At 60.3% G+C, this 57,671-nt stretch carries 44 protein-coding genes and 1 pseudogene (2 of these 45 running past the window's edge); 14 read left to right on the top strand and 31 right to left on the bottom strand.

The annotated features are described in order from the left end of the window. Together NKH43_RS01635 and NKH43_RS01630 are read left to right on the top strand one after the other, a co-directional pair. Window positions 1-327: the end of a L,D-transpeptidase gene (locus NKH43_RS01635; RefSeq protein ID WP_352482339.1), read on the top strand. Its footprint begins 333 nt before the window's first position; the window shows 327 of its 660 coding nt (coding positions 334-660); its start codon lies off the left edge, out of view; it ends in the stop codon at window positions 325-327. Window positions 328-337: 10 nt separating this feature from the next. Further along, entirely contained in the window at window positions 338-850 is a 513-nt protein-coding gene (locus NKH43_RS01630) for an OmpA family protein (RefSeq protein WP_352856264.1), read from the top strand. Between the two features lie 497 nt (window positions 851-1,347). On the opposite strand, the pseudogene NKH43_RS01625 reads toward NKH43_RS01630, so the two are convergent. Further along, window positions 1,348-1,777: pseudogene (locus NKH43_RS01625) on the bottom strand (GFA family protein). Between the two features lie 282 nt (window positions 1,778-2,059). After that, window positions 2,060-2,866, bottom strand: coding sequence for an alpha/beta fold hydrolase (locus NKH43_RS01620; RefSeq protein WP_352856262.1), 807 nt, complete (start codon window positions 2,864-2,866; stop codon window positions 2,060-2,062). An 89-nt stretch (window positions 2,867-2,955) separates the two neighbouring features. On the opposite strand from NKH43_RS01620, the gene NKH43_RS01615 reads away from it, so the two are divergent. Together NKH43_RS01615 and NKH43_RS01610 are read left to right on the top strand one after the other, a co-directional pair. Then, window positions 2,956-3,588, top strand: coding sequence for a TetR/AcrR family transcriptional regulator (locus NKH43_RS01615; RefSeq protein WP_352856261.1), 633 nt, complete (start codon window positions 2,956-2,958; stop codon window positions 3,586-3,588). Between the two features lie 526 nt (window positions 3,589-4,114). Beyond that, entirely contained in the window at window positions 4,115-4,663 is a 549-nt protein-coding gene (locus NKH43_RS01610) for a dihydrofolate reductase family protein (RefSeq protein ID WP_352856260.1), read from the top strand. Between the two features lie 668 nt (window positions 4,664-5,331). Here NKH43_RS01610 and NKH43_RS01605 read toward each other — a convergent pair. Together NKH43_RS01605 and NKH43_RS01600 are read right to left on the bottom strand one after the other, a co-directional pair. Beyond that, window positions 5,332-5,931 (bottom strand): NADPH-dependent F420 reductase, encoded by a 600-nt coding sequence (locus NKH43_RS01605; RefSeq protein WP_352856259.1) that lies wholly within the window; start codon window positions 5,929-5,931, stop codon window positions 5,332-5,334. Between the two features lie 158 nt (window positions 5,932-6,089). Further along, window positions 6,090-6,824, bottom strand: a complete 735-nt coding sequence (locus NKH43_RS01600; protein ID WP_352856258.1) for an SDR family NAD(P)-dependent oxidoreductase — start codon at window positions 6,822-6,824, stop codon at window positions 6,090-6,092. A 268-nt stretch (window positions 6,825-7,092) separates the two neighbouring features. Here NKH43_RS01600 and NKH43_RS01595 point away from each other — a divergent pair, with 268 nt between their 5' ends. After that, the gene (locus NKH43_RS01595) at window positions 7,093-7,989 is read left to right on the top strand and encodes a LysR family transcriptional regulator (protein ID WP_023716506.1); all 897 of its coding nucleotides are present in this window, start codon (window positions 7,093-7,095) and stop codon (window positions 7,987-7,989) included. A 202-nt stretch (window positions 7,990-8,191) separates the two neighbouring features. Here NKH43_RS01595 and NKH43_RS01590 read toward each other — a convergent pair whose 3' ends face one another. The 5 genes from NKH43_RS01590 to NKH43_RS01570 form a co-directional block, all read right to left on the bottom strand. Then, entirely contained in the window at window positions 8,192-10,417 is a 2,226-nt protein-coding gene (locus NKH43_RS01590) for a mechanosensitive ion channel family protein (RefSeq protein ID WP_352856257.1), read from the bottom strand. A gap of 422 nt (window positions 10,418-10,839) precedes the next feature. Beyond that, window positions 10,840-11,922, bottom strand: a complete 1,083-nt coding sequence (locus NKH43_RS01585) for an adenylate/guanylate cyclase domain-containing protein (RefSeq protein WP_352856256.1) — start codon at window positions 11,920-11,922, stop codon at window positions 10,840-10,842. Window positions 11,923-11,925: 3 nt separating this feature from the next. After that, window positions 11,926-12,417, bottom strand: coding sequence for a Rab family GTPase (locus NKH43_RS01580; protein WP_352482333.1), 492 nt, complete (start codon window positions 12,415-12,417; stop codon window positions 11,926-11,928). A 16-nt stretch (window positions 12,418-12,433) separates the two neighbouring features. Further along, window positions 12,434-15,091 carry an OmpA family protein gene (locus tag NKH43_RS01575; RefSeq protein ID WP_352482332.1) on the bottom strand — a complete coding sequence of 886 codons (2,658 nt, stop codon included), beginning with the start codon at window positions 15,089-15,091 and terminating at the stop codon, window positions 12,434-12,436. A gap of 7 nt (window positions 15,092-15,098) precedes the next feature. Further along, window positions 15,099-15,764, bottom strand: a complete 666-nt coding sequence (locus NKH43_RS01570; protein ID WP_352856255.1) for a DUF3450 domain-containing protein — start codon at window positions 15,762-15,764, stop codon at window positions 15,099-15,101. Window positions 15,765-16,174: 410 nt separating this feature from the next. Here NKH43_RS01570 and NKH43_RS01565 point away from each other — a divergent pair, with 410 nt between their 5' ends. Beyond that, a complete protein-coding gene (locus NKH43_RS01565) occupies window positions 16,175-16,306 on the top strand; it encodes a glycosyltransferase (protein WP_352482330.1) in 132 nt (43 codons plus the stop codon). An 81-nt stretch (window positions 16,307-16,387) separates the two neighbouring features. Continuing rightward, window positions 16,388-19,360 carry a trifunctional glycosyltransferase/class I SAM-dependent methyltransferase/polysaccharide deacetylase gene (locus NKH43_RS01560; protein ID WP_352856253.1) on the top strand — a complete coding sequence of 991 codons (2,973 nt, stop codon included), beginning with the start codon at window positions 16,388-16,390 and terminating at the stop codon, window positions 19,358-19,360. 304 nt (window positions 19,361-19,664) lie between these two features. Here NKH43_RS01560 and NKH43_RS01555 read toward each other — a convergent pair whose 3' ends face one another. Continuing rightward, window positions 19,665-20,345, bottom strand: coding sequence for a redoxin domain-containing protein (locus tag NKH43_RS01555; protein ID WP_023716514.1), 681 nt, complete (start codon window positions 20,343-20,345; stop codon window positions 19,665-19,667). A gap of 19 nt (window positions 20,346-20,364) precedes the next feature. Continuing rightward, window positions 20,365-23,664, bottom strand: coding sequence for an ATP-binding protein (locus NKH43_RS01550; RefSeq protein ID WP_352856251.1), 3,300 nt, complete (start codon window positions 23,662-23,664; stop codon window positions 20,365-20,367). 699 nt (window positions 23,665-24,363) lie between these two features. On the opposite strand from NKH43_RS01550, the gene NKH43_RS01545 reads away from it, so the two are divergent. Beyond that, the gene (locus NKH43_RS01545) at window positions 24,364-25,458 is read left to right on the top strand and encodes a branched-chain amino acid ABC transporter substrate-binding protein (protein WP_352856249.1); all 1,095 of its coding nucleotides are present in this window, start codon (window positions 24,364-24,366) and stop codon (window positions 25,456-25,458) included. 81 nt (window positions 25,459-25,539) lie between these two features. Continuing rightward, window positions 25,540-28,011: an adenylate/guanylate cyclase domain-containing protein gene (locus tag NKH43_RS01540; protein ID WP_352856335.1), complete on the top strand. Its 2,472-nt coding sequence runs from the start codon at window positions 25,540-25,542 to the stop codon at window positions 28,009-28,011. A 549-nt stretch (window positions 28,012-28,560) separates the two neighbouring features. Here the strand turns inward: NKH43_RS01540 and NKH43_RS01535 are convergent. The 3 genes from NKH43_RS01535 to NKH43_RS01525 all read right to left on the bottom strand — a co-directional run bounded on the left by NKH43_RS01535 (window position 28,561) and on the right by NKH43_RS01525 (window position 31,578). Further along, window positions 28,561-29,946: a hypothetical protein gene (locus NKH43_RS01535; RefSeq protein WP_352856247.1), complete on the bottom strand. Its 1,386-nt coding sequence runs from the start codon at window positions 29,944-29,946 to the stop codon at window positions 28,561-28,563. 208 nt (window positions 29,947-30,154) lie between these two features. Beyond that, window positions 30,155-30,679, bottom strand: coding sequence for a GNAT family N-acetyltransferase (locus NKH43_RS01530; RefSeq protein WP_023716519.1), 525 nt, complete (start codon window positions 30,677-30,679; stop codon window positions 30,155-30,157). 74 nt (window positions 30,680-30,753) lie between these two features. Then, window positions 30,754-31,578, bottom strand: a complete 825-nt coding sequence (locus NKH43_RS01525) for a hypothetical protein (protein ID WP_352856245.1) — start codon at window positions 31,576-31,578, stop codon at window positions 30,754-30,756. Window positions 31,579-31,782: 204 nt separating this feature from the next. Here NKH43_RS01525 and NKH43_RS01520 point away from each other — a divergent pair, with 204 nt between their 5' ends. Then, entirely contained in the window at window positions 31,783-33,198 is a 1,416-nt protein-coding gene (locus NKH43_RS01520) for an adenylate/guanylate cyclase domain-containing protein (protein ID WP_352856243.1), read from the top strand. A 52-nt stretch (window positions 33,199-33,250) separates the two neighbouring features. On the opposite strand, the gene NKH43_RS01515 is transcribed toward NKH43_RS01520, so the two are convergent. The 8 genes from NKH43_RS01515 to NKH43_RS01480 all read right to left on the bottom strand — a co-directional run bounded on the left by NKH43_RS01515 (window position 33,251) and on the right by NKH43_RS01480 (window position 44,043). Continuing rightward, entirely contained in the window at window positions 33,251-33,730 is a 480-nt protein-coding gene (locus tag NKH43_RS01515; RefSeq protein WP_023716521.1) for a class I SAM-dependent methyltransferase, read from the bottom strand. Between the two features lie 176 nt (window positions 33,731-33,906). Continuing rightward, on the bottom strand, window positions 33,907-35,088 hold the full coding sequence (locus tag NKH43_RS01510) for an ABC transporter permease (RefSeq protein ID WP_352856241.1): 1,182 nt from the start codon (window positions 35,086-35,088) through the stop codon (window positions 33,907-33,909). Further along, the gene (locus NKH43_RS01505; protein ID WP_023716523.1) at window positions 35,085-36,083 is read right to left on the bottom strand and encodes an ABC transporter permease; all 999 of its coding nucleotides are present in this window, start codon (window positions 36,081-36,083) and stop codon (window positions 35,085-35,087) included. Before NKH43_RS01505 ends, NKH43_RS01510 begins: the two co-directional genes overlap by 4 nt. Window positions 36,084-36,085: 2 nt before the next feature. Next, window positions 36,086-37,984 (bottom strand): ABC transporter substrate-binding protein, encoded by a 1,899-nt coding sequence (locus tag NKH43_RS01500; RefSeq protein WP_352856239.1) that lies wholly within the window; start codon window positions 37,982-37,984, stop codon window positions 36,086-36,088. Next, window positions 37,981-39,876, bottom strand: a complete 1,896-nt coding sequence (locus NKH43_RS01495) for an ABC transporter ATP-binding protein (RefSeq protein WP_352856237.1) — start codon at window positions 39,874-39,876, stop codon at window positions 37,981-37,983. Before NKH43_RS01495 ends, NKH43_RS01500 begins: the two co-directional genes overlap by 4 nt. A gap of 164 nt (window positions 39,877-40,040) precedes the next feature. Then, complete coding sequence (locus NKH43_RS01490; protein WP_352856235.1) at window positions 40,041-41,381, bottom strand: adenylate/guanylate cyclase domain-containing protein; 1,341 nt, start codon at window positions 41,379-41,381, stop codon at window positions 40,041-40,043. Between the two features lie 51 nt (window positions 41,382-41,432). Beyond that, window positions 41,433-42,776, bottom strand: coding sequence for a nucleotide sugar dehydrogenase (locus NKH43_RS01485; RefSeq protein WP_031193288.1), 1,344 nt, complete (start codon window positions 42,774-42,776; stop codon window positions 41,433-41,435). 106 nt (window positions 42,777-42,882) lie between these two features. Next, entirely contained in the window at window positions 42,883-44,043 is a 1,161-nt protein-coding gene (locus NKH43_RS01480; RefSeq protein WP_352856333.1) for a DUF3095 domain-containing protein, read from the bottom strand. A gap of 92 nt (window positions 44,044-44,135) precedes the next feature. On the opposite strand from NKH43_RS01480, the gene NKH43_RS01475 reads away from it, so the two are divergent. Together NKH43_RS01475 and NKH43_RS01470 are read left to right on the top strand one after the other, a co-directional pair. Continuing rightward, the gene (locus NKH43_RS01475; protein WP_352856233.1) at window positions 44,136-45,224 is read left to right on the top strand and encodes a glycosyltransferase family 4 protein; all 1,089 of its coding nucleotides are present in this window, start codon (window positions 44,136-44,138) and stop codon (window positions 45,222-45,224) included. After that, window positions 45,221-45,997, top strand: a complete 777-nt coding sequence (locus tag NKH43_RS01470) for a polysaccharide deacetylase family protein (RefSeq protein WP_023716530.1) — start codon at window positions 45,221-45,223, stop codon at window positions 45,995-45,997. Before NKH43_RS01475 ends, NKH43_RS01470 begins: the two co-directional genes overlap by 4 nt. Window positions 45,998-46,087: 90 nt before the next feature. On the opposite strand, the gene NKH43_RS01465 is transcribed toward NKH43_RS01470, so the two are convergent. From NKH43_RS01465 to NKH43_RS01450, 4 genes are all read right to left on the bottom strand, one after another. Continuing rightward, a complete protein-coding gene (locus NKH43_RS01465) occupies window positions 46,088-46,942 on the bottom strand; it encodes an MBL fold metallo-hydrolase (protein WP_352856231.1) in 855 nt (284 codons plus the stop codon). Between the two features lie 122 nt (window positions 46,943-47,064). After that, window positions 47,065-47,514, bottom strand: a complete 450-nt coding sequence (locus NKH43_RS01460) for a cyclic nucleotide-binding domain-containing protein (RefSeq protein ID WP_254023581.1) — start codon at window positions 47,512-47,514, stop codon at window positions 47,065-47,067. Window positions 47,515-47,671: 157 nt separating this feature from the next. Beyond that, window positions 47,672-50,386, bottom strand: a complete 2,715-nt coding sequence (locus NKH43_RS01455; RefSeq protein WP_352856229.1) for an ABC transporter transmembrane domain-containing protein — start codon at window positions 50,384-50,386, stop codon at window positions 47,672-47,674. A 17-nt stretch (window positions 50,387-50,403) separates the two neighbouring features. Further along, on the bottom strand, window positions 50,404-50,868 hold the full coding sequence (locus NKH43_RS01450) for a hypothetical protein (protein WP_352482312.1): 465 nt from the start codon (window positions 50,866-50,868) through the stop codon (window positions 50,404-50,406). Here NKH43_RS01450 and NKH43_RS01445 point away from each other — a divergent pair. Beyond that, window positions 50,854-51,525, top strand: coding sequence for a class I SAM-dependent methyltransferase (locus NKH43_RS01445; RefSeq protein WP_031193291.1), 672 nt, complete (start codon window positions 50,854-50,856; stop codon window positions 51,523-51,525). The genes NKH43_RS01450 and NKH43_RS01445 overlap by 15 nt on opposite strands. A gap of 129 nt (window positions 51,526-51,654) precedes the next feature. On the opposite strand, the gene NKH43_RS01440 is transcribed toward NKH43_RS01445, so the two are convergent. From NKH43_RS01440 to NKH43_RS01425, 4 genes are all read right to left on the bottom strand, one after another. Beyond that, window positions 51,655-52,851 carry a glycosyltransferase family protein gene (locus NKH43_RS01440; protein WP_352482311.1) on the bottom strand — a complete coding sequence of 399 codons (1,197 nt, stop codon included), beginning with the start codon at window positions 52,849-52,851 and terminating at the stop codon, window positions 51,655-51,657. Continuing rightward, the gene (locus tag NKH43_RS01435) at window positions 52,848-54,092 is read right to left on the bottom strand and encodes a glycosyltransferase (protein ID WP_352856226.1); all 1,245 of its coding nucleotides are present in this window, start codon (window positions 54,090-54,092) and stop codon (window positions 52,848-52,850) included. Before NKH43_RS01435 ends, NKH43_RS01440 begins: the two co-directional genes overlap by 4 nt. A gap of 1 nt (window position 54,093) precedes the next feature. After that, window positions 54,094-55,308, bottom strand: a complete 1,215-nt coding sequence (locus tag NKH43_RS01430; protein WP_352856224.1) for a glycosyltransferase family protein — start codon at window positions 55,306-55,308, stop codon at window positions 54,094-54,096. A 103-nt stretch (window positions 55,309-55,411) separates the two neighbouring features. Then, entirely contained in the window at window positions 55,412-55,828 is a 417-nt protein-coding gene (locus tag NKH43_RS01425) for a hypothetical protein (RefSeq protein ID WP_352493877.1), read from the bottom strand. 215 nt (window positions 55,829-56,043) lie between these two features. Between NKH43_RS01425 and NKH43_RS01420 the strand changes: the two genes are divergently transcribed. Next, window positions 56,044-56,997 (top strand): IS481 family transposase, encoded by a 954-nt coding sequence (locus tag NKH43_RS01420; protein WP_352856222.1) that lies wholly within the window; start codon window positions 56,044-56,046, stop codon window positions 56,995-56,997. Window positions 56,998-57,210: 213 nt separating this feature from the next. On the opposite strand, the gene NKH43_RS01415 is transcribed toward NKH43_RS01420, so the two are convergent. After that, on the bottom strand, window positions 57,211-57,671 hold the 3' portion of the coding sequence (locus tag NKH43_RS01415; protein ID WP_023716540.1) for an SRPBCC family protein. It continues 58 nt past the right edge of the window; 461 of the gene's 519 nt are visible here — the last part of the coding sequence; its start codon lies off the right edge, out of view; its stop codon occupies window positions 57,211-57,213.

Here is a 57,671-nt window from a genome sequence, read left to right as displayed (position 1 = left end):
GACCGCCGCGCGCTGTGGCCGCAATGGGTCCCGCCCCCCGAAATGCGTAAGCGCAAGCCGGACCTACCGCCCATGGTCGCAGGCGGCGCGTCCAACAATCCGCTCGGGCCGCGCGCGCTCTATCTGCACCGCGACGGCGCCGACACCGGCTACCGCCTGCATGGCACGCTGGAGCCATGGAGCATCGGCACCGACGCTTCCAGCGGCTGCATCCGCATGTTCCCGGAAGACATCATCGACCTCTACCAGCGCTGCCCGATCGGGACCGCGGTGCAGGTCTTGCCGCACATCGCCGACCAGGCGCCCGCTTCCACCACTGTCGAATGATTGGCGCCTCATGAACCGCATGATTGAAAACACGCGCCGGCTGCTCGCCGCCGGCCTGCTGGTGCTGGCCGCATCCTGCTCGACCAGCAACACGCTGGCCCCTTCGACGCCCGACATCACCAACACCGAGGTTGCCGGCTTCCAGAACGTGCAGCCGGGCAGCGAGGAGGATTTTATCCTCAATGTCGGCCGCCGCACCTATTTCACGCAAGGTTCGGCCGCGCTCGATTCTGTCGCCAAGGCCACCCTCGACACCCAGATCGCCTGGTTAGCAAAGCATCCGCGCTGGCTGCTCAAGCTGCAGGGTTTCGCCGACGATCCCGGCGCAAGTGAAACGGCGCTGTCGCAGCAGCGCGCCGATGCGGTGATGGACTACCTCGCCGCCGGCGGCATAGACCGCAACCGTATGTGGGCCAAGGGCTACGGCAAGGACAGGCTCGTCCGCGACTGCCCCAATACCGCCTGCAGGTCGCAGAACCGCCGCGTTGTGTCTAATTTGCGCGATGAGAGGGACGAGTCGTAGGGGCGGCTGTTCTGCTTGTGACCCGAAGCAGAGTCTCACACGCGACGGCGGCATGGCTGCTTTGCGCCGCATTCCGGCCGTTCACGGACCCGGCACGATGTCTCCAAAGCTGTCGTCCGTTAATCTGCGCCAAAGTCTGTAATGGGGTGGGTAAGGGCCAGCCCGTTCTGGCTTAGGAACGCAAAGGTCATGTTGACTAGGCGAAACGCTCCGAGGCTCTGCCACTCCATTTCGACCGGGTCAACGCCAGAGGCTTCAATCTCAGGCGAGCTCGTGCCGGGTAGGGTGATCAACCCGTATTGTGATTCTGCTGCTCGCCAGGAAGAGTGAATTCCATCATCGACAGTCTCGTTTCTATAGGCTCGGAGTATGCTTCGATAATGGGATTCGAATGCAGGATGCCAATCCGCAGTGGACGTGAGAGACCAGCACAGCGATGACCGTGCCCTACAGGTATGTAGCAAACCGTTGACGGGCAGCTGGTCCACATTTCGAGCCTAATCGGCTTCTTTCCGCGTTACGTGCCCTTCGTGCTGGGGCAATGCGTCGGTGATGGTGAACCAGGGCGCTCTCGAACCGACGAACATGTGGTCCGTCGGTGAAATTGACGGAGCATCGACCAGCGTCCCCATCGCGACGTGAACGAACCCTCCGTCAACTCGAGAAAACAGCAGCGAGCCGCATGTCTTGCAATGCTCATCGCTGAACTGGTCTTTTTCGAATGAGGAGATCTCGGTTTCACCCCGAACGATAAGTCAGTTCGTTACCATGGACGCGGGCGAACGCCTTGAACGCCGACCCCGTTGTGCGACGACAAGCTGCGCAATGACAGTTTGCTGCGAAGATGAACGCGTCTGTGACCTGATAACAGACTGCTTTGCACAGGCAGGTGCCCAGTAACGGGCGCTTACGGTTCGTCTCGCTCATCTGGGTTCTCCGCACGTCGTCATCGCCGTTGAGCTTCTGCCCTGCCCCAGACTTCGTCGATCGTTTCCGCCCAGCGCCGAAGCGCCCGCACAAGTGATGGATGTGATAGGCCTCACCGTCGACAGGTCGAGAGCACGGCACGATGCCGCCCAGTGCTGTCTGCGTTGGAAGAAAGACTTCTCGCCGGTTTCTGCCTTGGCCGAACGCCATCGATCGCGGCTTCGCCGCGTCGCAATTCAACACGACTCAACGCCGGTAACTCCTCGCGGCCGCCACTACTGGTTATCGGTCCGAAACCTTGGCTACAAAGGCGAGGGCCGTCGCGTTGAATTCGTCCGGACGCTGTAACGGCGCGAAGTGACTAACGCCGGGCAAAATGATCAATTCGGCGCCCGGAATAGCGTCAGCCAGGTAGTTGGCATGCTCTCGCTTGATAAATTCGTCATGCTCGCCGAGTGCGATGACCACAGGTACTTTGATGGCGCCAAGGTCCTCTTTGGTATAGTTTGGCTGGGTTCGCATCATCAGTCCCACCGCGCCGACGAACTGGTCGAAGTCACCTGGCGTGGCGGAGAGCATGGCGTAGTCTTTCTTGTGGCGGCTGAAGCAGCGATCGAGAAGCGGACTCGGTTCGATCTGCTTTGTGCCACCAGGATCCATGTTGCAGGCAAAAAAGAAGACGCCTGCCACGCGTGCTGGTGCCTTGGAGGCAAGCACCAGAGCGACGCAGGCGCCGTCACTCCAGCCGACGAGGGTAGCCTTGTCGAGGGACAGGTGGTCCATCACAGCCACGACGTCAGAAGCCATGAATTCATAGGAATATGGTCTGTCATCGCGGGTGCTGCGGCCGTGCCCGCGACTGTCGATCGTCACCACGCGGTGGCCCGCCGCCGCCAATGCCGAAACCTGATATCCCCAGTTGCCGCTGTGGCCGAGTCCGCCATGCAAGAGGATGATGGGAGGACCGCTACCAAATGATGCATACCAGATCAGGGCTCCGTCATGCTCTACTCGATCCTCGCGATCGGGGGCAGGAAGGGCGGCTCCATGCTCAGCAAACCGGCTAAGAACGTCGTCATATAAACTCATATCGCGTCCCGTGTTTTAAGAGCTATGCGCCCCCAGCGAATAGGTGCTTCATCGTTGACTCATACCGATCGTACGGTATAAATGTTCGTATGTCTAGACCAACCAAACATGCATCCGAGCGCGGTGATGCTCGAACTCGGCTCCTGGAAGCTGCAAGGGACATTATTCGCGCCAAAGGCTTCGCCGCGGCCAGCGTTGATGATCTTTGCAAGGCGGCTGCGGTAACTAAGGGGGCATTCTTCCACAGCTTCGGTAGCAAGGAAGCTCTGGGAGTTGCAGCTGCGGAATTTTGGGCGAGGACCACCTCGGACTTGTTCGCCGCTGCTCCCTATCATCACCCTCTCGATGCGCTGGATCGGGTGCTTGCGTATGTCGCTTTTCGCAAAGCAATCATCACCGACGATCTAGCAGATTCTAGCTGTCTGGTCGGAACGATGGTTCAAGAAACCTACATGACCTTCCCTCGCATCCGCGATGCGTGTGGAACCAGCATATTCGATCATGCGTCAACGTTAGAGGCCGACATTGAACTGGCCCGCAGTGAACGCGGTATTATGGATGATTGGACTGCCGAAAGCCTGGCTCGATACACGCAGACGGCAATTCAAGGAGGATTTGTTCTTGCGAAAGCAGGAAATGATGCGGAGCTGGCGCGTGAAAGTCTCGCTCATTTGGAGCGCTATATCCGCCTTCTGTTTCGCGTTGCCGAGGACAAGGGGTGAGCGAGATCGATCAAACGCAATCGGGCGCTTGTTCTGCCGGCATAACGATTCCGGCCGCCTGCAGCCCGTTCCGACCGCAACCGCCGTCAACCTGTAAGTTCGAATCCTAAGGCCGCAACCAGTTCTGGTAGCACAGGATGGCCGACAGCAAGGGGGCGCCAGCGCGACCGATCGGGCAGCCAGTCCACAATCGGCCCCGAGTGAGCCAGTCAATAATGCGCCTCATGTCGGTCTTAGAGTCAGCCGTTGCCTCTGCCCGAAAGCAGACGCCACATTGCTTTCTGTGTGACGGCATCTGTGTGCCGGTAGCGGATGTCTTGTACTCGCCAGCTCTTCCTGTCAGCGGATAGGCCACCAGTCACCCAGCTGTTCAAGTGTAAGGTTGATGGGACAACGCAGGGCTCGTTTGCGGCATGAACGCTTCCTTCCATACCGCTTGAGATTTGCAAACAGTTGCGATAGCGTTTGACCGCTTGCAAACTACAAGCAGTTTAATCTGTGAACCCACTGTGAGAAGGGGCTGGTCATGGGCAAACTTATCTTGGGAATGAACGTCTCCATCGATGGCTATGTCGATGACCTTGCCGGAAATCTGGTCATGGGCGCACCAAGCCAGAAGCACTTCGATTACTGGATCGAGACGATTCGCAACCATGCGGGCGCTGTGTATGGCCGCCGGATGTACGAGGTCATGCGCTACTGGGACGATGATCACGCGGAATGGGATGCTTCGCTTCGCCAGTTCGCGACACTCTGGCGCAAGCTGCCCAAATGGGTCGTTTCGCGCACGCTTTCAGGGGTCGGCCCGAAGGCCACGCTCATCTCCGGCGATATTGAAACGCAGATTCGCGAGATCGCGACCCGCACGGACGGTACCTTGAGCGTTTCCGGTCCGGAACTGGCCAGCCTTATGACCAGGCTGGGCCTGATCGAGGAATATCACCTGCATGTGAGGCCGTTCGTGCTCGGCAGGGGCAAGCCTTTCTTCCACGAGACAAGGCCTCCGCTGCAACTGGTGTCGAGCACATTGATCGATGACGATACGGTTCATATGATCTATGTGCCGCGAGACTGAACGATAAGGCGCTTCAGCGCCAACAGGCGAACCAACACGTACGTCCGCAATGGGCCTGATCCCGGACCTTCGCACCGAGATCTCACATGTCCGCTTGCGTGCTGGGTACCCTAGCAGCGGACGGTCTGCTGTCGGCCCACTGCGGTCATTCGCGAACTGGCGGCGAATGATCGAAATTGTGCAACTTCGCCTGTGCTCGGTCGGCAACCGCTGTCCTGTGTCGGTTTTGCATACCGCGTCAGCTGGATCCGCCAAATGACGTGCGCACACCAGTCGGCTTGGGCGTCGCAAAGGCGTTAGCGGAAATGATGCCGTCAAAAGGATGCATGCCGCGACAGCGACTACATTGTTGTAGCCTTTTCAACAGCGTAGGAATCTGACGGTATTTGGGACGGTATTATGGAATCCATTGATAGAAATTAGATAGGAAAATCAATTTTTTGATGTACCAGTTGATCATCGAGTGGAGTGAAGGGGAGTACCGTGGAGTAGTATCGGATAGCAGAGGACACTCGAGCGAATCCTAGGCCATCGATAGCAGCCGATAGATTCTAGGCGACTCCCAGATCTGCCGCTCTGTCGGGCGCCTCCCCGCTCGGTCGCGCGCTGCTCGAAGAAGTTAGCGCGCGCGACCAGTTCTCGGCGTCGATCACACGGTCGTAGATCGATTACTGCTCCTTCTTGAACAAATCCTGGAAGATGAGCTGGCCCCAAGTGCGGCCGCGTGCGTGCACCAGCGCGCCACCCTCGTTGAGCTTTCCCAGCTTGACGGGTGCGAACCCGAGTTGTTTGGCCAAGGCCGCCACCGGAGCGGTCGCGTCCTCGTCGTCGCTCGACAGAAAGACGACCCGGTGCACGCCCTCGACGATCGGATCGGCAGCCAGGGTGGCCGCAACCAGGTGATTGAACCCTTTCACGAATTTGGCGCCGGTGAACGCCTTCGCGACGAAGGCGGAGGACGGGAGACCGTCCAGCTCTTCAGGGACTGGAAACGCGTTCATCGCGTCGATGACCGTCTTGCCTTTCCAACTCGGCAGGACCTTCGCAACCTCGCGATGCTCCCCGAACGGGACCGCCAAGATGATTGTGTCGGCCTCGAGTGCATCCCGCAGCGACTTGGCGACGACCGTGGGTCCAATCGCCCGAGCCTGCGGCGCCAGCGCCTCGGGCGGCCGGCGGCTCGCGACGGTCACGTCGATGTTTTTACGGGCGAAGGCGTGGGCGAGGGCCTGGCCTATCTTACCGAATCCTACAATAGCGTAGCTCATAGTGCTTCTCCGATCCGTATTGGTCTTGATTCCCCGGCCCTCAACGGCGCTGGGTTATCCGTTCTACTGTGTGGCGTCCTTTGCGTAGACGTCCCGGCGTTCCATCATGGATACGCTAGTTCCCGCCGGTCAGCCGCTTCCCGCGATCCGCCGCGATTTCAGATGGCCGAGAAGCCTCCGTCGACAGACAACTCCAGCCCATTCACGAAGCTCGAATCGTCGGAAGCAAGAAACAGCGCGGCCGTCGCAATTTCCTCAGGACGCCCCATCTTTCCCCGCGGGATCAGGGATTCGAACATCTGCTTCGCCTCCTCGGTGAGAACTTGGTCCTGCATCGGTGTGGCGATCGGCCCCGGGTGCAGCACGTTCACCCGGATATTCCTGCCCTTCAGCTCGTTGAGCCACCCGCGTGCGAATGCGTGCAACGCCGCCTTGCTCGCCGCATACACGCTGTAACCAGGAAAACCTTTCACCGAAGCAACTGATCCGGTCATGAAGATCGATCCGCCATCGTTGAACAGCGGCAATGCCTTTTGCACCGTGAACAGCGTGCCGCGCGTATTCAGGCCGAAGGTCGCATCGAAATGCTGCTCGGTAATCTCGCCCAGTGGGACGGCTTCGCCCGTGCCGGCGCTCGCATACAGGACGTCGATCTTGCCCTTTTCCCGCTTGACTGTATCGAACAGGCGGTCGAGGTCGTCGAGATTGGCCGCATCGCCGCGCACGCCGGTCACGTTCCGGCCGATCAGCTTGACGGCCTCGTCCAGCGCCTCCTGTCTCCGGCCCGTGATGAAAACATAGGCGCCTTCTTCAACGAACCGCTTGGCGCTCGCCAGCGCCATGCCGCTCCATCCACCCGTGATGACTGCAACCTTACCCTCAAGCTTTCCCATGACTTCTCCTTTCGTGGTGTCGGGACAGCATCTGCCTCCGAGAACCTCGAAATGGGTCCGCAGGCGTCAGGTGTTGAGTGCGGAAGCGCGCACATCGGTGGTGCGAAATCGATCCGGCTGGACGACTGAGGCCAGCCGCGACGATCGGCGTCCGCCGTTCGAAATTGGCCCGCGCTCGTCGACATAGGCTATGATGACCGCCCGTACTGCTGTTCGATGTGTTAGATACGGGCTTTGGAAGGCGCACCGCGCGGTGCCGGATTGCACCATGATCGACTGGGATGACGTTCGCTACTTTCTTGCCGTCTCGCGCGGAGGCTCCGTGCGGGCTGCCGCCGAGCGCCTCGGTGTGAACCACTCGACCGTGCTGCGACGCGTCGCCCAGCTCGAGGAACGCCTCGGGGTGCACATGTTCGAAAAGCTGCCTTCGGGCTACCGCCTGACGGCTGCGGGCGAGGAGGTCCTCGAGTTCGCGGACCAGATGGAAGTGTCGTCGCACCTGCTGGAGACGCGCGTCTTCGGGCGCGACCAGAGCGTGCGCGGGCTTCTGCGGGTGACGCTGGCACCGCCCCTCGCGACACACCTGCTCATGCCGGATTTCGCCGATTTCGCGCGTCTGCATCCGGACATCGAGATGGAAATCTTGTCGTCCGGCGAGCTGGCAAATCTGACCAACCGGGAGGCCGACGTCGCGATCCGCGTCGTCTACGACCGCAAAACCCTGCCGCTCAATCTTCACGGCCTGAAGGGACCGGAGCTGTTCGGCGGCGTCTACATGTCTCGCGATCGACTAGCCGCGTGGCGTGCGGGCGCGCCTGATCCCATCCGGTGGATCGTCATAAGCATTCATGGCATCCCGGATTGGGCCAGCGAGGGTGAGGTTCGTACCACGGGGGTTCCGTTCAGGACCACGGACGGCGAGGCGCAGATCGTTGCAGTACGGCAAGGGCTCGGGATGACGACACTGCCGTGCTTCGTCGGAGATGCCGACCCCCTACTGGTGAGGGTGCCGGGCACCGACCTGCACATGTACGGAACGCTCTGGCTTCTCACACAGGGGGAGACACGCAAGACGAAGCGCGTGCGGCTCTTCACCGAGTTCGTATCCCGCAGGCTCGCCGCGTACGCGCCGCTTCTCGCGGGACGGTCCTTATCGCGTGACTGACGCGCGGCAGGTAGCCGATGGCGCTGTCTCGAACGTACCGCTGTATCAACTTACGCAGCCCGATGTAAATCTCGGGACGGACTCTGGTTGTAGACTGCCTCGTGACCGTCTTTTTCGTCTTAACGGTTGAAGATAGAAGAGTATCCCTGCCACGGGCGATGCGCGGAAAGCGACGCTGTGACCGGCAGGTGTCACAGCTTTCCTACTCCGGTGTGCTGGCTTTTTTTCTGCGCCGAATAGTGTGCGACTGCGCAACGGCCATTTTCAACTCGGGTGTGATCTCCAACGGCGCATTCTCTGCCCCATGTGGGTTCTTTAGCCCCTGGACCTGGACGGTCGGAAATGGGAGTTCGATGCCCTGCTCTTTGAAGACTTGGCGGAGGCGTACATAGAATTTGCGTTTCATACCGAAGGCGCCTCCCGGTTTGGTTGTGGCCTTGACCCTCAATACGATGCCGTATTCGCCGAACTCCTGTACGCCCTGCATCTTGATCGGGTCGAGCACCCAGTGTTTGAACTCGGGATCTTCCGCCAGTTCGAGGCCGATCCGCTTGATCAGCTTGCGAGCGAAGTCGATATCGGTGTCATAACCAACGGTGATGTTGAATTTGTCGATAACCCAGTCACGACTCTGGTTCTGGACTGCCCCGAGTTCACCGAAAGGTATCGTGAACAGCGGACCACGATGGTGGCGCAGCTTCACCGAGCGCAGCGAAAAGCTTTCCACAGTACCCTTGTAATTGCCCGATGAAATGTATTCGCCGACACGGAACGCATCATCGAGCAGGAAAAACACGCCTGAAATGACGTCCTTGACGATGGTTTGTGCCCCAAAGCCCACGGCGACGCCGACGACGCCAGCGCCGGCGATCAGCGGGCCGATCTGGATACCCAGCGAGGCGAGCATCATAAGCACCGCCATCACGATGATCGATGCGAGCAGAATGTTCTGGAGGATCGGCAAGAGCGTGTGCAGCCGCGCCTGCTGCGGATCGAGGACCGGGACATCCTCGTCGCTGATCACAGGGTGCGGTGTTTCGATGCCCAGCTTTCGTTCGATCAAAGCTTTGATGATCGACCAGCCGAAATCGGCTGCTAGGGCAATGACCACGACATTGACCAAGCCGCGCAATATGAACGTCGTCGTCGTATCGCTGTCCCGCATGGATTGCATGTCCAGACCCCAGACACGTGCGAGAAAGTAAGCCGCCGCCAAGATGAAAATCATTCGGATTGCGCGATCGATGACAGCGATCGTCACCGCCGGGATCGTAGGCCGGCCGACATCTTCCGAACCTGGTCGCAGAACGAAATTAACCCCGCGCTGCGTCATCACGATTGCAAAAGGCAGGAAGAATGCGGCGAAGGTAAACCAGAAGTATGTATAAAGGCCGGCGATGCGCTGCAGGAACAGGACGACGAAATAAGCAGTCAATAGCCATGTCGCTTCCGTGTGACCGATGTGGCGCGCACCGTCTCGCTGCGTTCTTGGCCGACGCCAAATCGCGAGCAGCAGGAGCACCAGCAGCACGAAGTCGGCGCCCAGTGACAGGACCATCATTCCGTCCTGATCGATGCCGAGACCTGGCAAGAGGATAAACGCGGCGCCGAAGAAAGCGAAGACGCCGACGATCCGGGGTAGCCAATAGGAACAATGGTCAGCCGCTTCGTTGGTGATCGGCAAAGCACGAACCTCGACGGCGTTCTCGACGTTCATGAAGGAAGGGACGAGCATGGCCATGACGTACATGCGCACACCCCATGTAACGACTGCCGCCATCAGAAATGTCAGTACAATCTCGCGGATAAGCATTGGCCAGTCGAACAACATGAACGCGCCGGCGCTGCCCAGTGCGAAAGAGACGATCAGCATGCTGGAATAAAGCATGCGACCACCAATCTTCTTGGCTCGCCCAATCGGCGTATCCTTCGGTTGCGCGATAATCCAAAGACGAAATGGACGGGTGAACTTGAACGTTGCCCAAGTGAGTGCCAGGCCGGCAGCGATGAACATCGCAATCAGCACAAATACGGCGGCTGACCCCTTGCTGGACATATCCTCCATCGTCTCTGCCCGAACGCGCGCGAACTGGCCTGGCAGCAAGGGCAAAGTTCGCACGATTCTTTCGATATGATGCCTGATCCCATCAAGCGTCGAGGATGCCATCGTATTCATCTGGCCGGGTGCGGCCACGGCGCCGGACGATGCGTCGGTCGGCGAAGCTCCTGTCTCGGCAGGCGCTCCCGTTGACCCGGCGTCCTGATTTCGCTGTTCGGCCACCCAGGCCTTCACTGATGGATCGTCGAGAAGCTCGAGCAGCTGTTTGACCCTTTCAGGCGGGGCGGTCGCCGGCGCCTGCGCCTGTGCCTGACCTGTCAACAAAAGGGCGATCCCAAAGACGAGCGGCCTGGCAATCAGGGCAAACATCGCAGTCAGGTCTCCGAGACGCCGTGCCAGGCGCGCCAGGTTCCTGGCCCCCAATCGTCGAGTGATGCGTGGCATCGTGCTGTTAACCTTCCGGTCAGATCGGCTAGCAATGACATCTATGTCCGTTGTTGCCCTACCTTGAAGAAACCGATGTTGCGGTGCAAGACGTCATCGTTTCGACCCAGACCGTTACGCCGGGTACTTCGCGGTGTCTACTTAGCCGCCGGGGGAGGGCATTCCGACCTAGGCCCAGCCTCCAGCCGTTATATGAACTGCGCATCCGTGATGCTGGGCGTAAAAGACCCGGCACCAGGATCCCCCAGGCCAGAACGCGTATGCCGCGGTGGGCATCGCCGACCGAGGCTATGTGATGGAAACTGGGCGCATGACCGTGCAGGGAAGAACGATGGCGACGTCAGATATCAGGATCCGATTTCCCCCGGGAGCCGCCACATTCGCACACGACCTGTACCACGCAATTCCGTTTCCGCGAGTGGGTCGCAAGCAAAATTTGGTCCAAGCAGTTGATGAGTTGCATCCGAAATACGGATTTCATCGGGCTCCGCGGACGTTTGGATACGTGCGGCGAGATTAACGGTGTCGCCCCATAGGTCATAGGCAAACCGCCTTTTGCCTATAACGCCCGCCACGATTGGTCCTGAGTGAATTCCAATTCTGAGTCTTATCGGTTCTCCTGCGAAGCGTTCGAGCTTAACCGCCTTCCGCAGTTCAAGTGCATAGTGCGTAAGGGCTTCCGCATGATCGGATCGCGCGGCGGGCAGGCCAGCGACCACCATCACACAATCGCCGATTGTCTTGATCTTTTCGCAGCCGTATCGCTCCGAGAGCAGATCCGCCGCCTTGAAGAAGTAATTTAAAATAGCGAGCGTCGTCACGGCTCCGACGTTCCGCGCCCTTTCCGTAAAACCGACGATGTCGGCAAAAAGCACACTCACCTCTGCGTAGTTGTCTGCAATTTCTTCGTGCGCTTTTAGCCGCTCCGCGATAGACGCCGGAAGAATGTTGAGGAGCAGGGCTTCGGCGCGCTGGTATTCACGCGACAATCCCTCTTGGCTCGCCCTCAACGCCTCGTTCATCGATTGTAATTTCTCGTTGAGTTGACGCTCCCTCTCTTGCAGGAGCGTCATTTCATAAGCCTTCTGTTGAAGTCGCTGCCTATTGTCGCGTTCGGCAGTGGCGTCAAGAAAGAGCAGCCACACGCAGGCATTGTCAGCAAAAAGATGGAGGTCCGCGACACGCCCGCTGGGCAGTTCGACCATGGCCATATGATATGGAAGCTCCGGGCAGGGCAGCAAACCTTCCATGAATTCAAGCTGCTCGGCAACAGGCTTACCTATGCGAACTGATGAGAGTCCGTAATGTTCAACGTTACCGCCCTTCGCAGCTATGCAAAGCTGGGCGTCGATTTTCAGATATGCGACGGAGTGCTCGTTGTCGAAGAAATCGTAAATCCAGCTTCTGACTTCTCGTGGCAATTCATGCATGGTCTATTTGCTAACCATCGAAGCAAGATGACGAAACGCATCATCAACATGTTCACCCGAAAGCGCACTTGTTAGATAGATTTGCCATCCAAGTTGCCTCAGTTCGTTAATTTCACTATCCGATATTGCCCACCGATCGACCAGATCGGATTTGTTGAACAGCAATACAAACGGCATAGCGCCGAATTCCGCCTCGGCCCGCTCGCGCAACGTGAGCGCCACGGCAAGAGTAGCGGCGCGGGTTCCATCGACGACAAGCACGAGCCCGCTCGCACCTCGCACATAGCTGACGCGGAATGAGCCGATATCGTCTTCGCCGGCCAAATCCCACAAAATCAGATCCACGGTTTTGTCCGGGAATGCGACACTCTTCTTGTCGATTTTCACTCCCACCGTGGTCAAGTAGGTTTCGGAAAAGATGCTTTGCACAAACCTGCGAACCAGACTCGTCTTTCCGACAGCGAACCCGCCCAACATGCAGATCTTCTTTTGCAATATCCTGGGCTCCGCCCTAGTGGAAGTTTACCGTAACCGAAACTCTGCGATTGGCCGAGCTCCCGGTTCGGCTATTTTCAGTCTCCGCTGGCTCAAAGGTGCCCGCGCCGCGAACCAAGAGCAATTCCGGATCGACGCCGCGCTTCTTGAGAAGCGCACGAACTGTTTCCGCGCGCGCGGCGCTGATGGACAATTTGGCCGTTTCACGGCCCGTCTCGTCCGAATGGCCGGTCAACATGAACTGTGCTGTTACGCCTGCCTTGCGGGCGTCCTTGGCCAATTGCTTCAACTGATTCGCCAATTTGTCGAGAACCGGCAGTTGCTCTGGTCCCGGTACAGCCTTGCCAGAATCGAAGAAAATGTCGACCGCTTGAATAGCCTCCCTCAAATGAGTGAGTTCCGGAGGGGTCAACTCACGCAGCTCGGAGATTTCTAGAGAGAGTCCGTCCGCGGACAGCTGTTGGGCGGCGACCCGCGCCCGATCTATCCAGGCGGCAGGAGCCTCACCCTGGGCAACGATGCGATCCTTGATGATCGAAAGCCGTACCGAATCCGGCGGACTCAGCGACGCCATCAGCCGCTTCAGCACGAACTTCGGATCAAGGCTCTGATAGAATTGCCACTGCGAATGAACGCGAGCAGGATCGACCCCTGTTCCGGACAGCAGAGCCTGCGGGTTGGCGGCCTGCGGGTCTCTCAGGCCGGAAATATAGAAATGTCCGCCCCTCGCCGTTTGTTGGGCGACGATGATGCCCGCTTGGGCCTCCAGTCGCGACACATAAGTCTGCCAGTGCTCCGCCGCGCGTGCTTCGGGGCTCACATCACGAACCTTGGAGATGTCGAATTCCGGTCCGCCTGCCGAAAGCTGTCGGGCCGCTGCGCGCGCCCGATCTATCCAGGTGTCGGGAGCCTCACCCTCGGCAACGATGCGATCCTCGACGATCGAAAGCCGAACCGATTTCGGCGGGGTCAGCGACACCATCAGCCGCTTCAGGACGAACTCCGGATCAAGGCTCTGATAGAATTGCCACTGCGAATGAACGCGGGCGGGATCGACCTCCGTTCCGGACAGCAGAGCCTGCGGGTCGGCGGCAAGCGGGTCTCTCAGGCCGGAAATATAGAAATGTCCGCCCCTCACCGTTTGTTGGGCGACGATGATTCCCGGTTGGGCCTCCAGTCGCGACACATAAGTCTGCCAGTGCTCCGCCGCGCGTGCTTCGGGGCTCACATCACGAACTCTGGAGATGTCGAATTCCGGTCCGCCTGCCGAAAGCTGTCGGGCCGCTGCGCGTGCGCGATCTATCCAGCTGTCGGAAGCCTCACCCTCGGCAACGATGCGATGATTGACGATCGAAAGCCGAACCGATTTCGGCGGGGTCAGCGACACCATCAGCCGCTTCAACACGAACTCCGGATCAAGGCTCTGATAGAATTGCCAGCGTGAATGAACGCGGGCAGGATCGACCTGCGTTCCGGCCAACAGCGACTGCGGGTCGGCGGCAAGCGGGTCTCTCAGGCCGGCAATATAGAATTGGCCATCGCGCACCTTTTGTTCGGCAACGATGATGCCCGGCTGGGTCCCCAGTCGCGACACATACGCCTGCCAGCGCTGCCCGGATTGCCAGGAAAGAAAGAACCAACCGCCTGCGGGAATCAAAACCAGCAGGACTGCAGCCACTACCAGCCACGGAAATCCCTGGTTTGATTCCTCCTGCTTCAGTTCAACGCAGGTCTGCAACTGCGTCTCTACGCCGGCCAACTGCGAACTGTCGCCGTCAAACTGCTCTAGAGCCTGTGAGCATTCATCATGGATGCGAAGCAATACATCGCGAATTATTTCATGTAATTCCTCCGGCGGATTTCCCCGGATCACCGCAACCAAGGTCGCAAACGGTCCAACTTCCGACCAGAGACGAAGCTCCCCGAAACGAATAGTGTCCAGGCCGCTCTGTTCTTTCTCGTTAAATGAGTCTTTTACAAAATCTTGAATTGCACTAAGCATAGAAGAAATGAGTTGAGGATCTTCGCTAGTTGCATTATCGGCAGTTACATGCGCTATCAAAAGCCCGGAATTGCGATTGATGAGGAAGACGTGTTCCACACGATAGACAAGAGAATGCTTAAGAACAACTTCTGAGAAGCTTGCTCCTGTTCTCCAAGCTTCAAGTCTCCACTTGAGTCCATGCCAGGTAAATATATGTCTTAAAGTTTCATTCAGCGATTGAAAGGTTTGGTCGATCTTTTCGCCGATCGACTTGCGAATAGCCGGCAGAAACACCGGGTACAATATATCCGTAAGCGTACGCGGGCTCTTCTGGATGGACCGTTGCACGGCCCTCTCGACAGCCGGCGCAAGGGCCTCTCCGAGTTGCGCATGAAGCGCACGTGCGGCTGCACTGGGGAGAACGCTCCCCACTGCAGCCGCAAGCTGCTCGGGTTCGTCGAGCAGGTGCGTAACTCGTGAAAGCTCCGAAATTTCGCGACCGACCAGCAACTGGCGAAGCGTTTCCATGCGAGGATCGGCGGTCGGGATTCCGTCGAGACGCGCACGATAGTCCGGATCAACGTTCCGGGCAATTTCGATCAAAAGGCGAGCCAGAGCCTCGCGATCAATCTCTGTATCGTTCGAAGCTGTTCTTTGAGGAAGGCTGATTGGGTCGACGGTTGACGTCAAGTTCCGATCAACTCACTTTCCAGCTACGCTCCGAGTTGCTCTTGCTGCCGACGGGATCCTGATTTAAGCATTTTGCAACCTCGACAAACAGGCCAGCCAAAAGATTTCGGTCGGTCTTGACATTGCCGAGATCGGAAAACATTTTCTCCATCAGCATCTGAATGCTTTCATTCTTTTGCTTGATTTCCTCACGCAGCAAATGGTCGTTTCGATTTATCCGGTCCGCAACTTCGCGCTCAAGCTCGCTCAACTGATCCGACAACGCGCGCACCTGCTTTTCAAGCGCCTGATTTTGCTCGCGAAGATTCCGGTCAATCTCCTTGTCGGCGTCGGCTCGCGCGTCTTTTTCGTTCCGCAATTGTGCCGCAAGCGAGTCGACCTGCTTCTTTGCATTTGACTCGTACATTTCAAGATTGCGCTTGGCCTCGGATTCGACATCCTTGAAGCGCTGCAAGACCCGTTCTTCAAGCTTGGAAAAGCGGCGGTCATAGTCCTGCATCTGGTTGCCGAACAGCAGATCACGTATCTTGTCGACACCTACAGCGTCGCTGGGGGCCCCGCTCTCGCGAGCCTGGCCCGCCATGAAGGTCAGCCCGTTTCCGTCTGCATTACTTATCAGATTTGCGTCCGCTTTATTTGCCGAAGAAGCGGTACTCGAAGATTCCTTGGCCATCCCATGCCCCTTCTTTTGAACATTGTCACAGCGCTAATTTAGCAACTGATAAACATGTCAGCAAAATAGCCAACCCGCAAGCCGGAATCTTCTCGGCTTAAGTCGGTTCGTGCGTCCCCATTCGGGTAGATTTCGACATGGGGGTCGATCCGGATCAGCTTACGCTCCCGTCTCGCCCGCGATCATCTTTTTGCAGATGAAATGCGCGAAAGGAAATGCCCCAGCGCATCGGCCTCAGTTCTAAGCCGTCGGGCATGCGCGCTTGCCATTCGGCCTGTCTTCAAGTCTTTTTCGCCTGCCTCTAATTCGCCCCGATCTTGACAGGGCAGTGCTGCCAGCCGATGCCGTCATCCGGTTTTGACATTCGCCGACTCTTGCCGAAGAAAACGAAAGCTCGATGATCCAGGACAATGCTACCGCAAGGCGGTGTGGTACCGAGGGTCAATGCCGAGCAAACCGTCGGCGCAGCGCTCGCCGGCATCCGCCGGCAGACCTACCAGATACTGGATATAGTCGTGGTAGACGATGGGTCGACGGACTGATTGGCGTCGATTGTGACGGCCTACGCCGAGAAAGATCGACGCATCTTGTGCTACCTTCGAACCAGGCGCGGGTAAGACGGCGTGGCGCATAATCCCTTGGTTTCAATCGTGGTTCCTGCGCACAACGCGGAGGTAACGCTGGCGCGCGCACTCGATTGCCTTCTCGATCAGGAAATTGTGGATTGGGAGGCGATCATCGTCGACGACGCCTCCACGGACCGCACCCCCGCGATCATCGCCGGTTATGTGCAGCACGATGCCCGATTTCGGATGTTGAGCTCATGCGCGCATAGCGCCGCCGGCGCGCGCAATAGCGGGATGGCGACAGCACGCGGCCACTGGCTCATGTTTCTGGATGCGGACGATTGGGTGGATGCCAGCTTCCTTGCTAAAATGCTGGCCGCACTTGAAGCCGCGCCCGATGCGGTCGCCGCCTATTGCGGTTCCCGGCGCGTGATGCCCGATGGCGAACTCACCCCGTCGAGCATCACAACGGACGTTGCGATCCACCCCTTCGAGACATTCGCCCGCCGGTGTGCCATCGCCATTCACGCGCTGCTGGTCGACCGGGAGACAATTGTCGAGTTGGGCGGTTTCGATGTGTCGCTGCGCACCTGCGAGGACTGGGATCTGTGGCAGCGCCTCGCACGTCTAGGCAAAAATTGGGTGATGGTCGACGAGCCGCTCGCTTTCCGTCGGATCAGCCCCAACTCGCTCAGCCGCAATTCGACGCAGATGCTGGCGGATGCGGAAATCGTGATCACCCGCGGTTTTTCTGCTGATCCCAGGGTCAAACACCCAGCATCGGCTCACGCCAATGGAGCGATCGAGGCGAACGGCCGCACCGCTTCCGAAGCACTCGCATGGTTCGCGTTGTGGAACGCCGCGTCGGATTGCGGCTGCGGCTCGGCCTCGATCAACCCGCAGTCCCTGCGCGCGCTCCCGCCAGGACGTAAGTGGGCGCGTGAGATCGCCAAGGTGGTCTTCGATGGCCTTATGGCAGGAAGCCTGTCGGTGCCAGCGCAATTGGCTGCCAGGTGGGACAGGTTCGGCGGCTCCCTCACCGAATTGATCATCGAACTCGGCAAGGTCGGGGACGATCCCGTAGCGGGTCGCCGCGTCCAGTATCACCTTGAGCAAATGCTTCTCGACTTCGACGACCTTGCCGCACCGCGCAGACTGGCGCGGACACTCGGAATTCGCGTCGACGCTCGAAATCCGACCTCGATCGAACTTCCGGAAGGAATCGATCAAATTTATGCCTATCTGATGATGGATGGCCAGATCGAGGCTTTCGTACAGTTCGGCGTACTCGGGAAAGTGACAAGGCGTCATTGGACTGAATTGATCCTGAATTTCGTGCCCCCTGAGCGGCTTATGCACAGTGCCGCGCCGCTTGCGAGGCGATCGCCTATGCATGCACCGCAAAAGGGCGTCGGTGCCGACAAGTCAGACATATTTGCAGCCGAGGCATTGTTGTCCATAGCGGGACGCGGGTCTGATCGGGACAGCCATTTCGGCAAACTCGCGGGATTGGCCGCGGAAGCGCAGGCGCTGGTTGGGTCGAGCGCCGAAACTAAAGAGCCTCTTGCAGCGCCGCGCCGTGCACGGGCCGCGGATGGGCACGACAATGATCGCACGTCTTTCTGGAATCGCCATTTCGCGACCGAGGATCCCTGGAACTACGGCTCGCCCTATGAGCAGGAAAAATATGAGCGGCAGCTCGAAATTTTGCCTGCCGGTCCCATCGGACGGGCGCTTGAGCTGGGCTGCGCGGAGGGCCACTTCACGCGTCAGCTGGCGCCGCGGGTGGGCCATTTGACCGCAACTGACATCTCCGCCGTAGCCATCGGGCGGGCGCGCGCGCGATGCGGCGATCAGCCGAACGTTGAGTTCGGCGTACTGGATTTCTCCGCCGACACGCTGCCGGGTGAGATGGATCTGATCGTCTGTTCGGAAGTGCTCTACTACCTGGATGATCTCGCCGAGTTGCGGCGCATCGCCAAAAAACTCGTTGAGGCGTTGGCGCCTGGCGGCAGTTTCATCAGCGCACACGCGTTCGTGCTACGTGACAATATCGAAAGGACGGGCTTCGACTGGAACACATTCGGTGCACAAGCGATCTCAGAGACGCTGGCAGCGACCGACGGCCTCGTCCTCGAGCAATCGATCCAGACCGAGCTCTACCGCATAGACCGCTTCCGCCGCCTGTCACCAGGCGACGTGGCGACGGAACCGATGATTGATCACGTGCCAATCCGCGCGCCCGTCGAAATCGGGGTCGCGCGGAAAATCGTCTGGGGCGGGGCGCGGGCCTTGCGCCGCGACGTCGCACGTAGCGAGCGGCGACAGCGTATCCCTGTCCTCATGTATCACAGCGTCTCCGATGAAGGTCCAGCCGCGCTCGCCCGTTTTCGGCTCACCCCCGCCGCATTCGCCAGCCAGATGGCATGGCTGCGCGCCAATGGCTTTCACGCGATTAGGTCCGAGCAGCTGGAATGGTTCATCGCCAACCGTCAGCCTTTCGTTGGCCGCCCAGTGCTCATCACCTTCGATGACGGCTTCCAGAACTTTGCCGACCATGCCTGGCCGACCTTGCGCGCGAACGACCTGACCGCGGAAGTGTTCCTGGTGACGGACCTGGTGGGTGAAAGTGCACAGTGGGACGCCTACAGTGGCCCGCCGACGCAGCTTATGGACGCCAGGACAGTGCGACGCCTCGCCGGCGAAGGTGCGTTCTTCGGAAGCCATCTGGCGACGCATCGCGCGATCGATGGTCTGTCGAGCTCTGACTTGGCCGCCGAACTCCTGCGCTCTCGTATGTTCATCGAACGGTGGACCGGTCGGCCAACCACGGCGTTCGCGGCACCCTTCTCGGTCACCGACCGACGGCTTGGCAGGCTGGCCAAGGAGTGCGGCTATCGGATCGGCTTCGGCGGCAGACACGGGCCGGCGGACCTCGATTGCGATCCCATCGACCTTCCGCGGATCGAGATTCGCGGGGATCGCTCGCTCGATTACTTTGTTGCCCGTATCGAGGCCGTGCTCGAATGAACGGTGAGCTTGTCAGTGTCATCATTCCCGCTCACAATGCGCAAGATACAATCGACGAGACGCTCCGCAGCTGCGCGCTCTTTCGAGATTGTTGTTGTTGACGACAGCGTTCTGACGGTTGGAAGGGGTGCTGTCGCAGCCACCCCACGATACAGGAGCCATCCACAGAGGACATCGCTAGTCCAGAGGCGACAGAAAGCATTGCCAGGACCGTACATTCTGGCTCGTCGAGGCCAATGTTAGATTTGTAACAAATTGGTTCCGCTTTTGTTCAGTGCCGCGCCCGTTTACCTCGTTCGCAAGTCTATTGGGCCACTTGGGACACGGCTGACATCAGCTCCTGCGGGCTTGGCGCCCCAAACATGTATCGCCCGCCCTCTGGAACCTCCGTGAAGCTCCAGCGGACGATCCCCTGCCGATCCAGTAGGAACTGACCGACCAGTTGTCCGTGTCCCGTTGCCATCATCTGCTCGTCGGCTTCGGTCAGTTCGTAATGGTCCCTCTTATTAAGGATTTCGCTGGCCGCAATGGGGTCCATAGGACCGGGCAACTCGCCTGGTATATCGACCCGCATATCCTTTGCCGCTGCCATCGAGACCTTGTACGGCCAGTTCGTCTCGTTTTGGGTGAATTCGAGATTGGGCAGTCCAAAAGCACGATGTGAAGCGCGTTCAGGGTCGGAGGCCGCAAGCAGATTCGGCATCGGATGGTAGCGGAAATAGAGACGCGCCCGTTCGATTGGCGTGTTGACCACCGTCAGGCTCTCCACGCCCTTTTCGCGCAGCTCCGGATCAAGCCGCGCCTGGGCGGCGATATGGCGCCGGCAAAACGCACAATGCAGACCTCGAAACAGGCCGACCAGCACCGGCTTTTGGCCGCGAAAGTCGTCAAGCGCGATCTTGCCTTCCTGGGTAATGGCGTCGAGTATCAAGTTCGGCGCACGGTCGCCCGGTTGAAGCGGTACCAAGTCACTACGCGCGGACATTTTCCACCTCCAACCCCGGCTAGTCGAGAAAAGGCAGCACCACAAGCGCTTCCGGGTCGAGCCCGTGCTGGGCGCATATACCCTGCGCCAGGGAAAAGTAGCGTTCGGCCTCGGCCAGATTGTCGAGGTCGAGATTAAGCGTTGCAAGACCATCATAGCACGGAAACAGCAGTTGGGGTTCGCCCGTTTCGCGGGCTACGTCCAGTGCTTCGTGGAACAAGCCAACCGCCAGCTCCGGACGCCCGTTGCACTGGTGGATCTGCCCAAGCACGATCAACGGCACCGGCAGGTGCTCGCGCTGGTCGAGCGCCCGGTCGATCTCGATGGCCTTCTCGGCAGCAGGTACGCCCTCCGTTGGACAGCGATCCGTGAAAGTACAACAAGCGACCGCCAGATTGGCGAGGAGGCGCGCCTGGAAACCCAAATCACCAATATGGCGCGCCACTTCAAGACCGCGCCGACAGACCTCCATCGCGTGCGCCGGATCGATGGTCGTGTAAAGCACGCCGAGATTGGTGTAGCCGCGGCAGGCCGCGCCCAGTAGACCGGCGGCTTCGGCCAATTCAATGCTATGCTCAACCTGACGCACGGCCTCACGGTTTCGCCCAAGGCGAGCCAGCGCAACAGCCTTGGTATTGAGTGCCTCGGCGGTCACAAGGGTGGCATCACGCCCTACCTCGGAGACATGCTCCGTTGTCAGAGTGCGTACGCAATCCAGCGCCGCGTCTGCCCATTTTGCCGCGAGAGCGTGATCTCCGCTACGGAACGCCTGTCGGCCACGTTCTTGCCAGAGATGCGCCTGCTCGATCGGGGCATCCGCTCCATCGAGGAGCGCTGCCGCTTCAGCATAGCGGGATTCTGCGTCGTCCCGCTTGCCGACGTCCCAGAGCAGCCGACCGATCTTGCGTAAAACTCGCGCCGACGCGACGCGATTGGCCGACTCGCGGTATACCTGCAACACCGTTTCGTAATGGTGGTGCGCGATCTCGCGGCGGCCTGCCGGGCCGCTCAAATCGGCAATGCGCTCTGCAATTGCCAGTTTGAGCGGTGTTTGCCCGATCGCGCCCAACGCAGTCAGTGCTCGCTCGTAGAAACGAAGGGCGTCGTCGTTGGCGTATATCATGCGAGCGCGATCGCCCGCCGCCTGCAGGTAATGCGCGCCCTTCTCCCGCTCGGCGCTCTGTGCGAAATGATGACCGAGCACGGTCAAATCCTCGAGCCGCTCCGGCTTGTCGCCGAACAGTTGCTCCAAGGCAGCTCCGACCCGCCCGTGGATGTCGGTCCGCCGTTGCAGGAGTAGATTCTGGTAGATCACGTCCTGCAGCAATGTTTGCGTAAAGCGGTAGCTTTGCGACGAGACCGAGCCTGATCCGGCAACTTCCTCGATGATTTCCGCATCGCAAAGCAGTTCGCAGCCGGCTTCGAGCCGGCCGGGGTCGGTTGTCACAGTTTTCAGAAGTGTGGCATCGAAGCGCGGGCCGATTACCGCGGCCTCCTGGGCCAACCGGCGCACCTCTTGGGGCAGCCGGTCGACGCGGGCAAGCAACATTGCCTGGATAGTGGCGGGGATGCCGGTTGCGACTTCGCCTGCCACAGTCCGCCATCGCTGGCCCTCTCGCATCAGTACACCGCGATCGATAAGGCCGCGAACGATCTCCTCTAAAAAAAGGGGGTTGCCGCCCGCGCGCTCGAGAATCTGGTCGAGAAGCCCTCCTGCGGAGTTTACCCAGCTCTCGCCGAAAAGCGCCGCCAGCAGGCTGCGTCCGTCATCACTGCTGAGCGGCGGAAGCCTGAGCGCTGTGTGACTGACCCGACTTGAGTCGAGCTGGTCGTTATCCGGCGCCGGACGATGCGTGACCAGCAACATCAACCGCGTGCGCTCCAACCTGTCCATCACGAAACGTAGTGCCTCAAGCGACACGGCGTCGGCCCAGTGCAGGTCTTCGACGACAATCAACAGCGGCGACAACGCAAGCCGCCGTTCGATGATTGTGCGGACTGCGTAGAGAATTTGCCGCCGCAGCTGCTCGGGTTCGACATGCTGCAAGGTGGCATCGGGGTCGCCAAGGCCGAGCACATGGTAGAGCAAAGGCATCAGCCGCTTCGCCTCCTCGCCCTGCAGGCCGAGATCGGTAAGCAAGCCTGCGAGCTTCCCCCGCATTTCGTCCCCATTGTCGTTTTGCATCATCCCGGCAGCGCTGCGCACCACTGCGCCCAAGGCGCCAAATGATTGTTCGCCCAGCGGTGAGCACGTGGCCAGCCGCACGGCGACGTTGCGAAAACGATCCTCGTCGCCGACGCGGGCGACGAACTCCTTCACCAGCCGCGATTTCCCGATGCCGGCTTCTCCGACGAGGCGGACAAGTTGGGCCGAGCCGCTGCACGCCTGGTCAAGGCTCGCCATCATTCTACTGAGCTCCGCACCACGACCTATCATCGGGGCACTGAGGCCGAGCGCCTCGAGCCCGCGCGCTGCACGCGGCGTCGCAAGCGGTGCGTCCAGTCGATGGACGAGCACGCTGCCAGCCTTGCCGCGAAACACGACATCGCCCAGCGACTCGTAAGAGAAGGCATGCCGGGTCAGCCTGTGAGTGAGCTCGCCTACCAGCACCTCACCCGGTGCGGCCAGCGATTGCAGGCGTTGCGCCGTATTCACTGTGTCGCCGGTCACCGAATAGGATCTGGCGGTGCCGATGCCCAATCCGCCAGTAACGACCGGACCGGTGTTTATGCCGATGTGGAGTAACAGAGGCGAGCCGGAGTGGGGGGTACTTTCGCCGAGCCGCGCCGTCCGGGCGATCATGTCGAGAGCGGCGCGAAGCGCACGTTCCGGATCGTCCTCATGCGCGACCGGCGCACCGAACAAAGCGAGCAGTGCATCGCCGATGAATTTGTCGACGAAACCACCAAAGTTTCGCACGGCCGACGTCAATTCCTTGAACAGTCTGTTCTGCAGCGCTTGCATGACCTCGGGGTCGAGCTGCTCGCTGAGTGTCGTAAAGCCGCAAAGGTCGGCGAACAGGACCGTTACCGTCCGGCGATCGGCGTCAGAGACGGGATGCAGCCCTTCTTCGCTTTCGATGTCCGGAAGCAGCGACGGAGTTCGAGAAGGCGGCACAATGGTCCGGCTTGGTGTCGGAGCAGGCCGTTCGACGGCTTTTGCGGACGCACCGACGCTTGCCCCACATTTCGGACAGAACTCGAAATCAGGTGCGCAGGGGTAGCCGCAACTGGCGCATGGCACGGGCTGGCGCCTGCCACACCTCGGACAGAAGGCGTAACCGCCCTCAATCTCGAAACCGCAGCCCGAGCAGTCCATCGAACAAGACCTCACTAGAGGCCGTGACGGCGTGATCTCGCCCGCACTTCACGGCCTGGCTATTCACAAGGATGCACCGATAGCCGTCGACGGGCAAGCGGCAGCGCAAATGGGCATCGAGCGATCCGTGCGGGTCCGGTGGCAGAGCGCTACCGATTCGGGCGGCTGCGTGGCCGTCCTTTGCGTCGAAGGAGCGTTGACAGCCCTGTTCGAGGATATCAGCAAGCCATCCGCTATCGTTCTTCCCTGACCACAAGCGGACTTACTGCTTACGCCCAAAACAAGACGCTCATTGTCTGGCGCTGAGCGTCGGCAGTCGGCGCTACTTGCTCGTTCCCATCGACCCGACAAACGGCACCATTCAACCCCGTTGCGGACGCTCGTTCGCAGAAGGCGTACGGTGAAGTTTGACCCGATGCTGGGCGAATGAGAACATTCGACCCCTTTGCGGACGGTCGTTCGCAGAAGGCGTACGATGAAGTTTGACCCAGTCACGACGCTCACTCCGGTCAGTGGCAACGTCCGGATTTGGCGCGCGATTCCGACCTCAGCGAACGAAGTTATAACACGCCACTCCAGTGTACGATTGCTTCGCCAAATTGGGTGTGCGCTGCAATAGCAACCGAGATAGTCGCGCTTGCCGAAGGGGCTGTCGGCTCTGACGGGATTGGCGTAAGCTACAGTTAAGGGGGTGCACACATGCACCGCATCATCGCCATAGCGATCTTAGTTCTCGCGGCCGTGTTCAGTTCCGCGCGGGCGGAGGTGCTGATCGGCGTCTCGGCTGCGATGACGGGCCGGCTCGCCTGGATCGGCGAGCAGGGACAGCGCGGCGCGGAGATGGCAGTGGCCGACGTCAACACGGCGGGCGGCGTGCTCGGCCAGAAGGTGAGGCTCATCTCGGTCGACGACTTCTGCGATCCCGAGCAAGCTGTGGCGGCCGCCAAGAAGCTGGTGGCTGACGGGGTCGTGCTCGTCGTCGGGCATTATTGCTCCGGGGCCTCGATCCCCGCATCAAAAGTGTACGAGGAGGCGGGCGTCGTTGAGATATCCCCAGGCTCGACCAATCCGCAGCTGACCAAACAGGGCCGTGCCAATGTCTTTCGCACCATTGGCCGCGACGACGCGCAAGGTTTCGTCGCCGGCAACTACCTTGCCGATCGCTGGGGCAACAAGAAGATTGCGATCTTCCACGACAACTCGACCTATGGGAAGGGTCTCGCCGACGAGACCAGGAAGCAGCTGAACAAGCGGGGCGTGACTGAGGCCGTTTACGACGCATACCTTCCCGGGAAGGAAGACTATTCGGCCGAGGTCGCTGCGTTGCAGACCGCCGGCGTCTCCGCCTTATATGTGGGTGGGTATCATGCCGAGGTTGCGCTGATTGCTCGCGCTGCGCACGACACAGGCTACACGGTTCAGCTCATATCCGGAGACGCTTTGGCGACCGAGGAATTTGCCCTGATCGCCGGCCCCGCGGCGGAGGGGACCCTCTTCACGTTCCCGGCGGACCCGAGGCGAGGCCCCGAAGCGGCCGCGGTCGTTGAGCAGTTCCGTGCGGAGAACTTCGAACCCGCGGGCTACACGCTGTTGAGCTACTGCGCGGTCCAGGTCTGGGCTCAGGCCGTCTCGAAGGCAGGTTTGCTGGAGCCGAAGGCCGTCATTGCGGCATTGCACGAACAGGAATTCGACACCGTCATCGGCCGGGTCGATTTCGACGACAAGGGCGACCTCACGAAGCAGAGCTGGGTTTGGTACGTCTGGCGCGGCGGAGAGTACGTGCCGGTTGAATAGGGTTCGTTGATCGCCGGCGTGCCGGCTGAGACGTCTAGTCTGATGCAGACCAGTGTGGCCGAACTGTTCCGACTCGCCGAGATGCTTGAACGCCTCGGCATACGCGGCCGGCTGTTGCTCGCCTTTTTCGGGATCAGCACCCTTGCGGTGCTGGCAACCGCTGCGGCGCTTTATGCCTTCCTCCAGGTTGGCGACGTCGTCGACCGAATTACCACGGATCGAGTGCCGTCGGCGCTCGCCTCCCTCCAGCTGTCGCGCCAGGCCGAACGGGTCGCTGCCGCCGCGCCATCGGTGCTGGCAGCGACAAGCAGGGCTCAGCACAGCGAGGTCTCGGCTGCCGTCGCGCTCGAGATGTCCCGCCTCGAGGCCCTGCGCACGGACCTCCGGGATGCCACGTTGGGCATAGTGCCTTTGGCCGAGATCGAGGAAGCCGCGATTGTTCTGAGGCGCAACCTGAAGGAGCTCGACTCCCTTGTTGTCGCCCGGCTCGACGTGGTGGCCCGCAAGGAGGAGCTCCTGAACCGCCTCGCCGCGACGACGACCGGAAGCCAGCGCCTTGTCGCCACCGGCATCCTAGTGATGGATTCCAGGCTCCCGCAATGGCGGGCGGTCGCGGCCGACACGTCGCTGTCGCCCGATCGACGCGCAGCGGCGATGGCCGACCTGGTCCAGGCGATTGCGGCCTACATCCCCCAGCAGAAGGCGCAACTGGAGATCTCGGCGGTCAACGACGCCCTGGTGAAGGTCGCGAACGCGCCGACGCCGGGCGACCTGGCGTTGATCCTTTTTCCGCTACGCCGTTCGCTCACTGCTCTTGAAAAGGTTTCCACGGAGATCGACGAAAAGCTGCGGACCCGCTTCCGGCAGCGTGTCGACGAATTCAAGGGTTTGACCGACGGCGAGGACAGCATCCCCAAGGCGCGGGAGGACGAGTTTGCTGTCCTGGCACAGGGCGAAAGGCTTCTGGCCGAGAACAATCGACTGTCGCGCAATCTCACCGCTGGCGTCGATCGCCTAGTCGCCACGGCAGACCAGGAGATCGCTGCGTCAGGTCGCGAAGCCGCGCTCGTCCAGCGCTACGGCACCGCGGTTGTGCTCGGCTCCGCCTTCCTCAGCCTCCTGAGTTCGGTTCTGGTTGTCTGGCTCTATGTCGACCGCAGCCTTCTCGCCCGACTGGGGGCTGTGAGCCAGGGCATGCTCGCGATTGCGGGGGGTAACCTTCGTGCGCCGCTGCCAGCCGCGGGCCGCGACGAAATCGGGCGCATGGCCGAAGCGCTGAGACTCTTCCGGGATACTGCTGTCGAGGTCGAGGAAAAGAACCTGCGCGACGTTGCGGAAGCTCGTCAGCGGCTTGTCGATGCCATCGAAAGCATCTCCGAAGGATTCGCTCTGTACGACGGGGAGGACCGGCTCGTCCTCAGCAACAGCCGCTACCGCGAATTGCTCTACACCGGTCTGGAGACTGAACTGACGCCCGGCACGACATTCGAGCAAATCATCCGCCGATCCGCTGAGCGCGGCTACATCAGGGACGCCGAGGGGCGGCTCGAGGAGTGGGTTGCCGAGCGCCTCTCCCGGCACCGCAACCCTGGCGAACCGTGGGTGCAGCGGCGAGGGGATGGGCGATGGGTCATGATCAGCGAGCGGCGGATCAGCGCCGGCGGCACGGTCGCCGTCTATTCGGACATCACTGAGCTGAAGCAAAGGGAGGAGAACCTCGCCGAGAAATCCGTGGTTCTGGAGGCGCTTTCCAGCAAGCTGGCGAAGTATCTGGCGCCCCAAGTGTATCGCTCGATATTCACCGGCCGCCAGGAGGTCAGGATCGCCAGCCAGCGGAAGAAACTGACAATATGCTTCTCCGATATCGCCGGCTTTACCGAGACCACTGACAAAATGGAATCCGAGGATCTCACCCAACTCCTCAATCATTATCTGACGGAAATGTCGAAAATTGCTTCGGATCACGGTGCGACGATCGACAAATATGTCGGCGACGCGATCCTGATGTTTTTTGGCGATCCCGAGACGCGCGGCGTCAAGGAGGACGCGCTGGCTTGCGCGCAGATGGCACTTGCGATGCAAAAGCGGATTAGCGAGCTTGCCGAAGTCTGGCGGGACATGGGGATCGAAACACCGCTGCGCTGTCGCATCGGCATCCATACCGACTATTGCACCGTCGGTAACTTCGGCAGCGAAGACCGAATGGACTACACGATAATCGGCGGCGCCGTGAATCTCGCCTCGCGCCTGGAGCAGGAGGCGCCGCCGGGGGCCATCCTCATTTCCTACGAGACGTTTGCGCAAGTGAAGGACTCAATCGACTGTGAGGAGCTGGGGCACGTCCAGGTCAAGGGGATCGCCTATCCCGTCGCCACCTACCGCGTCATCGATCTGAAGGCCAATCTAGCCGGCGCTTGTCGCGCCGTTCGAACCGAGCTGCCGCACTTCAGGCTGGAACTTGAACCGGAGCTGATGTCCGCTGACGAGCGTGACGATGCCGCCACTGCGCTTCGAGACGCGCTGGATCGGCTTTCCCACAAGCCCGGGCAGTAGGGCTTGGTTCACAACGACCCTCCCATGGACGCAAGGAGTAGGATGTGGGACGCAGCTTATTGGCGCTGTCGATGCGAAGGCCACAGAACGGTCGCGGTCAGTCTTTGAACTCGGGCGGAACGTCCGCATCGGAGCCGAGACTTAACATTCACGGCATCACTGGCAAGGTCCGGATATGGCGCAAGTTGCCCGTTCCGGGGCGCCGCCTTAAACGGCAAAGTTTGACCCAGAGCGGCCGCTCGGCGTGACAGTGTCGAACGTCCGAAAGCATGATAGAGCAGTCATTGCCGATTTCGAACTCGCTGTGGACGGGTTCCGCAAGGCCGGTGTCGTGCAATGACAGGTGAGGCCATGTCAGGTCAGGCCTTGAACTGCAGACGGCTCTCAGGCAAGCCATATGACTGTCGAGGCGGAAGCCGTCGTCGAAATCCCAAAACGCATCAGCGTCAAAGAAGCGGCCGGACCAGACGCCAGAGGCTCACCGATAGATCGCTGTCGCTTGCAGTTGCTCACCAGAAAATCAACCTGAAATAAGGCTTGAAGTGAGGCTCAGGTCGCCTTGATCTTTGCCTGGCCGATCTTGCGCCATCTGGCGTTTTCGCGAACCAGTTTCAGGTCGTCGGTCGTCTCGGCAAATGTCCGCAATCGGTATTGCCGGAGCAGGTCCGGGAAAAGCGCTCCTTCCGGCAGCCCGGCAAGCTGCTCGCGGACCGATATCTTTTCATCGATGACCCGCATGCCCCAGGCATTTTCCCGAACCTGCAGCTCCGCGGCCAGATCGCGCTCTTCCGGCCTGTTTTCGTCTAGCACGGCCAGAAGGATCGAGTGGAAAAGTGTTACATAGCCAATCTGTCTCAGGCCCCCCACGACCCGCACGCGCGGCAATATGGCAAGGACGAGGAATGTCAGGAACAAGTTCGGCAGCAGCACGCCGTCCAGCAGCGCCTGCCTGAGATACGGCCGCTCGAACGGGATGGAAAGACCTTGCGGCCTGTCAGGCTCGATCAGGTGCCCGTTCTCGAGAACGAGCTTGCGCACGCGCTCCTCGCGGATGCCCCAGAAATAGTCCGTGGCATTGGGCAGGAATCTGCCAAACGGGCTCGATGCGGCCTCTTGCAAGGCATGTTCGAGACGCTGGCGTCTTGCGGGTTCAATGAGCAGCCTGGAAAGAAGGCTGCCGTCATGTTCTAGATGCCGTGCCATGGCAGCCGCGGCGAGCCGATCATCGATGAAAACCGGCAGGGCCATGCCGGCACGATCCCAATTGGCGACCAGATCCTCGTTGAGGGCTGTCAGCGCATCGGCGGCGGTTCCAAACACCTTGTCCTGGCTGGCAAGCAGTGTGCCCAGCCAGCGGCTGGCATCCGTTTCATCGCCCACCGCCTCAAGCGCGCGCTTGTTGAGGGAAACGGGACCGGCCACGCAGGCGCTTTTGCGGCACAGTTTGTGGCGCCCGATGCCAAACAGGTTGACCTTGTCGTCGCCGACATCGAGCCATCCCGGCCCCTCCCGGCCAATTGTCTCCATGGTCATCGTCGTTCCCATGAAGCCGAAGAAGGCCGACAGCCCGTTTTCGACCGCGCCGAGCCAGGCAAGCAGGAGGGCATCGAAGGTGATCCGGTCCATCAGAAGCAGGCAGTGCAGGCCGGACTGAATCACCGGTCTGTACTCGAACTCGTCGAGGGTCTTGCCGATCTCGTCAGGCTGCATCATCACACCAAGGCGCTGATGCAAGACTTCGCGCAGGATCGATCGGGCAGCGATCGCCGGGGCCGATGCAGGCCTTGCCACCGGCCGCCACAGATGGCGGGCGTAATCGGAAACCGGTGCATTCCAGTTCTGCTCGATGTCGCGCACGACCTCCGGGCAGAGCAGCGACAGCACAGCCAGAATTTCCACCGGAGGCGTAGGCGTTGGGTCAAGGACGGCGGTCATTGGTCCCGTCTAGCCGCTTGCGGTGCAAACGCCAAGGGAGACCAGACTTGCTGGATGCGGCCGGCCCACACATAGATCGTCAACTCGATCAAGATGGTGTGAGCCGAAATGACCGTCTCCTACGGAGTTCTCCATAAGCAACCGCCTGTTCGCCGACTCGGCACGAATTGTTAGGTTGGCTAAACAGTTAAGGCCAAACCAGCGGATCTTAAAACCGCAGGCGGGCCATGCTCAGGAGGTCGTGGTACTGCCCGTCGGTAAAGCCGGCCTTCACATGCCGGCCTTCGACCTCAAAGCCGTGGCTTTTGTAGAGACGGAGGGCGGGTTCGTTGTCGGCATAGACGGTCAATTCGACCCGCTTCAGGGCGCGCCAGTTGTCGGCTACGTCAAGCAGCGCGCCAAGTATGGCGGAGCCGATACCTTTGCCGACAAAGGCATCGTCAAGGCCGATATTGATCTCGCCGATATGCGAACGGCGCGGCGAACCCTGCACGACCAGGCTGCCATGGCCGACGACCTTGCCGTCCAGCTCGGCAACGATCCAGGTGGTTTCCTGGCCGGACTTGGCGATACGCCGCGCCACCTGCTCCACCATCTCGAAAGGCATCCTGAGCGTGCCCCAGCGGAAGCCCGGCATGTTGAAGATAGCGCAAAGCGCCTCCGCATCGCTTGGCCGGACGGACCGGAGCTGCGGCTGGATTTTCTCGGAGGGTGGCGAGGTCGTGCTGGTCATGGCGTTCCCGGCGAAGGCAATCGGCCCGGTACGATGCACCGGACGTCACCTGAAAATCCAGCCGTCTCTGCAACCTATGATGCCGATTGCGAGCTAAAATACCGGGAGGCGGCGTAGAGTTTGAAGACGCCGCTGATGCCGATCCAGCCGAAAAGGACGAGCCAGCACAATGTCCCGGTCGCCGTCCAGTCGATCCGGTGCACCGCAGCGTCGGTGATGGCGACGCCGAGGATGGCAAGCAGGCCAACCAGAAACTGCGCCAAGCCGAGCACCAGCAGTTCCTCGCGCGGCGCGCTTCTCCAGACCAGATATATACCGCCCGCACCGGCGAGGAAGATGGCGCTGTAGACCTGCGCGTGGAAGGCATCGATCGGCCATGGCCAGATGCCACTGAATGTCAGGGGAAACAGCAACAGGCCGACGCCATAGAGCCCAAGGATCGCGGATTCCGCCGGCATGTAGCCGCGCCATGCGGGATTTAAGGTCACGCCTTTTGCAGAAGGACGGGCCCTGGCCCGCCACAGGAACAGCCCGGATACCGCGACCGAAGCAAGATAGACCAAAAACCACAGCCAGGGCGCTTTGCGCTCGAAGTTGAAATAACCGAGATTGATGAACGAAGCCACCGACACGATGACGGTGAAGATGAAGGCCATGACGAGCACGAGCCTGCCGGGCGACCAGCGATTCCAGACCAGCAGCGCCGCCATCACGACCATTTCGGCGGTGTAGAAGCCACCGAGGAAGCGCGCATTGAACGGCGTGACGGCCCAAGGCCAGCCCGGTTTGACCAGAACAGGCACGAAAAACAGGCCGGCGCCTACGATCAGGACGATGATGACAACCGCAGAGAAAAGGCGCAGGGCGCCGGGAAATGGCGGGTTGTTGGATGTCGGCATGGGAGAAAATCCCAAAGATGAATGCTCCATGGACCATCATAGTGCGGCTTGCGGCCGGTGAAAATCCGCCGAATGGAAATTGGACGGTCACCAGGCTTATCCATTCGAATGGCCGTACGGTCTGTTTCGAAGTAAGATGGAGCACGCGGACCAAAGACCGGTCCGGTCAACACGCCTCGGGGCGCATTTTCCGGAGCCTGCACGATGAGCGAAGCTCAGGATCTGTTCTCACTTTTGCGACAATCGGCCGATGTCGATCCGCAGGCGATCGACGCGATCAAGCGAACCATCGCCGAGGGTGAGGACCGCGAACTTTGCCGCATCAATGCGCCAGCCTTCGCCAGCAAGCATGGCCTCGACGAGGAGCGCGCCATAAGCGCCTTTCTCCATGCGGCGCGGGTGGGCATCTTCGACATTTCCTGGAACGTTCTGTGCCCCGGCTGTGGCGGCGTGCTCGACACCAACGCCACGCTGAAAACCCTGCAGAAGGACGAATACACCTGCGGGCTGTGCTCCGAGGGCTATTCGCCGACCCTCGACGAGATGGTCGAGGTGACATTCACCGTCAGTCCGCGCGTGCGCAGGATTGCCGCCCACAATCCGCACGAACTGCCGGTGGCGGAATATTTCCGGCAGATCTACTGGGCCTCCGGCGTCGATCTGCCGGAAGAGGATTTCGCGGAAAAAATGGAAGCGTTCTCGCTGGAGGATATCGAGCTTGCGCCCGGTGAAAAGGCGGTTCTGCCCATACAGCTTCCGTCCGAATTCATCATCGTCTTCGAGCCGGTCACCCATTCAGCGCAGTTCATCGACGGGAAGGGCGAACCAACAAAGGAGCGCCGGAGCCTCTCTTTGGCCTTCGACCGCGACCATGTCCAGAACCAGACGCTGGAGATGCAACCCGGCCCGTTGCGCATTTCGCTGGAAAACAGGACCGACACCCGCGTGCTGCCGACGGTCTTCATAGCCGGCCAGGCATTGCATGATTTCCTGGGTAGACGCCGGCCCTTCCTGACCGCCAAGCGCCTGCTCACCAACCAGACATTCCGCGATCTCTATCGCACGGATACACTCGACATCAACCAGCGCCTGAAGATCACCAGCCTGACGTTCCTGTTCACCGACCTGCGCGGATCGACCGAGCTTTACGAGCGGGTGGGCGACCTTTCAGCCTTCGATCTCGTGCGCGAGCATTTCCAGGTTCTGCACGAGATCGTCACGGCGGAGGCAGGCGCGGTGGTGAAGACGATCGGTGATGCGGTGATGGCGACCTTCGCGACGCCCGATCGTGCGATTGCTGCAGCCCTCAGGATGCGCGATGCCATGCGTACGCTCAACGACAAGAGCGGGCGCGAGGATCTGCTGCTCAAGATCGGAGTCCACGCCGGCCCCTGCATCGCCGTGTCTATGAATGAGCGACAGGACTATTTCGGCCAGACGGTCAACATTGCTTCGCGGGTCCAGAACCTTGCCAACGCACAGGCGATCTTCGCCACTCGGGCGGTGGTCGACGACAATCTCACCGCCGATCTGTTGCACAGGAACGCGCTGACGCCCGTGCCCCACGAGGTCTCGCTGCGCGGCATTGACCGGGAGATAGCGGTATATACGATCCCCTGAAGACTTGGCCCCTGGAGACTTGGCCCCCGAAAATCTGGCTCGTCCCGGCCCCTCACACGCGCCTATAGATAAAATAACGATCGACGGGCACCGAAGGCGGCGGCGGGAGGCGTTGCAACTGCGGGTGATCGAGCGGCGTGCCGCTGACCGCGATGCCGCCGACGCGAAGCAGGCGCGCGGCTAGATCGGGAAGCCAGGTAGAGGTCACTGCATCGCGATCTTCATAGCCGGTGCCGATGTCGGCATGAACAAGAGCGGCGTCGATGCCAATGAACCTGCTCGCCGTCTCGCGTATTTCGCCGAGCACGAGGTTTTCAGCTTCGGGAATTGAGCTCGCGTGTGCGGCAAGTGCGCGGTCGAACGCTACGATCCGGCGTCCGGGCAGGCGCTCGCGCAGATGGTGGAACGTCCGGCCATTGCCGAGGCCGAGCTCGAGCACGGGCCCCTCCATTTTCGCCACCTCGGCGCAGACATGATCGAGTATGTCGCGCTGTGCGGTCATCCTCCGGATGAAACTGTCGAGGCGACTCATGTGCGATTGTATGTCCTGAACCAGTCCACGAAATCAACTGCCCCCGACCAGAGCGTTTCGCGACGAGTCTTGCCGCGAGTAGAGGAGAACGATGAACACTGCAACAGGCGAACAGGCTGCCGACAAGGATCATACCGGGTGGAGTCGGCGGCGCTGCGCGCGGCGGAACAGCGATCTCACTTGTAGGGGTCCGCAGCGTCCCGCAACCCGTCGCCGAGGAAGTTGAACGCCAAGATGACGAGAACGACGGGGAGCATCGGCAAAAGCAGCCATGGATAGAACGCGATCACGCTGACGCTGCGCGCCTCGGTGAGCAGGATGCCCCAGCTGGTTATCGGTGCCCTCAGGCCGAGCCCGAGGAAGCTCAGCGCCGTCTCGCCCAGGATCATGCCGGGTATGGAGATCGTCGCCGTCGCGATCAGATGCGACATGAAGCCGGGAATGAGATGCCGCCCGATAATGCGGCTGCTTCTGGCGCCCATCAATTGCGCGGCCAGAACGTAATCCTCCTCGCGCAAGGCTAGAAGCTTTGAACGCACGGCCCGCGCCAGTCCGGTCCAGTCGAGCAGCCCGAGGATTACGGTGATGCCGAAATAGATCAGGATCGGACTCCAGGTTATCGGCATGATCGCCGCCAGAGCCAGCCATAGCGGAATGCTGGGAATCGATTGCAGAACTTCGATTATCCGTTGGACGATCAGGTCGAAGATACCGCCGTGATAGCCGGCCAGTCCGCCGATGAGAATGCCGAGCAGGAAGCTGAAACTGATGCCGACGAGGCCGATTGTCAGTGAAATGCGGGCGCCATAGATGATGCGCGAGAGCACATCGCGCCCCAGCCTGTCAGTGCCGGCCAGAAAGAGCTGGCCGTTTTCGGCGGGGCAGACAAAATGCCTGTCACCTTCGATCAGGCCCCAGAACCGGTACTTATCGCCCTTGCAGAAGAAACGGATCCGCTGAACATCATCCTGTTTCTCGATGTAGTTCCGCTTGAGCGTGTCCATATCCAGCGTCATCTGGCGGCCATAGACGAACGGCCCGACGAACTCGCCGTTGTGGAACAGGTGCACCCGCTGCGGCGGCGAATAGATGTAGTCCATGTTGCGCGTGTGCAGATCGTAGGGCGCCAGGAACTCGCAGATCAGTATCCCGAAATAAAGCGCTGCCAGGAATATGCCGGATACAAGGGCAAGCCGGTGCCGACGGAATTTCCACCACATCAGCCGCAACTGCGACGCCTGAAAGACCTTCTCCTGCTCCGGCGTCATCGCCTCGACCGACTGCAGGTCAAAGGGCTCGATGGAGACGTAGTGTTGCAGTGGGGCACCCGGAGCGGGCAGCGGCGATTGCGTGTTCATTTGGTGCTGCCGCCTTGCAAACGAATTCGCGGATCAAGTAGCGCCAGCGCCAGGTCGGAAATCAGGACGCCGATGACCGTCAGGAAGGCGAGGAACATCAGGAACGACCCTGCCAGATACATGTCCTGGCTTTGCAGCGCCTTGATCAGCATCGGCCCGGTCGTTTCCAAAGACAGCACGATCGCCGTGATTTCGGCGCCGGAGATGATGGCCGGCAGGATAGAGCCGATGTCTGAAATAAAGAAATTGAGCGCCATGCGCAGCGGATATTTGACCAGCGCCCTGAAGGGATGAAGGCCTTTGGCGCGCGCGGTCACGACATATTGCTTATGCAGCTCATCGAGCAGATTGGCGCGCAGCCGCCGGATCATACTTGCCGTGCCCCCGGTGCCGATGATCAAGACCGGGATCCAGAGATGGGCGAGGATCGACTTCGCCTTGGCCCAGCTCATCGGCTCGCCGAGATATTGCTGGTCCATGAGATGGCCGATGGACGTGCCGAACCAGATGTTGGCGAAATACATCAGGATCAGCGCCAGCATGAAGTTCGGAATGGCAAGCCCGAGAAGGCCGAACAAAGTCAGGCCGTAGTCGCCCCAGCTGTATTGATGCGTGGCGGAGTACATGCCGATCGGAAAGGCTATGAGCCAGGTAAAGATGATCGTGACGAAGGAAACCAGCACGGTCAGCCACATTCGGTCCCCGACGACGTCGCGAACCGGCAGCTCATATTCGAAGGAATAGCCGAAATCGCCGTGCAGCATCCCGCCGACCCAGTAGAAGTAGCGAATGACCGGTGGCTGGTCGAAACCATATTCCTTGCGCATCATCTCGATGCGATCGGAATCCACCGCTTCGCCCTGAGCCCGAAGCTCGGCAACATAGCTGTCGAAATAGTCGCCTGGTGGAAGTTCGATGATCGTGAACACCAGTGCCGATATGACCAGCAGCGTTGGAACCATCACGGCGATGCGCCAGACAAAATATCGAAGCACGCTCAGGACTCTCCAAGCCAGAATGTATCCGGCATGTAGACACCGAAATAGGCGGTCGGGTCGTAGCCGTAGAGCGCCTTGTCAGGCAGATTGCGCAGCCGCGAGGACGCCAGAATCGGCTGATGCGTTCCGTTCACCGTGCCGATCGAAAACACCTGATCGGTATAGATCGACAGCATTGAATTCCAGATTTCGGCGCGCTCCGTGGCTTCGGTCGATGCGTTCCAGCGCTTGAGTAAAGCCATCAACTCGACCACAGGCGGAAGATCGGGCGCTTCACCGACCTTGCCATGAGACAAGTAGTGAGCACCCCAGAGCGGCCATTGCAGCTGGTCGTCGACGGTGGGGGCCAGTTGGTACGGGTTCATGTCGGCGGTCGGCACGCCATTGTCGATGCCCGACCACATCGACATCACGATCTGGCCACCAAGCGCGCGGCTGCGGAAGATGTCGCGCTGCGAAGTCCGGATGAACAGCGCGATGCCGATCTTGCGCCAGTGATCGGTGATGAGCTCGAGCGCGTCGGTTTCCAGCGTGCTTTCGCCGGCCGTTTCCACTACGAGCTGCGCCGGGCGTCCGTCGGGAAGTATCCGCAGGCCGTCATCGTCACGCGCCTGAAGCCCGACCTCGTCGAGCAGGGCATTGGCCTGGTCGGGATCATGGGCGACCCAGGCTTTCGCGAATTCCGGCCGGTAGAGCGGGCTCTCCGGCAGGACCGTATCGGCACTTTCCTGCGCCAATCCGTAGAACACAGCCAAATTGATCTCGCGCCTGTCCACAGCGAGCGAAAGTGCGCGGCGCACTCGCACGTCACGAAAAAGGCCACGCCACACCTGGTCGGCACAATTCAGATTGGGCAGCAGCGCCAGCCGCGAACCCTGTGTGCGTTTCCAGAGATGCATCTTCACCGGGTAGCGCTTCTCCGCGTCTTTCAGGAAGGAGTAATCGCTGAAGTCAATTCCCATGCATTGCAGGTCGCTCTCGCCCGCACCGGTCTTGGCGGAGATGATCGCCGACGAGCTGACATTCATGACGATCCGGTCAACATAGGGCAGTTGCCGGCCATTCTCGTCTATTCGATGAAAGAACGGGTTGCGCTCGAAGACGAATTGCTCGGCCGGCGGCTTGGTCTGGTTCTGCCAGGGATCGAGCGTCGGCAGTTCCGGGTTCTCCGGGCGATACTGCCGCGACATGCGGATATGCAGGAGCGTCCATTTCTGGGCCCGGTTCTCCTTCATTAGGCCGGCGAGCCGGAATGGATCCTGGTATTTCTTGTGGAACTGCTTGAGATAGGCGGCTGGCAGAACAAGCGATATCGGCGAAGCAGCGGCGAGCTTGGGCAGGAAGTCGGGATTGGGCGCATCCCAACTATAGCGGACCGTCGACGGATCGACGATCTCGAAGCGTGGCGGCTTGCCGTCCGCCAGCAGGGCCGGGGCGAGCCCGCCTTGCGAAAGCTCATCGTTCAGCCAGACATCTTCCCAGCAATAGCGAAAATCCTCCGGCGTCAGCAGGCTACCGTCAGACCATTTATGTCCTTCCCGTATCTTGAAAGTGAAGACACGATCATCCGCTACATCGAAACTTTCGAGAATGTCGGCTTGCAAGTTAAGCTTTTCGTCATAGCCGACCAGGCGAGCGTACCCGTAGATCGTCATCATCCGGATATCTTTCTGGCTGCCGATGATCGTGCGCAGCGTGCCGCCATACTGGCCGGGCTGCCGGCCCATCGCAGCGAGATTCAACGCGCGCGGGCGCTTGGGCAGGCGTTCGGCGAGTGCCGGCAGCGCCCTGGCCTTCAGCTGCGGCTGAAGAAATTCGGGCTCCAGATCGCCGGCGCGCAACGTGCCGGGCAGAAATGCCGAAGCCATGAGCCCAAGGACGGTGCGCCGGCTGATCAATGGCGTAGCTCGCTGACATCGGCCGAACGTCGGGCCAGCACGAGGTGGCCGCCGCCAAGATCGAGCGGCAACAGCATATCCTCGTCGCCCTCGTCGCGGAATTGCGGTCCCCATGCGCTGGTGTCGGAAGCGCCGCTGAGCTTCAGCGTCTTGAAATCCATCGGCCTGTCGAGATCGGGGAAAGGTACTGCGGCGACCAGTGAGCGCGTGTAGGGGTGGATAGGTTTCCTAAGCAGAATTTCGCGGGGCGCGAGCTCGACGATACGCCCGCCGCACATCACCGCGATGCGGTCTGCCATGTAGTCCACCACCGCCAGGTTGTGGGATATGAACAGGTAGGTCAGGCCCAGTTCCTTCTGCAGGTCCTTCAGAAGGTTCAGAATCTGCGCCTGGACAGAGACATCGAGTGCCGAAACCGGCTCGTCGCAGATCAGGAGTTCAGGTCCCAGCGCCAACGCGCGCGCGATGCCGATACGCTGACGCTGCCCGCCGGAGAAACTGTGCGGATAACGCTTTATGAAGCGCGGATCGACCCCGATTGCCTGCATCAGGCTCTTGACCGTGGCGAGTCGGGACGCGGCATTGCCACGTTGATGGATTTCCAGCGGCTCGCTCAAGATGTTCTCCACCGTCATGCGAGGTGAAAGCGACGAAACCGGATCCTGGAAGACCATCTGGATTTTTGCGCGCAGCAGGCGCAGGGCGTCTCCCTCGGCTTCCAAGACGTCGATCGGACCATCGCGGCCGTTGAAGATCACAGAGCCGCCGCTAGGGGTGACCGCCCGCATGAGGATCTTGCTGACCGTGGTTTTGCCGGAGCCGCTTTCGCCGACAAGACCCAGGCACTCACCCCGCCTGATATCGAAGCTCACGCCGTCCACGGCGCGAACAGGGGTTTGATGATCTCCGCCGAACCATCCGGACTTGCGGATCGTGAAGGTCTTTGTCAGATCCCTGACCGACAGCAGGATGTCGTCCGGCCCCTTCGATGCCAGCGCCGTCTGCTTGCCGAGCAGGTTCCCGACATTCACCGGCACCTCGCGGAGCGCCTTTAGCCTTTCGCCAGGCTTCAGGTCGAAATGCGGAACGGCTGCCATCAGGCCCTTCAGGTAAGGGTGACCTGGCCGGCGGAATATCGCCTCCACAGGTCCCGCTTCCATGATCTCGCCATGGTACATGACCACCACCTCGTCGGCGACATTGGCGACCACGCCAAGGTCGTGCGTGATCAGCAGCATCGCCATGTTCAGCTTCGTCTGAAGCTCGCGCAGCAATTGCAGGATTTGCGCCTGGATGGTGACGTCCAACGCCGTCGTCGGCTCGTCGGCGATCAACAGGGCGGGCCGGCAGATAAGCGCCATGGCGATCATTGCGCGTTGACGCAATCCTCCCGAAAGTTCAAAGGGATACATGTCATAGGCGCGCTTGGGGTTGGGAAAGCCGACAAGGCCGAGCATTTCCTTCGCCAGCGCCTTGCGCTCCACCCGAGCCATGGGCGTATGAATCTGCAGGGATTCGCTGACCTGATTGCCAATCGTGTGCAGCGGCGACAGCGATGTCATCGGCTCCTGAAATATCTTGCCGATGCGGCTGCCTCTCAACGCCCGGATTTCGGGTCCGTCACGCGGCATTTGCAGGATATCCTGCGTCGTGCCGGGCTTTTCAGGATCAGAAAACAGGATACGGCCGCGAACATGGGCTGTGTTCGGCAAAATGCCCATCACTGCCTGGCTGAGAACCGATTTTCCGGAACCGGACTCGCCCACAAGCGCGGTAACCTTGCCGGGCAGGACGCGAAGATTTGCACGCCTGACGGCATGCAACGGTCCCCCTATAATGGCAAAAGAGATGCCAACATCCTCGATCCGCAGCAGATCAACGCTCGAATTCATTCTCACACCAGCCCCACTCTGGCGGCCTGCCGGTCGGCAGGCCCAGAAAGCGAGACTAGCGCATTGCCAGCCTAGAGCAACTTGGATTCGAAACGGTCGCCAGTTCCCCGGCGGAACCGGCGACCGGACTGCATACCAAAGGCGTTCGGATCAGATCGTGACGGTTACTGGAGCTTCCTCGGGTCGCCCGTCGACAGCCGCGCGGCATCGCGATGAAGCAGCATGACCTGCTCGGCGTCCGATATTCGGTCGTAAATCGGCTCCAGCGCACCGTCTTCATCGAGTGCAAGAGCACCCGACAAATCGGGTGAAAGCACCGTCAGCTTCTGCTTGATGCCCGCCAGTTCCTCCTTGCCGAGCGTCAGCCAGTTGTTGGCGCTGCAATAGCCGGCGAAATCTTCGCTGGCGAGAACGCTGTGCGAATATTTCTTGGTCAGGGTCTGAAGGCGCTGGACCTCGTTTACAGCCGAGCCGAAGACAGAGAATGTGAGCCGGTCGGAAAGCCCGACATTGCCGAACATCACATTGCCGACATGCAGGCCGATGCCGAATTTAATGTCGCCCAACCGCTGCTCCTTTCTGCGCAGATTGAGATCCATCATGCGCGCGGTGGCCTTGTGCGCTGCCGCAAGGGCAGCCCGGCAGGCGATCTCGGACTGCGCACGGTGCCTTTCGCAAGGGTAGACAGCAATGAAGCCATCCCCCAGGAAACTCATGATCTGCCCGCCTCTGCGATTGAAAGGTGCAGCAATGGCATCGAAAAACTGGTTCAGCGTATCGATATAGATTTCGCGGCCGGAGGTTTCGGCAAGCCTTGTCGACCCGCGCATATCGGCCATGACCAGTGCAGCCCGGATTGTGTCGCCCTCGCCGCGCTTGATCTGGCCGTCCAGCACCCGCCTGCCGGCGTCGCCGCCGAGATAAGTGGTCATCATGTTGTCAGCGAGCTTGGTGAGCACCGCCATCTTGGTTGCGATAGCGAGATGGTTCTGGATCCGCAGCAGCGCCGAAATCATGTTGTCACTGAAGCCTGCAGCACTGTCGGTGGACCAAGACCCGATCATGCCCTGACTGGTGTTGCCGCTGAAGGGATGGACGAAAGCCATGTAATCGGTGACGCCCATAAGCTTGAGGTCATCGAAAACAGGAAATTCAGACGGCACCGACGGGTCGAGCCGGCGCCGCAGATGGTCGAGTTTGTGGCTGAGCAGATGGTAGTATGGGCTGGTCAGGAATCTGTCGGAAGGAACGCCGTCGTCATGACGGAAGCCTTCTACTTCCAAGCCCTGGCCGCGGAGCCAGGTGAAGCCAAGCGCGTCATAAAGCGGATGAAGCATCGAAAAGCTCAAATGCACCCGCCTCAACGGCAGGCCGGCAGCAGCCAGCCGTTCACAAAAGCCCTTTACCAATGTTTCCAGGTCGTCGCCCGCCAGCGCCGATTGGGTCAGCCAATCGGCAACCTTATCCATGAGAATGGCAGAAATTTCTGCTTGCGCTGTGCTCATGCTATCTCGAAATCTCCTTGATCCGCCACAAATTCGCCGGCTCGGACGCTGTCAGGCCTTCACCACCGTCTCTCGGGTTAGCCCGAGGCGGCCAAAAACATTGCGTGTGTCGACGATCAGAAGAGCGTGATCCGCGATCGCCTGATAGTCAATCGCGTCGTGGTCGGTTGCAACGACGACAGCATCGAAATCCTTCAAGGCCGCCTCGGTCAATTCGACCGAGCGACGCCCCTTGATCGCCATATGCTCCCGTGTGGTCGGGATCTCCGTAACATGCGGATCGTGGAATTCCGCCTTGCCGCCCCATTCCTCGATGAGTTCAATGAGCCGCAATGAGGGGCTTTCGCGGATGTCGGGCACATTCTTCTTATAGGCGAGCCCGATGATGAGAATGCGCGAGCGGCTGAGCGCCTTGCCGCAGCGCCGGTCCAGCGCCTTCGCCAGTTCATCGACCACATGACGCGGCATCGCCGTGTTGATCTCTGCCGCCAGCTCGATGAAGCGGGTCGGCAGTTCATATTCGCGCGCCTTCCACGTCAGGTAGAAGGGATCGATCGGAACGCAGTGGCCGCCAAGTCCGGGGCCGGGATAGAAAGGCATGTAGCCGAAGGGCTTGCTCTTTGCCGCCTCGATCACCTCCCAGATGTCTATGCCCATCGCACCGAGCACGACCTTCAACTCGTTGACCAGGGCTATGTTGACCGAGCGGAAGATGTTTTCCGTCAGCTTGACCGCCTCGGCGGTCGCCGTGGTGGAAACCGGAACAACGGTCTTGACCACGCCCTGGTAGAAAGCCTGAACGAGTGTCGCCGCTTCAATGCCGTCGCCTGCCACGATCTTGGGGATCGTCGCGACTTCAAAGCTTCGGTTGCCGGGATCCTCGCGTTCGGGCGAGAAGCCGAGGAAGAAATCTATCTTCGACCGCAAGCCGGTTTCTTCCAGTATGGGCTTGATCACGTCGTCGGTGGTGCCGGGATAGGTGGTCGATTCCAGCACGATCAGCTGGCCGAGACGCAGATGCTTCGCGATGGTGCCTGCCGTGTTCCTGACAAAGGAGAGGTCCGGCTCACGGTTTTTCGTCAGCGGTGTCGGAACGCAGATGATGATGACATCGCAGACGGCCAGTTCAGCAAAATCCGCAGTGGCGCGGAACCGTCCGCTCGCCACCTGGCCGGCAAGGGCTGTCGAGGTCACCGCCTCGATATAGGATTGGCCGTTGTTCAGGCTCTCGACCTTCTGGGCTTCGACGTCGAAGCCGGAAACCGGGAAGCCGGCGCGTGCGATCGCAACCGCCAGCGGCAGCCCGACATACCCCAGTCCGATCACGCCGACTTGCGCGGCGCGCGTCGAAATCCGGTTCAGAAGACGGTCATATGTCGATCGTGAGGCGTCCAAAAATCTGCTTTCCCTTAATTCGGACAGACCGTCCGCTTCCATGGCGAGGCTCACTTGGTCCCAAGAACCCCGAGGCATATTGCGGAAAATCGATGTCCGCAAGCTGTCAGACCGGCACCTTCGCCTTCAGGCTTGCTGCAGCCATCGCATAGCCGCCGGCGGCGCCATCGATGAAATGAACGTGATCGCGCTGCAGCGGCGAGGCGACGAGGCATGTCATCAAGGCCGATTTCTGGCGGTGCAGGCCATAGTTGCAGATGCCCGCCTCTTCCGCCTGTTTCAGCCGGTTCTCGATCCGTTGCAACACATCCGCGTCAACGTCGATGGTCATCTTCAAGCCGTCGTCGAACTTCCGGAAATCCGAATTGCTGGCCACGTCGCGTTTGTAGATCTTCGGATCGAATTTGCCGATCGTCCAGCCATATCTATCGGTAACAGCCGTAAGCGTCATCAGGAACACTATCCACAGCTTCGACAGCCATCGCCGTCCTGCCGGCGCCGTGGCGCGCGCCTCGATATCGAGGCCGGCGGGCAGCAAACTGTAGTCCGGTCCGTTCACCGGCACCGGGTGGCCATCGCGTTCCTGCCTGCCGGCAAGGGCGATGATGTCGGAAACCAGAAACTGAAAATCGCGCACGTCGCGCGACGCCCCCGGTATGGCTATGATCGAGACGATTTCGCCATGCCGGGCTTCGATCGGGTTCCAGCGGCACGAGAGGCCGGTCAGATCCGGCCGCGCGCCGGCCGGCGCAGGATCGATGCGGTAGCGCCCCGCTTTCATCTCGGCTTCCGCCCAACTGCCGCCACCGCCGGCGAACATGGCATAGAAGACCGCTTCGGAGGCCTGGAACCTCGCCACGCGAACGTCGAGGCCTTGCGCTCTGATATCCTTTATCGGCACGATTGCGGCACGCAAGGTCAGGTCGAGTTCGTCCGCCACCCATCTCTGGACAGCCGCCAGCGCGTTGCGGGTGATCTCCAGCGCCGAGCCGGGAAATGCCACGAGCGCGCCGTCGCCGCCGAAGACAAAGGGAAGATCTTGCCGACCCAGCGCATTGAGCAGCGCCGAAATGACGCTGGCACCGGCCATATTGACGGTTTTATAGCGCCCAGCCCCGATCGCCTTGGTCGAGCCGACGATGTCGGCGGTGGCCAGCGCCCAGCCATCGGGGAGAGGCCGATAGTTATCGATCTCGGCAACGCTTTCGAACTTTGCGAAGACCGGCAGGGAAGCGACAAACGGATCGGACGCGGCAGCTGTTTCCATGAGCATCAGATAGCACATTCCACTGCTTGAAGGTGAAGTCGATCATGCTTCGAAATTGACTTGCGCAGGCTTTCCGATGATAGGGTCCGGCGATGCGAATTGCCTTCTACGCGCCGCTGAAGTCGCCCAATCATCCCGTTGCCTCCGGCGACCGCCAGATGGCACGGATGCTGGTCAAGGCGCTGGAGCATGGAGGGCATAGCGTCGAACTAGCATCCGAATTACGCTTCTATCTACGCGAACCGGATTCGAAAAGTTTCGACGCGCTCAAGATCGAGGCCCGGGAGGAAGCCGCGCGGCTGGCAAGGCTGTGGGATCGTGACGGCAAGCCCGGTCTGTGGTTCACCTATCATCCCTATTACAAGGCGCCCGACCTGATCGGGCCCGAGCTGGCGTTGGCCTTTGGTGTCCCCTATGTGACAGCGGAAGCCTCCTATTCGAGGCGGCACAACACCGGTTTGTGGGCCGATACGCAAGCGTTGGTGGCGCGAGCCGTCGAACAGGCAGCGCTGAACATCTGCTTCACGCAAAGGGATCGTCAGGGACTGGCAGATGCGATTCCCGACGCCGCTTTCGGCATGCTTTCGCCCTTCATCGACACATCGGTATTCCGGGAAACGCCGGCACGGAGTTGTCCGACGCGCCTCGTTACCGTCGCCATGATGCGCCCGGGCGACAAAGTCGAAAGCTATCGCATGCTGGCGCAAGCGCTCGGTCCGATCGGCCATCTGCCCTGGACCATGTCGGTCGTCGGGGATGGGCCTGCCCGTGACGAGGTCAAAGCGCAATTCGCCGGCTTGCCCGCCGACCGTATCGAATGGCTTGGCGCGATTGAGCCAGCCGCCGTGCCGGATGTCCTCTACAGTGGGGGAATTTACGTCTGGCCGGGTTGCGGCGAGGCCTATGGCGTTGCCTATCTTGAAGCACAGGCCGCCGGCCTTCCGGTGGTGGCTCAGGACATCGCCGGCGTGCCGGAGGTCGTGCGGGATGGCCAGACCGGGTTTCTCACCCCGCCGGGCGATGTGGCGGCGTTCGCTTCTGCCATTGAAAGGCTTCTGGCCCGTAACGACGAAAGAACCATCATGGGCGCGGAAGCCAGACGTTTCATCCTCGAAGAACGTTCCCTCGGTGCTGCAGTGGCGCGGCTGGCCGAACTCCTTGCGAAGATCCCGGTTTCATGACACCCGATCAGATCTGGCAGCCCTTGGTGGAAGAACTGGCGTGCCGGCAACGGGCAGACCGCAAGGCAGAGTTCTGGCTGCGCGACGATGACGCCGTGGGTCCGACGCCTGCGCTTGATCGGCTGCTCGACCTCACCGGTGAATTCGCGGTTCCGGTGACTCTGGCCGTCATTCCGGCCCTGACTGATGAGAAGCTTGCCGTCCGGCTTGACGAGGCGCCGCATGCCACGGTCGCCATCCATGGCTGGGCGCACCGAAATCATGCGCCCGAGGACCAGAAAAAGCAGGAGCTCGGCGCGCATCGGCCACGCGAGGCGGTGCTCAATGATCTGGCTCGCGGGCTGTCGCACGTAACCGGCCTGCACGGCGCACGTACCGTTCCGATGCTGGTGCCACCCTGGAACAGGATTGACGCCGGCTTGGTATCCGACCTTGGATCGATAGGATTTGCGGCATTGTCGGTCTATGGGCCGCCGAGGCGCGCTTCACTGGCGGTCATCAACAGCAATGTCGACATCATGGATTGGCATGGCACGCGCGGCTGCCGCGATCACGGCCTATTGGTTCAAGCTATCATCGCGCAATTGCAGCATGCATTCGATGGCGGCGAACCGGTCGGTCTGCTCACCCACCATCTCGTACATGATGAATCGGCCTGGCTTTTCCTCGAACGGCTGTTCACCGTCACCGCACGGACTGAAGCCTGCGCATGGCTTCCGATCAGGACATTGATCGAGCGCAGCGCCGGTAGAGCAATTCCAGGAAAAGTGTGAACGGTTGTCCGTCCGGAATTGCGTCAAAACAAAGAGATAGAGCGCTTCGCCGTTTCTGTGAAACGGTGAAGCGCTCTAGAGGAAAATAGCTCAGCGCTTTTTGCGCAATGAGACTGGAAGTTTGAGCGTCTGGCCATCCCGCGCGGCAAAAGCGCCGGTAAACCTGTCCTTGGCCAGTTTCTCGATCTTGTCCAGTTCCTTGTCGGTGCGTGTCGGATCGTGGTGAAACAGCGCAAGCCCCCGCGCACCGGCCGCCTCACAGAGCTTGACGCCCTGTTGCCATGTCGAGTGCCCGTAACCGCGGCGGCGTTCCATTTCCTCCTCGGTGTAGGTGCAATCGTAAATGACGAGGTCGGCATCTTCGATCAGGCCGAGCACCGTCTGATCGAGTTTGTCCGGCTCGTGCTCAGTGTCTGTGATCACCGCCACGACGCGGCCGCCCCATTCGACCCGGTAGCCTATGCAGCCGCCCGGATGGATAAGACTGCCGGTTCGGACCACCACCCCTTCGCGCGGGCGAAGCACGTCTCCGGATACGAAATCGCGATAGTCGAGGCTTGCCTTGCTGATCTCCAGTTTCACCGGAAACCACGGCGGCCGCATGAACTCATCGACCATCTGCCGGGTCGTCATCTGTCCTGCAAGATGCCCGGACCAAAGCGTAACCTTGGCGCCCCGGTCATAGATCGGCGCAAAAGACGGCAGCCCGATGATGTGATCGTAATGGGAATGGGTGAAAAGCAGGTCGAAATCGGTGACGCCCAACGCCTGAAGCGCCGCGCCGGCAGGCCGTAGGCCAGAGCCTGCGTCGAACAGAAGCGTATGCTTACCGCATCGCATCTCGACGCAGATTGAGTTGCCGCCATAGCGAGAGAATTCTGGCCCTGATACCGAAATGCTGCCGCGGACACCCCAAAACCTGACCAGGAAAACGTTGTCGTCCATGCTACCCCTTCGCCCATCATATCCAAACAACTGCTGCTAGGCGAGACAGGCTTTCTCCGGGTGATCTTCTCAGCGAGAGGACAGTGCCGTCACGACGGCGAGGATCGAGCGCACGTCCTTCGTTATTTGGCGCTTCGTGCGTCGATCAGATCCGCGGTTGTATGGCTTAGGCGATCGGCAAGAACCCGCAATATCTCGATGGTCATTTCCGGGAACTCCCTCATAAGCCTCAGAAAATGATCCTTGCGGATTCTCAGGACTTCCAGCGGACTTGCCGCTCTGACGGTGGCAGTGCGGGAGCTGTTGCACAATATGGCGATCTCGCCAACGATCGAATTTGGCTCCAGTTCGGCAACTTTTATCGGTCCGCTGTCGGAATCGACAAGAATATCCGCCCTGCCTGAAAGGATGACATAGGCGGCGTCTCCCTCGTCGCCCTGCCGGAAAAGGATCTGGCCGGCGCTGTAGCTCACACGATCGGATGTGAACGCAAGCAGCTTGAGCTTTGTCGGCTCGATGGCAGAGAACAAGGGAACGCGTTGCAGCATTCCAACTTCATCCTTGAGCAGCATTGTCGCAAACCTTCCAAAATTCGCGTTTGCCAGACTAGAGCAACGGACGCCCAGATGGAATCAATTCTCTTTTCGAGACGGCGAGACAAACCACGCGAAAGGTGGCGAGCCCGATGTCGTGCACCGGCAGAATGATCCCATCTGAATGTCCGTTGCTCTATGACAACAGTTCCTTGAAGATACCGTTCCCTGCCAAAAGTGTCTCGTGTGTTCCGTCTTCCGCCAATTGACCCGAGTCGAAGACGATAACGCGATCGAACATCATCGCCATTGCCGGATTCGTCACGACCCACACAATTGCCGGCGAATGGCCGTCGCGCCTGGCTTCCTCGAGCACGTTTCGCAGCACCTTATCCTGCATGCGCTGGTCGAGCGCGGAAAGTGGCCGGTTGAGAATGAGAAAATCGGGACGCTTGAGCAGGGCCCGGGCAACATCGAGCTTCTGTCGCTGTCCACCGGTCAGCCGCCTGCCGCCGGAGCCGACGTTGAAGTCCAGGCCGACATCCAGAAGTTCGGCATAAAGCCCCAGTTCGTCAAGAATGTCATAGACGATGGAGCGTATGCGGTCCGGTGCGTCGGGATGGTTGTTGCCCACACGCCCGAACAGGACGTTATCCATGACGGTGGCCGCGGCAATGTATTTGGCAGGGTCATACCGTTCGACCGCATTTTGCAGTTCGGGCGGCAGGTTTTCATAGAACCGGCTGCGTGCAGCGACGATCTTGCTCATCAGCTCGTCGCTCAGCAGGCCGAAGCGATGCCGGGGCTCGATGTAGGCAAAGCTCAAGGTGACGATCATGGCGCGATCGTTCTCTGAAACCGCCTCGTGAGGACGGTTCTTGAGCCGTTGTAGCAAGGTTTCGTAGGCGGGTATCTCCTCGGCGCTCATGAAGGCGAGCTGCTGGAAGAACTGGTGATCGGGCGGCAGGTCGGCAAACAGCTCGATCGCCTGTTTGGCGATCTCCAAGCCCATTTCGTAGAGCGTGCGGTCGAGGCCGGCTTGCCTCAGCACAGAAGCAAAATAGGGATTGGCCGCCAGGGCCCTGTCGGCCAGTTCGGGGCCGGCGGCAGCGCCGAAGAGCAGGTTTTGGCCGATCGTTGCTTCCTTGTTGTAGGCGCCCGGTTCGAAAGGAACCACCAGTCCGCTCAGCCCCTCTTGTTCCAGCCGGGTTCGCAGCGCCGCACGCAGTTCAACGATCCGCCTGGCAAGCTCCGTGTGACGCGTGAGGTCGGCCGAAGAGCGCAAGCCAAGATCCAGAATGTCGCGCGACAGAACAACCGCGTCGAGCACCCGGCGCACGGCTTCAAAGAGGTCGTGCGGGCCGGTAGCCCCGGCGGAAGCATAGTTGATCCAGTCGCTGTGGATATCGAGATCCGGATTGCCCGACCGGCGCGCCTCGTGGATATTCCAGCGGTGCTGGTCTGCCGCGGCACCGTCATAAGGCACCGATGTCAGCGGCGCATGCTTCAACCCGTAGAGCAGGTTGTCGCGGAGGCTTGCCTGGAACAGGAAAACATCCGACGAGGCATAGGACATGCGCCGGCCGGTCACTGCCTCGGGAAGTTCAAGCAGGTCGTCGGTGCCCGAAGCGACCCTTCCGCTGTCCGGCCAGTTCAGCCGCGCGAAGGTTTCTGCAAGCGCCTCCGCTCCACCTGTTGCGGTACTGACCAGCGCCACCGTCTCACCCGGCTTGACCTGGAGGGAGATACGGTTGAGGAGCATTGCACCGCCATCGTCTGCTATAGACAGATTGATCGCCGATAGGGGATTGGTCATCGGATCAGGATCGTCGATCGTCAATGCCCCGATTTTCGGCGCGATGAGACCCTCGACGGTGAACTGTTCAACGACCTGCTGATATTTGACCTGGACATCCTGCCGATCCTGATCCCAGTCGATCAGTTCCTTCATCGGTCCGGGCAGGTCCTTGTAGGCGCCGATCACGGCCACGAGCTGGCCGACGTCCAGCCTCCCCTGGATGACCAGATACCCGCCGATCATATAGAACAGAAAGGGCGTGAGCTGCGCGAGAAAATTGTTGAGGAACTTCACCATGAATTTCCATTGGTAAAGATCGAAGCGGATCTTGAAGATGAGCCCGAGCCGGGCAGCTATGTCGGCGCGCTCGTAGTTTGATGTATCGTGGACGTGAACCGCGCCGATGCCGTCGACGATTTCGCCAACCCGGCCCGAAAGCGCGCGCGCCGTCAACTGCCGTTGGCGCCCGAGCACGATCAGCCGCCGCCGCATTCGCGGGATGAGTACGATCTGGATCACCACGATCACGACCGCTATCATTCCGAGCCAGACGTTCTGGATCATGATGAACAGCATGGCCGTCAGCGCCTGGCCGCCGAGCAGTACCGGCTGCAGGAAGGCGTCGCCGATGAAGCCGCCCAGCGGCTCTACCTCGTCCTTCACCATGGTCGCCACTTCGGCGGATTTCACCCGCTTGAAGTAGACCGGCGGAAAACGCAGCACACGGTCCACCAGATCGAAGCGGATACGTCGCAGCATGCGTTCGCCGAGGCGGCCCTTGTAGGTGTTGATGTAGAATTTGAACAGGCCGTTGATGACGACTAGCAAGAGGAACACAAGGCTCAGGGCAAACAGGGTCTCCTTGCGGTCGAGCTGAAAACCGGAGAAGAACTGGACCTCTCCAATGAACGGCAGGTTATAGTGTAGCCTCATGAATGGCTGGGTCGCGCCCGGTTGCTCGAAGCCCCTACCTTGGATCGGGCCGTTGACGATCAGCTTCGGTAGGTCGAAGGACATGAAATACGGGACCATCGAAAGCACGACGATCATCAATATCCAGAGCTGCTGCTTCTTGGTGTGCGTCCAGATATAGCGGGCTAGGCTGGGTTCCATATGCGACTGCGGACCCTTCAGTTGAAAGGATGCAGGATGTAAACGCACCTGCTGGCGAATGGCGTATCGGCAATTTCTTCGTCGCCAACGACAAAGTCGAAGCTGCAGTGCACGGACATTGTCCTGCGCTCAACGATGCAAGGAACCTGCGAGGCGGCGCGATCCAGTTCCGGCGCATGGTCGATGACAACGACATGGGCATTGTTGATCAGCGAAGAAGGCAGCTGGCCAGACGGTTCGCGGCTTCCGCAGGGCGTTGGCGAATAGCCGAGCAGCACGAGGCCGCAGCTGGGCGGCTGGTGCTGGCGGATGGACGCCGATGATCCGGACAGATGCAACAGGCTCTCTCCGGCACCGGGCAATAGCCAAGCGGCTTGCAGCATAATCACGTCCGCGGAATCAAACAGTCTTGCGGGAGGCAAGATTGCGTTGTGTCGCCCGAAATCCCAACATACAAGACAAATATGATGGATGTCACGCAACCACGCAATGCCGGTATGGACTGGCACGAGCAAGCCTTGGACCTCACGCGGGGAATTGCTGCTTATGTCAACTGCCCTCTCGTGGCAGGGCTGGCGCGCGTCGTCACCAAGCATCCGAAGGCCGATATCGCCAACGCCTTCAACCACAAGCAGGTCGCCTGCAAGATGTGGGCGCTCGACAGGCTGTTCGAAAGCTGCGGCGGCCGGTTCGGGCGCATATGGGTTCTGGGTGGATGGTACGGCGTATTGCCGGCAATGCTTTTCAACGACGCCCGCTTCGACATCGCGGCGGTCGATAGCATCGACATCGATCCCGAAGTCGCGCCGGTCGCCCGGACCCTCAACCGGGAAGCCGGCGACCGGTTCCGGGCGCTAACGGCAGATATGTACGCACTCGACTATGCGGCCGTCCGGCCCGACCTGATAGTCAATACGAGCTGCGAACACATAGCCGATCTGCGCGCCTGGCTTGCTCTGCTTCCGCGGGGCACGAATGTACTGCTGCAATCGAACGATTATTTCAGCGAGCCGACGCACATCAACTGCGTGGCTTCACTTGCAACCTTCGAAGCAATGGCGGCGCTACGGGAGGTGCGGTTCTCCGGCGAACTGCCGACAAAAAATTATACGCGCTTCATGCTGATTGGAACTGTTTAATGTATTTCGCCCAAAAGTGCGTAGCGGTTTTCGGACAACGACATGCATAAAACAGGACTTGAAGCGCGTCGCACGAAACTCACCAGACGCGACGTGCGTTAGTCCTACTGAGTCAGTAACGCAGTAGGACTAGGATCTATCGTCTGTTTGATCATGAGCTTTTCCGAAACCGGGCTCCACTTTTAGGGACCATGTTCGATACCGCTCGTGCAGGATTTGCGCGGAGCGACGCGCGCCTTCCAGATCGAGACGATGCGCGGATGGCGTCGGTCTCACAAGCGCCTGTTCGATCGCTTGCGCCAAACCTTCAGGCGTTAGGTCCTTTTCCATCAGCACCGTTGCAAGACCGAGTTCTTCGAGCATCAGGGCGCGAACCGTCTGTTCGGTTTCCCCGCCGGCTGCAAATGGAACGAGCAGGGAGCGACAACCCGCGCGCAGGACATCGCAGACCGTGTTGTAACCCGCCTGCGAGACTGACAGGCGGGCGCCTGTCAGCAGGCTGGCGAAATCCTCGCGGAACCGGAAGATGGACAGGCCCGGCGTGGCATCGCGTGCGATCGCGTCAAATTCGTCTTTCGGCAGGTTTGGGCCGGTGATCAAACACCATTTCCGAGCGTTGTTGGCATTCCGCGCCGCTGCGATGGTGGAGCTGACAAGGCTCTTTCCGGCAGCCCCGCCGCCAACCGACACCAGAACGTCGAAGCGCTCGGAGGCCGCGGGCGAGGGCGGCGCGGCAACGAGCCCAGTGTAGGTGACCTCGGCCCTGATCGTCCCAGCCAGCGGAAATGTCTTGTCGATGGTTGCGAAAGCCGGATCGCCGTGGACCATAACAAGGTCGAAATGCCTGTTGATGAGATCGACCGTTTCCTCGTTTCGGCCCGGCTTGACGCGCTCCTGAAGGATGTCACGGACGGACGTCGCCAGCAGCGGTCTGGGCGACGTCGCGTCGATGGCCTCGATCAGCGGCAAGAGTTCGAAACGCATCTGTCGGCGTCCAAATGGAAACGCCTCGAGAATGACGATATCAGGCCTGCAATCCCGGAATGCCTGCAGCAGCATCTCTGAACGCCATTTCTTGAAATCATCGTCGATCGGGTTGCCCTCCAGGTCGACAAGTCCGGAAAATCCTTCATCACCGGAGGTGACAGGTGGCAGGATTACAGATTTTACACCGAGTCCCGGAAACCCGGCGATCGGCGCTCCGCCGGTCACGACGGTCACGTCAAACCCGTCATCGACCAGAGCCGCCGCAATGCGGCTGGCGCGCGCAAGATGGCCGATGCCGAGCAGGTGCTGGACATAGAAGAAAGCGCGCAGCCGCTTCATTCGGCGGCCCGCCACTCCCGCTCGAACAGTTCCTTGAGCTGTCCAATGCTTGCCATATGATCGAAATTGCCGCGCACGCGCCGCTCTGCGGCGTCGCCGAGGCGGGCGCGCAGTACGGGATCACGGATCAGGCGCTCCAGCGCCTGTGCCAGGGCAATTGGGTTCTCCGTCGGAACCAGCAGCCCGGTTTCATCCGGCGATAAAAGCTCCGGCACGCCGGAAATATCGGTCGACACGCAGGCAAGCCGCTGGCTGGCCGCCTCCACCAGAACATTCGGCAGACCGTCACGATCGCCATTTGCGGTGATCCTGCAGGCCAGGGCGAAGATGTCGGCGCGGCGGTAGTGCTCAAGCACTTCCTCCTGCGCAAGCGCGCCTTTCCAAGAGACGCGACCATCCAGTCCGAGCTTTTGCGCCAGCGCCTTGAACCGCTCCAGTTCCTCGCCGCCGCCGATATGCTCGAAACGCCACGCCAAATCACCGGACAACAGGGCAAGGGCCTGCAGCAACGTATCGTAACCTTTCTTTTCAACGGCGCGCCCGACACTCAGAACGACAACCGGTTCGTCCGGCGCCGAGCCGTCATGCTGCTTTCGCGCCTCGCCGAAACTGCCGAAGCGATCAAGGTCGAGCCCATGATAGCTCAGATGTATAGACGAGTTGCCGTTAGCGAGTTTTTTCAGACGGTCGAAGCCGGTTTTCGTGCAGGTGACGGTCCAGCGCGCCGAGGAAAGCTTGCCGGCCAGATCCCAGTCCGCCGAAGTCCAGATGTCCTTGGCATGGGCCGAGCAGGTCCAGGGCAGGCCACGAAGCTGGCTGGCATAGCGCGTCACCGATGCCGGTGTGTGCGCGAAATGTGCATGCAGCCAGCCCGCGTCTTCCGGCCATTCGGCCGCCAGCACGAGCGCTTGCCCGAAGCGGCGCGCGCGATTGCGCGTAAAGTCGTGGGGGAGATCGGCAGCCAGCGATCCGAGCGTGCGCCAGAAGCACGGCCGCAGCAGATAGGCAAACAGCGAGCGAAGCACGCGCAGCGGCTCTTCATGCAGATATTCCGGCAGATAATGGACCGGCGCTTTGATCTCGTCATGCACGGGGTGGCGTTTTTCGTCGGTCGGCCGCCTGAGCGCGACGAGTATCAGGTCGAACCCTGCACGCTCCAGACCGAGCAATTCCTGCGCGATGAAGGTTTCGGACAGCCGCGGATAGCCCTTCAGAACCACGACGATCTTGCGATGTTGCAACTCAGGTCATTCCTTCAATGACCGAAAGGTGATGGCCGGCCCGCCGGTCGAGCAGTTCCGCGACGATTTCGGAAATATGAGGCAGCCCTTCCAGCGTCAGATGCGGATTGCTCTGTGATGGGTGGGGCCGGTCCGGCAGCGCCACCAGTGCATCGGCAAACCGCTGGGAATCCTTGGCTTCCTCCGGCAAAAGCATCTCGATGAGGCCAAGTTCGGCTGCGCGCCGAGCGCGGATCAGTTGTTCCTGGCGGGGCTCGACGCGCGGCACGATCAGCGCCGGCTTGTCGAAAGACAGTATCTCGCAATAGGTGTTGTAACCGCCCATCGCCACTACCGCCTTGGCGCCGGCAATCAGGTCTTCCATGCGGTTGTCGAACTCGATGATCTTGATGTAGGGGATCTTGGACCCCTTCTTGAGCAGCTTGTTGCGCTTGCGCGCCGGCATGTAAGGCCCAAGCACGATCAGGGCCCTATGCTGCAATTGCGGATCCTGCTGATAGGCATCGATGACGTCGTGGATCAGTTCGGCGCCGTCACCGCCGCCACCGGTAGTAACGAGGATATAGTCGCCCTCGGGCCGGTGGCCGGGCAACTCGTTCCGCTGCAGGCTCCGTTGCAGGAAACCGACGAACCTCATCTTTGCCCTGATAGCCGGCGGCACATCCAAGCCGGTCAACGGATCGTAGAAATCCGGCGGGCCATAGGCCCAGACCTTGTCGTAGAACAGGCCTATCTTGCGCATCACATCCCTGCGTGCCCACTCTGCTTCGAGCAGATGCGGCGCATCCATTACCTCGCGCAGGCCAAGCACGAGAGTGGTGCCCCGCGTCTTGAGGTAGGACAGCGTGTCCTCGATCTCACCGCGCAGGCCGAGCGGTTCCTTGTCGACGATGAAGATATCCGGCCGGAAGGTCTCAGCTGTATGGCGGATGATCGACTGGCGCATCCTTAGCGTCTCATGCAGATCGATGTCCTTTTCCAGCGAGGTGTATTCGCCGTTGCGCAGCTTGATGACGCTGGGGATCTTCACGAAGTCGACACGGGCGCGGTAGTCGAAGGCGCCAGCGATAGTCGCACCCGAAATGATAAGCACCTGAAGTCCGCGGAAATCCTCGACCAGCGAATGCGCGATAGTCCGGCAGCGCTGCAAATGGCCGAGCCCGAACGTGTCGTGGCTGTACATGAGAATTCGAGCGTTTTCTGCGTGCTGGGTCATTGTTGAACGTCTCTTAGAATTCTCGCTTTGAGGACCGTGAGCGACCCGCCGGCTTCGAAACCATCCTGGTTTTGAAACATGAGGCCGCGATTTTCAATTTGTATTACTTCTGTGGAATGCCTGTCAGATAACTTTCTGATTGCCTGAGTCCGAAACTAGATGGATTGGCGAATATCGCCTCGGCGGGAGCGGGTCGAGACTCCCTGTTGTTGTTTTGGGATGGATCGAAGGGGAAAGCGGTGTCCAAAAGATCGGCAGAAGTCATCGCTCTTGATTCCAATAAGGCCTCTCCGAACTTGATTGGTTTCCGAGCGGTGAAAGCGAATTCCGCTATCCTGCGCATATAGTCAATTGCTTGATCGGTATACGAAAGGACAGGGTCACCGGGCGTCGCACGGCGCATGTTGTTGTAGAACTCATTTCGCGCGCCATTGCTCTCGGTCTTGGGGGACCAAAAGTGCTGCCCATCAATCTCTTGACGGGCGGTCTGATTATGATTCACCGACCAGAACTGAGCCATCTATCGCCCAAGCTAGCCGGAATTTCGGCAGGAATCGAGTGGACGCCAGCGCTCACAACACACCGCCTGCGGCAGAGTGTGTGCAACACCGGTTACTTGTCGATCGCTATGGCCTCTGGCTAATGCCTTAGCTGTGAGCTTTCAGAGGGTTGTCCATTCGGACCGCACCGAGGAGACTGGAGTTACCAAGCTTCAGCATCCATCGGAGGGTCCGAATGAACATCCATAAGAATGCCCGTCTGACGCCGCTGCGTCGAGAGGAGATGGCGCTGTCGGTCATTGAGGGGCGTCTTTCCCAAGCCCATGCGGCGCGCGTCTACGGCGTGTCGGCCAAGATCGTGGCGCGCTGGGTCGAGCGCTACAAGGCCGAAGGGCGGGTCGGCATGGTCGATCGTTCCTCGCGGCCCGCCCATATGCCACAGGCCACCGCAGCGTCGACCGCCGAGCGCATTGTGGCGCTCCGGCGGCAGCGTTGGACCGGCAGTCACATCGCCCATGAGGTCGGCGTCTCGCCCGCCACCGTCAGCCGGGTTCTCAAGCGTGCCGGGCTGTCGCGGCTGAGCGACATCGAGCCGGCCGAACCGATCCGACGCTACGAGCGCGAGCACCCCGGCGAGATGATCCGTATCGATATCAAGAAGCTCGGCCGCTTCAGGCAGGTCGGCCATCGCATCACCGGCGATCCGCAAAAGGGCAAGTCGCGCGGCGCCGGCTGGGAGTTCGTCCATGTCTGCATCGACGACGCTTCCCGCATCGCCTTCTCGCAGATCCTGGCCGACGAGAAAAAGGAGAGCGCCATCGCCTTCCTCGAGGCGGCGGCGGCCTACTACGCCAGTCTCGGCGTCGCGATAGCGCGCGTCATGACCGACAACGGCTCCTGCTACAGATCGAAGGCTTTCGCCAAGGCCTGCCGCGATCTCGGCCTCAAGCATGTCAGGACAAGGCCCTATACGCCCAAGACCAATGGCAAGGCCGAGCGCTTCATCCAGACGGCGCTGCGCGAATGGGCTTACGCCATCGCTTACCCGACATCGACTCATCGCGCCGCAGAACTGCCTGTCTGGCTGCACAGATACAATTGGCATCGCCCCCACGGCAGCCTAAAGTCAAAAACACCTATCAGTCGCCTCGCTCTAACCGAGGACAACCTGTTGAGGCTCCACACTTAGCTGGGGCGGTGACGGTCCTTTTTGAGACGACCTGAGCGCGTCGCCGAACGTCGCGAGGTGCGAAAATCACTCGATTGGTCCCGATAGTTGGCGAAACCTCAATGAGTTTGATGATTGGCCTCGTAGGTTCACAGAGGGCGGCGACGATCTCGTCGGGGTTCTCTTCCGCCTAGTTGAAGATCCAGGCTGCCGACCGGGAGATCGACGACTTCATCACCGTCGCACGCTCGCGCCTAGCGTGACGAGAAGCTCGTCCAGTTGCTCGAACGTCTCGCCCATCGCATCCGCCGCCCCGGTGCCGGCAGCGTCGAGAGCTTCCTTTGAGGGATAGAGCTCGTGCATGACCAGCAGCGTCTTGCCACCTTTTTCCTCGAAGGTCACCGTGGTGATGGGTCCACCGTCACCACCTTCGTCATTGGTCCAGACGAGGCGCGAGTGCGGTGTCACTTCGATATACCTACCGAAGAACTCGTCAGGGTTTGAGGCATCGTGGCCGAATACCAAACGGTACCTGCCCCCGACACGAACATCCATCTCGCAGGAACGCAGGAACATGCCCATCGACTTCGGTGCCCACCACCGCATGAACAGCTCGGGCTTGGTCCAAGCCTCGAACACGGTGCGCGCCGGCGCGTCAAAGGTTCGCGTAACGACCAGCTCCCGGTCGGACTTCC

This window comes from Mesorhizobium sp. M1163 (assembly GCF_040318415.1).
In the GTDB taxonomy this organism is placed as follows: domain Bacteria; phylum Pseudomonadota; class Alphaproteobacteria; order Rhizobiales; family Rhizobiaceae; genus Mesorhizobium.
The sequence above is the reverse complement of the archived record's forward strand: the minus strand, read 5'-3'. Positions and strand labels throughout refer to the sequence as shown.

Coding starts and splice junctions, on each gene's coding strand:
- NKH43_RS01630 (WP_352856264.1), top strand. CDS start 338: ATGAACCGCATGATTGAAAACACGCGCCGGCTGCTCGCCGCCGGCCTG.
- NKH43_RS01620 (WP_352856262.1), bottom strand. CDS start 2,866: ATGAGTTTATATGACGACGTTCTTAGCCGGTTTGCTGAGCATGGAGCC.
- NKH43_RS01615 (WP_352856261.1), top strand. CDS start 2,956: ATGTCTAGACCAACCAAACATGCATCCGAGCGCGGTGATGCTCGAACT.
- NKH43_RS01610 (WP_352856260.1), top strand. CDS start 4,115: ATGGGCAAACTTATCTTGGGAATGAACGTCTCCATCGATGGCTATGTC.
- NKH43_RS01605 (WP_352856259.1), bottom strand. CDS start 5,931: ATGAGCTACGCTATTGTAGGATTCGGTAAGATAGGCCAGGCCCTCGCC.
- NKH43_RS01600 (WP_352856258.1), bottom strand. CDS start 6,824: ATGGGAAAGCTTGAGGGTAAGGTTGCAGTCATCACGGGTGGATGGAGC.
- NKH43_RS01595 (WP_023716506.1), top strand. CDS start 7,093: ATGATCGACTGGGATGACGTTCGCTACTTTCTTGCCGTCTCGCGCGGA.
- NKH43_RS01590 (WP_352856257.1), bottom strand. CDS start 10,417: ATGTTTGCCCTGATTGCCAGGCCGCTCGTCTTTGGGATCGCCCTTTTG.
- NKH43_RS01585 (WP_352856256.1), bottom strand. CDS start 11,922: ATGCATGAATTGCCACGAGAAGTCAGAAGCTGGATTTACGATTTCTTC.
- NKH43_RS01570 (WP_352856255.1), bottom strand. CDS start 15,764: ATGGCCAAGGAATCTTCGAGTACCGCTTCTTCGGCAAATAAAGCGGAC.
- NKH43_RS01565 (WP_352482330.1), top strand. CDS start 16,175: ATGCTACCGCAAGGCGGTGTGGTACCGAGGGTCAATGCCGAGCAAACC.
- NKH43_RS01555 (WP_023716514.1), bottom strand. CDS start 20,345: ATGTCCGCGCGTAGTGACTTGGTACCGCTTCAACCGGGCGACCGTGCG.
- NKH43_RS01550 (WP_352856251.1), bottom strand. CDS start 23,664: ATGGACTGCTCGGGCTGCGGTTTCGAGATTGAGGGCGGTTACGCCTTC.
- NKH43_RS01545 (WP_352856249.1), top strand. CDS start 24,364: ATGCACCGCATCATCGCCATAGCGATCTTAGTTCTCGCGGCCGTGTTC.
- NKH43_RS01540 (WP_352856335.1), top strand. CDS start 25,540: ATGCTTGAACGCCTCGGCATACGCGGCCGGCTGTTGCTCGCCTTTTTC.
- NKH43_RS01535 (WP_352856247.1), bottom strand. CDS start 29,946: ATGACCGCCGTCCTTGACCCAACGCCTACGCCTCCGGTGGAAATTCTG.
- NKH43_RS01530 (WP_023716519.1), bottom strand. CDS start 30,679: ATGACCAGCACGACCTCGCCACCCTCCGAGAAAATCCAGCCGCAGCTC.
- NKH43_RS01525 (WP_352856245.1), bottom strand. CDS start 31,578: ATGCCGACATCCAACAACCCGCCATTTCCCGGCGCCCTGCGCCTTTTC.
- NKH43_RS01520 (WP_352856243.1), top strand. CDS start 31,783: ATGAGCGAAGCTCAGGATCTGTTCTCACTTTTGCGACAATCGGCCGAT.
- NKH43_RS01515 (WP_023716521.1), bottom strand. CDS start 33,730: ATGAGTCGCCTCGACAGTTTCATCCGGAGGATGACCGCACAGCGCGAC.
- NKH43_RS01510 (WP_352856241.1), bottom strand. CDS start 35,088: ATGAACACGCAATCGCCGCTGCCCGCTCCGGGTGCCCCACTGCAACAC.
- NKH43_RS01495 (WP_352856237.1), bottom strand. CDS start 39,876: ATGAATTCGAGCGTTGATCTGCTGCGGATCGAGGATGTTGGCATCTCT.
- NKH43_RS01490 (WP_352856235.1), bottom strand. CDS start 41,381: ATGAGCACAGCGCAAGCAGAAATTTCTGCCATTCTCATGGATAAGGTT.
- NKH43_RS01480 (WP_352856333.1), bottom strand. CDS start 44,043: ATGGAAACAGCTGCCGCGTCCGATCCGTTTGTCGCTTCCCTGCCGGTC.
- NKH43_RS01475 (WP_352856233.1), top strand. CDS start 44,136: ATGCGAATTGCCTTCTACGCGCCGCTGAAGTCGCCCAATCATCCCGTT.
- NKH43_RS01470 (WP_023716530.1), top strand. CDS start 45,221: ATGACACCCGATCAGATCTGGCAGCCCTTGGTGGAAGAACTGGCGTGC.
- NKH43_RS01465 (WP_352856231.1), bottom strand. CDS start 46,942: ATGGACGACAACGTTTTCCTGGTCAGGTTTTGGGGTGTCCGCGGCAGC.
- NKH43_RS01460 (WP_254023581.1), bottom strand. CDS start 47,514: ATGCTGCTCAAGGATGAAGTTGGAATGCTGCAACGCGTTCCCTTGTTC.
- NKH43_RS01455 (WP_352856229.1), bottom strand. CDS start 50,386: ATGGAACCCAGCCTAGCCCGCTATATCTGGACGCACACCAAGAAGCAG.
- NKH43_RS01445 (WP_031193291.1), top strand. CDS start 50,854: ATGGATGTCACGCAACCACGCAATGCCGGTATGGACTGGCACGAGCAA.
- NKH43_RS01440 (WP_352482311.1), bottom strand. CDS start 52,851: ATGAAGCGGCTGCGCGCTTTCTTCTATGTCCAGCACCTGCTCGGCATC.
- NKH43_RS01430 (WP_352856224.1), bottom strand. CDS start 55,308: ATGACCCAGCACGCAGAAAACGCTCGAATTCTCATGTACAGCCACGAC.
- NKH43_RS01425 (WP_352493877.1), bottom strand. CDS start 55,828: ATGGCTCAGTTCTGGTCGGTGAATCATAATCAGACCGCCCGTCAAGAG.
- NKH43_RS01420 (WP_352856222.1), top strand. CDS start 56,044: ATGAACATCCATAAGAATGCCCGTCTGACGCCGCTGCGTCGAGAGGAG.